This is a genomic window from Thermofilum sp., assembly GCF_038871435.1.
GTDB classification, from domain to species: Archaea; Thermoproteota; Thermoprotei; order Thermofilales; family Thermofilaceae; genus Thermofilum; species Thermofilum adornatum.
On sequence record NZ_JAVZIC010000001.1, the window covers coordinates 1 to 56,937 of the forward strand.

Here is a 56,937-nt window from a genome sequence, read left to right on the forward strand (position 1 = left end):
AAAATCATTGAGGAAGGGCCTGCGAGCAAAATACTGGATTCTCCCTCAACTGAAAGAGTTAAGGCTTTCCTAAAATTGATAAGGAAATAAGGAGGCTTCTGTAGAATTTGTAGAGGTCTGTTTTTCCTTTGAATCCGTATCTACGAAGTTGTAGGCTGTAAAAAGTCCATGAGTGTTCAACTAGGAGATCCATCTTTTTGTATAACTTGGGCCTTTTTTCCCTGAATTTAGCTTCTTCCTCTATCCAGCTTTGTGGATCGTCTTTTATTTTGATCCTGGTGTAGGCCTCTTGGATGTTAAGCTTGGCAAGATTCTTTGCAACTTCCTCTATGTTTAGAGAATAAAGCGAGGCAAGTGTCAACAATAATATTGTAAGGGGTCCGGGGCCGAATTTCTCATACAGGCCACAAAGAGATAGATATGAAAATAGATTATGGTCTGGGGCTTCCTTTATTAGAGAGACATCGTGGTTTACTACCTGTGTTTTAGGGTCCTGGAGAGCATTTTCTAGAAAAGCTGGAGTAGTCAAGAATACTGGAGACACTGTGTGTCGCATCAGCCAAACGGGGTTTACTGGGTCGAAGAAAAGAGTTAGTTTTGTCGCCTCTGTGCACATTGCTGGGACTGTTGCAATGATTAGTGGCCGTAGGTCTGGGGGCTTGTTTTCGTAGACTATTTCGCGAAGGTTTTTGTGTGGCAGTCTAGGTAGCGAGAGTATTTTTGCCGTGTTTATAGCGGATAAACCGCCTATAGCAATGATGCTCGGGCTACCCCGGCTATGTATTTCTTTGTGGATTTCTTCGAGGGCTTTTATGTCTGGCTTTTCGATTTTGTATTGGTTTTTGGCAGAGATTTTTCCGGCATAAGGTTCTCCTGAGTCATCTATGATGACGACTGCATTGTCTAGTTTTAGCTGGTCTAGGCGTAGCTCCTTGGAGACCTTTATAATGGCTTTGTCCATTGTAGGTTTCAAACGAATGGAAAAGGTAAAGTATTTTTGCATGTAGCTATAAGCATTCTTGTCTAACGGTGGTTCCTATTGTGTTGCGGGTCTATAACACATTGACAAGGACGCTGGAAGGCTTTGAGCCTTTTGAGCCTGGCAAGGTTTCCATGTATGTTTGTGGCCCAACGGTATACGATTTTTCCCATGTTGGTCATGCGAGGACATACGTTGCTTTCGACGTTGTTAAGCGGTATCTCAGGCTGAAGGGCCACGATGTTGTACATGTACAGAACATTACGGATATAGATGACAAGATAATAAACAGGGCGCGGGACGAGGGGAGGGACTGGCGGGAAATAGTCGATGAGTACACGTCTGACTATTTAGACGCACTCAACAAGCTACGAGTCTTTGTAGACATGCACCCACGCGTGACAGAGCATATCTCCGACATCATTGAATTTGTACAGAAGCTGATCGCCTCTGGACATGCCTATGTAGCTCCCAGCGGAAGCGTCTATTTTGACGTAGACACCTATGACGACTATGGCAGGCTGAGCGGGCGCCTAGACAAGAAAATGTGGACCCAGGAGGAGTTCGCCACCGAGAAAAAGAACCCCTACGACTTTGCACTTTGGAAGGCCAGAAAGCCGGGCGAGCCGTACTGGGACTCCCCTTGGGGCCCAGGAAGACCCGGCTGGCACATAGAGTGCAGCGTGATGTCTTCACGCTACCTTGGCCAGAGGTTCGAGATACATGGCGGCGGGAGCGACCTTATTTTCCCCCACCACGAGAACGAGAGGGCCCAGAGCGAGTCACTGTTTGGCGTGAGACCTTGGGTAAAATACTGGATGCATACGGGCATGCTCCAAGTCGGGGGAGAAAAGATGAGTAAGAGCTTGAAAAACATTGTACCGCTTCGCGACCTCTTCAGGGAGTACGACCCCCTAGTTGTTAGGCTGTGGCTCGCGTCTGCCCACTACAGAACAATCCTCGAGTTTTCGGACGAAGTTCTCAGGCAGGCCCAAAGCAATCTGCAGCGCTTGAAGTCCTCTGTGGCTCTTTTGAAGAAGCTTTCCCGCGAGGTCGAGATCCCTGGACGCGTCTCGGACTACGAGATCGAGGTTCTAAAGGAGATGTCAACGCTACGGAGAGACTTCTACGAAAACATGGATGATGATTTCAACGCGAGTGGGGCATTCGCCTCGGTCATGAAGCTTTCGGGGCTAGTTTTTTCCAAGATTTCCTCAAAGCCAAGCTACCTACTAGTGTACAGGGCGCTATCCCTGTTTGAGGAGTTCAACCGTGTACTCGGAGTTTTAGACGAAGACCTTGGTCTAGGCGCTGTGGAGATGCTCCCCTTCGACGAGGTTGTCGACCTAATTGTCGAGGTTAGGGCTAAGCTACGTGAAGAGAAGAACTACGAGCTTGCGGACTACATTAGGAATAGGCTCAGCTCCTTAGGAATACAGCTAATGGACTATGGGGACAAAACAAAGTGGCTACTTGCCAGTAAGTGACACGTGACAAAGTAAAATATATGTCTGGCTTTTTTGACATAATTATTGGTTCTCCTAAGAGGATGAAAGTTCCCACACAGATTAACCTAAATATTCTTTCTCCAACTATTTTAGTTATGAGGAAGATTAAAGAATTAAAAGTAGGGCGAAAGGGTCAAATAGTAATACCCAAAGAGTTAAGGGAAGAATTCAATATTAAGGAGGGAGGGATAATTTTAGTAAAAAAGGCGGATGGAAAAATCCTTCTTATCCCTAAACCAGAAGACCCAGTTGATTTTTTGCTCCAAATAGCCCAAAAAGTTAAACTTAGAGACCTAAGAAGGGAAATAAAGGAATTTAGAAGAGACACGAAACGTGATCTGTCTTGACAGCTAATAATATTTTAGATTTTTTCTGAAGAAAAGAGATAGAGTAAAGAAGGCTAAGAAATATTTGAGAAAGCAAAGAGGAAAAAGTGATGTTATCTCCACAGTTTTAAATGAATTAATTATCATGGTAAGAGAACTTCTCATCGCAATTAAGATAAGCTCATCCAAGCTGGAATTGCAAAAATGCTTACTTTGAAGAACTAAGAAAAGAAATAGGAGACTCTTGTGAACTATTATCTTATGAATCTCGAAAAGTTAATAATCCTTATTAGTCGAAATTTCAATTGCATGAAGTTTATTCATGCAAGAAAACCTGCGATTATATTGTTGTTTTATATAGTTCTTACTAGTTTTGGTGCTTCTCTTTTTAGGCCTTTCTTCTCCTTGTATTTTATAAGACTTGGCGGAACTCCCTTTATGCTTGGAATCCTTGGATCTCTTTCCTCTTTTATAATACTTTGCCTGAATTTCTTTGGAGGCTATTTTACAGATAAGTATGGGAACTGGCTGGTTCTAGGGGTTTTACTTATAGTAACTCACTTTTTTGTGGCGCTCTATGCTGTGGCGTGGGATTGGAGGGTTTTATTTTTGTTTGTTTTGCTTGCAACTGTTTTTAGTTTCTATGGCCCAGCTCGTGATTCTCTTATGGCTTCGGTTTTTAAGGAAAAAGAAAGAGCTATTGGTTATCAACTTATGGAGGTTGCTCGGAGGATCGTTAAGCTTGTTTCTCCGTTAATTGCTGGGGTACTTATAAGCATATTTGGTATTCTTGTTGGCGTAAGGATTGGAATGGTTATCGCAGGAACATTTGGGATAATATCGGGAGTTTTGATCCTGTTGTTTATGAGGGAAGAGCGGAAAGTTTCTCAAAATGCTAAGCTTGACAGGACAAGTGCTCAGTTTTTTGGAGCATACTTGAATTTAATTAGAAGTATTGATAGGAGAATTATTCTGCTTATCCTTTTGGGGAGCATAATAATTTTTGTCTTCGCAATGGCTAGTCCTTTCTTGGTCATATACTCTACAGAGATTGCAAAGGTTAGTGAGCTTGAGTATGGTCTTATTCTGACAGTATCCAACATATGTATCACCTTTTTCGTATTGCCTCTTTCCGGGTTCATCATTAGAATGCTTGGAGAGATCAATTGTATTATTATCTCTTCTTTTGTTATCACATTATCTATGATGCTTTTTCTTTTACAGCCAAATTTAATGGTTTTATTAGTTGCCTATGTTCTTCTAGAAACATCTGTAAACTTCTACGAACCCTCACTTTTTTCGTTTTGGACCCGCAGTATTAGAGACATAGATAGGGGAAAATTCTCATCAATTGTTTCACTGATTGAAGGGGCTACCATCATAGCGCCTCTTCTGGGTGGAGAATTGTATAGTATCAGCCCTGTTTTTCTATTTATCGCAGGAGCTATTCTTGGAGTTATAGCATTTGCATCTTTGTGTATTTTTAAATTTGCATGCCAAGTTAAATAAGAGAATAAAAACCAGGTATTTTTCTGTCGATAGATGTCATCTTAGTGGAACCTTTGGTTCTTTTCCTAGCCCTAGTGCTAGGGCTCCCATTATGCCTATTTTGTCTCCTAGGGGTGTTAGAATTATTTTTGGCACCGTGTTTACTGTGTAGTTTTCTACTTCTTTCTCTATGTTTGCGAGTAGTATGTCTGAGTTGTTTAGCGCGACTGAGCCGCCGATGGTTATTATTTCTGGGTCATACGCGTTGGTTATTGCAGCGAAGCCGTAAGCATTGTATCTTTTTACTCCTTGTATCACGAGCCTGGCAAAGCTATCGCTGTTTCTATACGCATCGAAGATGTCTTTGGCTGCTAGTGTTTCCTTGTCTCTGAGGATGCTTTGGTTCCATAGATCAGGATGTCTCTTTGAAAGTAGCTTTGCGTATTTTGGTATACCGGTGCCGGAGCAGTATGCTTCCCAGTGTCCCTTTTTTCCACAGCCACAGGTTATTTCTTCGTTTGAGTCTACTACTATGTGTCCTATTTCATGTGCGTTTCCCTGTTTGCCTAGCAATAGTGTGTCGTCGACGTATACTCCTCCCCCTATGCCCGTGCTTATCGTTACATAAACGAGGTTTCGGTGGCCTCTTCCAGCTCCGAAGAATTTTTCGCCCACAGCGGCTGTGACTGCGTCATTTGTAAATGCTATCTTTTTGCCGGTTAGGTTTTTGAGGACGCGGACTATTTCGAGCCTCTGGAAGGGTAGATTTACGCTTTTTATGACTTCTCCTTTTTCCATGTCTATGGGTCCCGGGGATCCTACGCCTATGCCTACTATGTCTACATTGTGTTTTTGTGTAAAGGTTTTTGCTAGTCTTGCTATGTGTTCTAGGTATTGGTCTGGGTTGGAAAAGCTTCTCGTTGGGAAGACTTCGATTTCCAATATTTCTCCTTCCTCGTTTCCGAGGGCGACGCGTGTCTGGGTGGCCCCTATATCTACTGCTACAGCATATTTCATTTTGCTCGATGTAGATGTCTATTGGAAGTTATTTTTGTCTTTTGTGTAACTTCAGGAATTACTTTTTGTTTTGTAATAATAGAGAAGAGATTAAAGAAAAATTCAATTACTCTGAACGGAAATACTATGCGTGGGATGATGATGGTTAAAAGAGGGCATTTACATGTGGCCGTGCCATCGCGCCTGACCCCTTACCTTGTAATTGTCGCTTTGCTGGGGGAGAGTAATGAATAGGGATAGTATCCACATGGTCTTAGTTTTTCTGAGCCTTGGCTTGGCACTGGTCTCTATTTTTCTGGCTGTTAGGGTTGTGCTCCTGCTTCAGGATACCTCTAGAACTCTGGATTACCTGGCTGGGCAAATAAAAAAGGTCGACGCTATGGATAACCTTAATTCATCAGCTATGTATAAGCCTATCCATGTGACTCTTTGTGTAAATGCTTCCGGTTTCTCATGTTTCAGGGAAGTTTATGTTGGGGGCGTGACTGTTTTATCGGTTATTTCCAGGCATTACCCAGTAGTTGTTAGGAGTAACGGATCGGCGGTAAAAATTATTGGAATAGTCGGCGAAGACTGTAGTGGAGAATGGCGCGTCTATAACGGTGAAGGTAAAGAGGTAGAAGACCTTCTAATACAGATTTACGATGACACTACTCTGTACGTTAAATGCTTGGGTAGATGCTAGCTACATAAATGTTTTAAATATTATTGAGCTTTTTTAGCCTGTGCACCGGCACCTCTGGTTGGGTATCGTCTTGATGTTCCTTTTACTTGGGGGTTTTGTATTGGCCAATGTAAATGTCCAAACTCATAAGGGCGACACCAATCTTCAAGGATATACACAACTCTGGGTGACTGTATCCCCGCAGAAGCTGAACTTGACAAGCAATGTTGGTGTTGTCTCTATTTTTGTAGCTAACCTTGGTCCAGGGGTTGCTGAGAACACCTATGTGAGCCTCTCAGCCACTGGTTGTTCACTTCTATCCACGGATGGAGAGAGATGGGGTAGGAATCTCACATTCTTTCTGGGCAACATGCCTGTTCGTTATACGAAAACTCTTTCAGTGATTGTTCGCTGTAACGGCACCATAGGTTCCATAATTGTGACAGCATTGTCGGACAACTGTGACCCAGTTATGGCAAGCATTGATGTTCAGCTCGCTACCAATAGCCCGAGCGTCAGTACACAGCTTCCAATAACGAACCTTATCGTGACAGCAACGATTGTCTTGGCCTTGATATTTCTAGGGGTTTACTTGGTTAGGAGAAGAAATGAAAAAAGGAAAAGAAAGAAAAAGACCAAATAATTTTTTAGATCCAGCCCCTGAGCTTCATTGCCGTTACTACTCTTTCTACTGCGATCGCATATGCCGCAATTCTCATTGGATACTCGTGGAATCTTTTCTGCCACTCGTTGTAGACGCTACCGAAGTTCTCGACCATTTTCTTTTCTAGCCTTGAAAGCGCCTCTTCCTCAGTGAGCCAGTTGCCCATCCTGTTGTTTGCCCACTCTATCCAGGACATGACTACGCCTCCAGCGTTTGCAAGGATATCTGGGATTACGATTGCGTCTTTCTTCCTTAGTATCTCGTCTGCCTCGGGGGTTGTTGGACCATTTGCGCCTTCGCTTATGATTTTGGCTTTTATTCTGGGTGCATTGTCCTTTGTTATGACGTTTTCGACGGCTGCTGGGACAAGTATGTCTACGTCCAGCTCGAGTATTTCTTCATTGGTAATCTTTTTCTTGTAGTCCTTGTAGTTTGTGACGCTACCTGTTTGCTCCTTGATCTTGATAAGTTCTTCAACGTTTATTCCGTTGGGGTTGTATATGCCACCCTTACTGTCTGTGACTGCTACAACCTTTGCTCCCCATTCACTGAGGTATTTTGCAGCATAGATTCCTACGTTTCCGAAACCTTGGACAGCTACAGTTTTGTTTTCTACGCCTCCCCAGACCTTTTTAGCCGCTTCTCTAGCAACGATTGCGACGCCTAGCCCTGTGCTTACGACTCTTGCGTATAGTCCACCGATTTCCTTTGGCTTGGCTGTCACCACTCCCCACGCATTGTAGCCGACTATCTTGCTGTACTCGTCCATGTACCATGCCATGGTTTGTGGATTCGTGTACACATCTGGTGCTGGTATATCCACGTCTTCTCCAACAATCCTCGACAAGGCCGCGAAATACTTTCGAGAAAGCTCTTCGAGTTCTCTTGGGGAAAGCTCCTTTGGATTAACCTTTACTCCTCCCTTGCCACCACCGTAAGGTATGCCTGCAAGAGAGTTCTTCCACGTCATCCACATTGACAACGCGACAACCTCGCCTTCTGTAACGTTCTCGTGGTACCTTATTCCACCTTTGTAGGGCCCTAAAGCACTGTTGTGCTGGCTTCTCCAGCCGTGGAATACAGCTATTTTACCGTTGTCTAGTTTTACTGGTATCTTTACGTGTAATAACCTTTCTGGGTGCCTAAGAACCTCGACAACATCGTCCGGTAGGTTGAGGATCTTGGCGCTTTGCTTCAGCTGTTGTACAGCCATTTGGTATACAGGGTCGTTTTCGTATGTCATTTTCTCGCCGTTAATAAATAGTGCAAAGTAATATTTAAGCATAAAGCTTTTATAGACCATTGTCCTTATTTGCATCTTTTTATAAGCTTTACTCAACAAGTGTAAAAAAATTCTTTACAGAAAGCTGTAGACTCATAGGAGTCTATTGGAGAAATGTAAAAACAGAAGCTGTGCTGTAAAAGGTATTACGGGGAGAAAAACGGTATAAATAATGCTTATTTAGCAAATTTGTTTTGAGCCTTTAGAATTCCTCCTCTTCTTCCTCCTCTTCTTCCCACTCTTCCTCCTCTTCGGGGAATTCTTCTTCCTCTTCCTCGAATTCCTCCCACTCTTCCTCCTCTTCTTCTTCCCATTCCTCCTCTTCTTCAGGGAATTCTTCCTCTTCTTCTAGCCAGGCTGTTTTTTTCATAGTCTTTCATTTTGGTCTGTAAAAAACATGTATTAAAACTTATCTTTGGGGATACAAATGAGAAACTTTATAGGGCTTTAAAACGATTACAGACAAGTGAGTGCCCCAGAAATTGTAGAGGAATTTGTAGTGGATGCCGACAGTCTCCGAGAAAAGCTGATGAAAATGGGTGTAAATAGTATTGTGATTGCAAAAAATGATGAAATAAAGTACAAGTATCCCCGGGACTTTAACGCCGAGGAACTGGTATACAAAGTGAAAACATTACTCTATCTTTTGGGCCAAGAGAACCAGAGCTTCTTTGTCAAGCCTTCTAACGAAGTAATCTTTGTTTTTAGAGCTGATGATGCATTAGTGATATTCGCCGGAGACTTAGACGAAAAATTCGAGGAAGAATATTCTTTTGTTGCAAGGCTCTTTCTAAGTGAAATAGCATAGGGAAGCTAGGCCCAATCGTTATGCAATAAATACATTAGAATTGGAAACCATACATCAAGTATTATCTGGCATAGATACATAAGAAGAAGACTGTGGACTTTCTTAAGGGGAAAACATCGGTGGATTTATAAGTTGTCTTTTGGTTTATGCAGAGGAGTGGGTATGAATAGGGCGTTGCTACTTCAATACTTGATTGGACTTGTATTGCTGGTTGTTTTTGCTTTTCTGAATGCTAATTTTCCCCAGTATACTTCATGGATCTTTTTGCTGTACTTCATTGCTTTGATGTCTATAATGTTTGTTTTGATGGGAAAGCAGACACAGACGCTTCTCAAAGACCTCGACGAGATTAAGAAGGGAGAGACGCTTTACAAATCTAACATGGAAGAAGTCGTGAAGCTTAGAGAGAGAGACCTCCAGAATACACAGCCGGAATTGATGGGACAGTTTAAAGCTACCCTTGTACCATTCTTTTCACTCCTTGTTTTTATATTTGTTTTCTATATTCCACAGGTAAGGGATTTCTTTTTCCAGGCAGGCAGAATGTTTGCGCCTGTAGACACGAAAATGGCTAGTTTCTTTGAATACCTCTTTCTGTATGGATTCTTCTATGTTATTTCTCTAATAAGTGGACTTTATACGAGACGGCTGCAGGCAAAGACTGGGACACTTGTCATAGCTACAAACTATGTTGTTACATCAAAGGGTGTAATAGTTGATGAACGAATGCCTATAAAGTTTCCATTAAAAGGCAACATAGTTGTTGATTCCCGGAGAAAGTTCGTAGAACTTGAAACAGTCCAACAGGTTATGGGCTCTACAGTGAAGCAACGTATAAGGCTGTATGCCTCTGAACCAAGCAAGCTGGCTAACCTCTTAAAAACATATGGTGCAACTACAAAGTAGCAGAACTGCTTGAAAAACCATGGAAAGCTTTTTAAGAAGCCCGTTTTCTTTTATTTTGGTCATTGTGGCGGCCGTAGTCTAGTCTGGTAGGATGGCGGCCTGCCACGCCGCAGAACCCGGGTTCAAATCCCGGCGGCCGCACCACTGTTTTGATTCTTAGGAAAAATTATTTATCGAGCCCCAAGTCTTAAACTTGCATCAAGGTGCATAAAATGCCGCCCAAAGTGCTAACGATTCGTGAGGCTCTTAAGCATCCACTGCGTAGAAAAATCATAGCCTATTTGCTCGAAAATCCAGGATCCTCTGTTAGACAGCTTTCCAGGGGGCTAGGCATAAGTGTTGGCTCTTTGTCTGGCCACCTCGTCATTTTAGAGAGGGTAGGCCTGATATTGGAGCAACGACGGTCAAAGAGGCTGGAACTGTTTGTAAACAGTGAAGTATTTCTGACTATAAAAGAGGAGTTTAAAGGAGCCGGAAACCTCGAAAGTAGTGTCGCGGAAGTATAAAGTATTCTGTTCACGATTATTTTGCTTCGAAAAGATTTAAGTGAAGGGTTGCCTCTATTTCACTTTGTGAATGGAAAGATGTCTGGATGGGATGAGAGATTTATTTATGCAACTTTTGACGAGGTTAGAAGCGGGCTAACTACCGACGTATATTTTTCAAGGACGAGAAAGGTTCTAGAAAAATATGGTCTACTTGATACAGTTGTCCACATGGAGGTGACTACTAGTAAGTTGCCTAATGACTATGAGTGGGGAGTTTATGCTGGGCTACGTGAAGTTCTAAAGCTACTGGAAGGTAGAAATGTCACGGTGAGGTCTCTCCCCGAGGGTACAATTTTCCACGCAAAGGATTTCTACGGCTACAAAGTTCCTGTATTGACAGTTGAGGGTCCCTATGGCGAATTCTTGGAGCTTGAAACGCCATTGCTGGGCTTTCTTGCCTCTGCTTCTGGCATAGCAACAAAGGCGGCTCGCGTTAAGAAGGCTGCCGGGGAAAAACTAGTATTGTCGTTTGGAGCTAGAAGACAGCATCCCGCGCTTGCGCCCTTTATCGAATATTATGCATATGTTGGTGGTGCAGACGCTGTTTCAGCGATTCTTGGAGCAGAGGCTTTGGGAATAAGGGCTACGGGGACGATGCCGCATAGTCTCCTAATTATATTTCGCGGTGTTTATGGAGACCACACGCTTGCATGGAAAGCCTACGACGAGGTGATAGAGAAGGACGTCAACAGAGTAGCACTAGTAGACACTTTTTACGACGAAACAGAAGAAGCACTCATGGCGGCTAAACTATTGGGTCCGAAACTTTGGGGGGTAAGGCTAGACACTCCGGGTAGCAGGAGGGGAAATTTCGAGGAAATAATTAGAGAGGTCCGATGGAAGCTTGACATAAATGGCTATAATCACGTAAAGATAGTTGTTTCAGGTGGTATAGATGAAGAAAATATCCCTGCGCTTGCCAGGGCTGGCGCAGACGCTTTTGGAGTTGGAGCCGCTATCTCTACCGCCCAGCCAGTAGATTTCGCTATGGATATCACGGCTATGAAGATTAAAGGTGAATGGAGACCTATAGCTAAGAGAGGGAAACTCTCGGGTCGAAAACAAGTATATCGCTGTGATGAATGCCTGGCTGATGTTGTTGCTCCAAGTGATACACAAGCTCCCAGGTGTCCCAAGTGTGGCAAACCCATGCGGCCGCTCCTTGAGACATATGTTGAGGATGGTAAGCCCGTAAAAAAAGTCGAAGATCCACACAGCGTGAGAAAATACGTATTGGAACAGCTTAAGAAGGTAGAACTCTAGATAGAGACTGACATCACTACAGGTAAAAGTCCTGCCTCTTTAAAGCTAGTTATCGCTGTTTGTAAACATTTTTCCAATTCGCTGTTGCATCTTAGAAGATGTGAGAAACATTTGTATTTGCAGTCTGAGGAGCCGAAACCTCTTGCTATGTGTGTAGCTCCAAGCCTCTCAAGAACAGGAACCAAAACGCACTCCGGCTTTTCCGTCTCAGCGTAAACTACATGTGTAACAATAGATGCTTGGTTGGTCAAGAGATAGTCTATGTGCCAGTGAAGCTTTTTCGCTCCTCTAAGGTGCCTGTTTATCCTTGCTCTTAGCCCTCCAGGACCTTTGGCTGACCCAACATAATAATATATTCCTCTGGGTATCATCCACTCCTTTCCAGTTTTTAAATAAATTTTTACGTCTTCCATGACATTTATCATTAACAAATATATGCCCCTACGATTCGGTATAGACATCTTGATTGTTATATTTGGAGAAAAATATTTATTATTTTGCAAGAAGTTTTTAGCTAGGACTTTACATAGTTAAAGCTGGGATTAGTGTGGAAACTTCAAAAAATTTAAGTGTCTTGATAGCGGGACCAGCTGGCGCAGGAATTTTCAGCTCAAGCGTAACCCTTGGAAAGATGTTTCTTCGTCACGGCTTGAATGTTTTCATTACAAATGAATACCCATCTTTGATCAGGGGTGGACACCAGTGGGCACAAGTTAGAGCCTCTCTTGAGGAAACAGTGTTTTCACACCAGAAAAAAGTGGACATTGTTTTAGCTTTGGATAAGCCTTCTATTGAGAAACACACTGCTAGCCTTAAAACGAATGGAATCATTATTTGTGATGAAGAAGATGCCAGTAGCTTGGCGAAAAATAATGTACAAATAAGGGCCTTTCCCCTAAGGAAAATAGTAAAGGAAATGAATGCGCCCAGCGTAGCTATAAACTCTATCGGGCTAGGAATAATTGTAGGGATTCTCAATGGAAATATAGAGATAGCAGAGAAGCTTTACGATGAGCAATTTAGAGGCAAAAAAGAGACTGCAGATCTCAACAAACAGCTTTTCAAAATGGGCTATGAGTACGGTAAAGAATTGAGCAACAGCTTTCAAGGCTACAAGCTACCTCAACAAGCGATATATTCAGGTAAAGAGAAAAGGCTCCTGATAGATGGCAATACTGCAGTTGCTCTCGGAGCGTTATCAGCTGGATTAACATTCTTCGCATCCTATCCCATGACCCCCGCCTCCCCTATCCTGCATTTCTTGGCAGAGATCCAGAAAGAGGTTGGAATAGTTGTTTTTCAGCCCGAAAGCGAGATTGCCGCTATCAATATGGCTATTGGTGCGGCTTATGCGGGTGCAAGGTCTATGGTTGCGACAAGCGGCGGAGGCTTCTCGTTGATGGTTGAAGCATTAGGACAGGCGGCAATGACAGAGACACCGATACTTATAGTCGAGGTGCAGAGACCCGGTCCCTCAACAGGACTCCCAACGCACACGGCGCAGGGAGACCTAAGATTTGTGATTCATGCATCCCAGGGAGAATTCCCGAGGGTAGTGCTGGCGCCTGGGGACCCATATCAAGCATACGTGTTAGCCAACAGGGGACTTAACATTGCTTGGAAATACCAGGTCCCCGTAATTCTATTGTCAGACAAGTATCTTGGAGAAAGTTACTGGACGGTACCAGACTTTCCAGAGTTGGGCATAGAGGAGCCGAAAATCTCCAGAGAAAATGTAGGGGGGTTCTTTCCAAGATATAAGATAACAGAGGACGGTGTTTCCCCCTTGGTTTTCCCAGGAACACCTGGATCCCTCGTCTATGCAAATACAAGTGAACACGACGAGTATGGATTTGGCACGATAGAGCCTTCAAAGGTAAAGGAGATGCAGGACAAAAGATTGAGAAAATATAGACTCCTCCGCGAGGAGGCAGAAAAACATGGCATTGAAACCATTGGGGATGGAGACATTGTTGTTGTGACTTGGGGATCCACAAAACAAGTTGTGCTCGAGGCTCTAAAGGGTGTAAGCGGGGTAAAACTTGTCCAAGTGATTTGGATGGAGCCCTTCCCAAAGAATAAATTACTCTCTGAAATTAAAGATAAAAGGCTTTTAGTTATCGAGAATAACTCTACTGGGCAACTTGCTTCTCTTATTAGGGAGAACCTATTTAGGGAGCCTGATGGCTTGCTCTTGAAATATGATGGTCGCCAATTTTTCCCAGAAGACATCCAGCTCTGGATAAACTCTTATCTCGAGAGGTGAGAGCATGGATCCATCCATCTTTGATACAGGAAAAAGACCTGTCTGGTGTCCAGGATGTGGTAACTATTCTATCCTCTTAGCGCTTAGAAAGGCGCTTGCAGAGCTAGAAATTAACCCTGAAAGAGTGGTGATTGTCACAGGTATTGGTTGCCATGGACGCATGAGCGAGTACATGAAAACTAACACTTTTCATACTATTCATGGACGTGTATTGCCTCTGGCTACAGGCATCAAGCTAGCCAACCCGGATCTCCTCGTGATAGGCCATAGCGGCGATGGAGACGCCTATGCAATCGGTATGGGGCATTTCCCCCATGCTGCTAGACGCAACATAGACATCAAGCTTATTGTGCACGACAACATGATATTCGGGCTTACTACGGGACAGGTTACCCCGACGACTCCTATAGGCGTTAAAACACGTTCTACGCCTTTTGGCAACTTTGAACAGCCATTAAACCCCATTTTGCTCGCGCTTGCAAGTGGCGCAACGTTTGTTGCACGAGGGTTTAGCGGAGAAGTCGAACACTTAAAGGAGTTATTTAAAGAGGCAATAAAGCATCGTGGATTCGCCTTTATCGATGTGTTACAGCCATGTGTAACCTTCTACAATACCTATACTATTCTCCGGCAAAAGGTCTACAAGCTTGAGGACACTGGACATGACCCTACAGACTTTGAAAGAGCCGTTAAGCTTGCCTCTGAAACCGAAAGGATACCTATAGGAATATTCTACCGCATAAATAGACCGATTCTGGAGGACGCCTTCCTACACGCTATGAATCCTCCTCCTGCCCTTAGACAAAAGCCCGCAGATATAAGAAAGATTCTGGAAAGGTTCAGGTAGAGAGCTAGCCAGGGGGCTCAGCTAGCGGGATTATTTTTTCAACTATGTATGAAACAAACTCGCTCTGAGAGAGCTGTGTATAAGCAATGACTGTTCCTGAGGCGCTTATCCCGAATACACCGACTTCGTCGCGGTATAGGATGTATTTTATCTTTATGCTTTTTTCTTTCTCGCCTCTAGGTAGAACTGATGCCAGGTTTCTGCCAAAATATACCGTGGTTTTTATTTCTTCCTCACTGCTTGTGCTCTCATAAACTATCTGTTTCACTTCAACGTTTTCTGACCTGTAGATTTTGCTTAGAGCCTGTGAGGGTATAACTAACCTGTATATCACGTCTGGTTTTTTAAACAATTCTTCAGACAATATGTCTGCCAGTTTTTCTGCTTCCTTTTTTCTAGAAAAAACTACTAGATAGAGATCGGCGCCAACTTGTATGAAGCTAAGCGGAGTTCTTCTCGTCACTGGTAGTTTTAATATATCTTCATTTATCTTGACTGCTGAAACGAAGGAGTCGGAAACAATTAATGAAAGAGAATTTTGGCTTTTTTCCATGTTTTCGATCTTTAGGCCTAGCTGAAACTTTTTTCCAAGAAATTCTATCTCCGACCTAAATAGAGAGAACTTGCTGAGCTGACTGGCCAGCTTCTCCAGGTCAGCATCTGTGTCTACGCCAAATAAAGTTGCTGGATATGCCACTGTCTGCCCTCTATTTTTTGTTTTTCTAAATAATTAAGCTAACTGGTAAAAAAGCTTGGAAGACTGCGTTTCTGTTTTAAGATTTTTCTAGCATGTTGAAGGCTTACTTCTCGGTATTCCAGCCCTTCTCTTTTTAGAGCCACTAGTGCAGACTGGGTAAATCTTGGAGCTACGAGAATTGCTCGGACTAATACGTTTGATCCTCCCTCCTTTCTTATTTTGTCTACGTATCTTTTAAGTTGATAAACAGCTGAAACATCTGCCGTCTTCTTCTTAACCTCTACTACTACTAGGTTTCCGTTTTTGTCCCTGAAAACTATGTCCGCATATCCGGCCGAGCCCAGCGAGAACTCGGAGCCGACGAGTTGAAGCTCTTCTCCCAGCATTCCTGCGGGGTCAAGTATGATTGCTTGTTTCAAGTCTTCTTCGTCGCCCCACATTTGGAACTCGGCTTGGTCTTCTAGCCTAGAAGAGTAAAAATGTTTGAGTTCTTTTATTTCGATGACCATTTTCTCGTGGATTCTGGGCCTCAGTATATTTAGTTTAATAATTCCTCTATCTTCTTCTATCGTGACAATACTTCCAGGGGGCTGATAGTTTACAGGCTCGTATCCAAATGGTCTATGAACTATGACTGCACCGTCCTCTTTTATTATGATTATTCTTTCTCCTTCACTGAGCTTGGAGGATGCTCTCCCCTCATAGAAGATACTACACTTTGCAACAAGAATTATAGTTTCTTTTCTGTACAGAGCTTGCCGGAGCTCTTCGATCATTGCCATTTAATGAGACTCTTCTCTCTAGTAATATAAAAGCTTATAGCCGTGCTCCTCCATATTAAAGTCTTCTACTTTGCTTTTCCAGTTCTCATCGAGCTTAGAGACCTTCTGTTTCCATTCCTCAACCATCTTTAGATTTGTTTCCCATGCATCTTCATCGCGAACAAGCATGACTACCCTGCTTTTATCATCTTTCACTTTAATCTTGTACCCAGTTATTTCCTGGATCTTCTCCGCAAATTTTTCTAGCTCGTCTAGAGTAGGCATAGCTGTTATAGGTAATCTCTTCTGGCTTTCTCCTACCCATGTATATCCCTTGAGTTCTACAAACATGGGATTAGCTTTTTTGATAAGAGACGCGTACCCCTCTGGTTCAACCATATTGAGGTCTCGAACCATCGTGAGTCTAATAACTGTCCTGCTCTTCTTAAATTGATCTAACAATTCGAGGCTGGTCAAAACGTTTTCCCATGCATTTGGAATCTTTGGGTTGGCTGTGGCCTGGAATACTTCCTTATTTGGACCGTATAGGCTAAGATAGAGGTTTGTTGGGTGGGCGTCTTTCTTCAACATTTCTTTGAGCCGCATTGGAATAGAGCCATTTGTTACGAGAAACGTTGTAAAGTTTCTTTCATTTATCCTCTTGATGAGGTCTGGAAGCTTTGGGTAGAGAAGTGGTTCTCCGTCGAGGCTTATCGTGAAATGTCTGGGGAACATTGCTTCAAGAAACCTCTCTTTGGTAACCTTTGGGTTGCCCTTGAAGCCTATCAATAGAAGCCTCTGTGCAATAATTGAGCCATTGATTATGTCTTCTGGTTCGTCCCACCTCCAGCCATTGGGGATCTTGAATCGCCCTGGAAGATGCATCCTCCAGCAGAACTTACATGCAAAATCGCAGAAATTAAGGACAGGGGTCATTTGGAGGCATCTATGGCTCTGTATGCCGTACCAGCTTTTGTAGCAAAGTCTCTCCCCTCTAATTGCAGACCTAGTCCATCTGCAGATAGCTACGGCGCTGTGGTTTCCCACTAGCTTGTAGCCTGCCCTTAGATATCGTGCAACTTCCATTCTTTGTGTAGACTCCATTACTCTCTTTTACCTAGATGTTCTGCATTAATAAAACCTTTTTGTCGAAAAATGATTCTATAAGGATATCACTCTTTATAGAGAATATAGAAAAATAGATTTATATAGAAAAACATGAGAGTCAGATTAGGGGGCTAGGCCTTGAGCAAGGAAAACATTGCGATACTCATTGTGTTACTAACAGAAATACTTATAGGTACGGCGACTGGAGTACAAAGAACTATTCTCAGCGTTTCCTCTCAAAAATCACTTGGAGAGATAAGTTTCCTTTTTCCAATAATTTCCTTCGGTTTTTTTAAAGCTTCCTTTGATCTCATGGCTGGTTTCTATGCAAACAAGAGGGGCAGGAAGAGCTCCCTTACACTTGGAACAGTTATCTATCTATTCGGCTCCATACTAATAGCTGTACTACCACCTCCATTTAATTTCCTAGCTGGAAACATGTTTATCGGGGCAGGAGAAGGATTAGTTTTTGCAACGAGTGCTATAGCTATTAGAGACATCCTTGGACTTGAACGTTCATCTCTTAGTTTCGGGTACATTGAGAGTGCTTGTTATTTTGGATACTCTATAGGAGCATTTGCAGGTGGTCTAGTATTCAACTCTGGCGGACTAGGAGCAAGCCTACTTGTCATTGTTGTATCTGCAATTTTTGGTCTTCTGGCTGCGCTAAACTCGCATGAGACACAAAAATACACTGAAATCGAGAAGAAAAAATACTCAATGAACATAAGGACAGGAGAGACAATAAAAATGCTTCTAAGAAATCCTAGTACTCTTGCAGCACTTATCGCTGCACACATGACTAAAGTTGCTGACACAGTTGTGTGGGGAGTTGTCCCATTGTACATGGTCCGCAGAGGCATGGAAGTTTACCAGGCAGGATTTGCACAGTCTATCCTTCTCATTGTGTGGTCTGCAACTATGCCGTTCTGGAGCTCGCTCTCAGACAGAGTTGGTAGACGCGTAATAGCGACACTAGGCCTAATGCTTGACGCTTTTCTGCTTATAGCTTTGCCGAGCGCCCAAAGATTTCCAGAGATACTCCTGATAGTACTCGTTATGGGTTTAAGCTATGCAATGTTTTACCCAGTTCTTCCCTCTCCAATAGCAGATCTGACGCCGCCGGCTGAGAGAGAAATAGCTATTGGCTTTTATAGAATGATTAGAGACTCTGGGTATGCGACTGGAGCTCTACTGGGAACATTGTTCTTGTCAATATCTCCCTCATCCCTCGAAGAAGTGTTTATTAACTTTGGAAGCATTCTAGCTATAACGGCTGCAGGCTTCTCAATAATATTCCGCGAAACTAGACCCACATGGCCTTTCCTGGACCTGACAATTAAACATGTTGAAGTAATACGTGGAATACTGGATTATCAGCATAAAATGGTTGAAGCGGCATTTAGAGGCGACCTTTCTGGAGTAACTGAGGGGATTGGAAAAATAAAAGAAATGGAGAGAGAGGCCGACAAGATTAAGAGAGAAATCATATGGAAGATCTACTCGGGGGTTTTCCCGCAGTCCAGCAGGATGGATTTTGAAAGACTTGTCGAAGAAATAGATAAAGTCGCTGGCGCGATAATTGAGTGCAACGAGCGATTCCTCTGGATAAAATTCACCGACAAAATACAGGTGCTTAAGCCTGTCTTGCTTGATATGGTGGATAATACTCGTGAATTAGCGGATAAACTAATTGAAAACTTACGTATGCTTAGTCTATCTCCCCTCTACGCCGTGAGGGCCACCATGGATATAGATGTTGGCGAAAGGAAAGTTGACGAGTTAAGGATAAAAGCAATATACTTGATTAGAGAAATGCTTGATAAGGGAGAAATAGATCTACTGAGCGCCCTCAACATGATGGAGATAGTGAACCTTCTAGAGCTTACGAGCGACGACTTCCAAGACGCGGCAGACATTATCAGGATCATTTCCTATAAGCATGCCGCTATCCCACCTGAACGCATCACGATAGAGTAAGCAAAAAATTGAAAACAACTTATCGTATTCTTACGTTTCCGTCCTCAATGGTCCTATACCATATTTCTACGTTGTCCGGAAACACTTTTGCTACTCTCTCAGCGGTTTGCTTGACTAGTTCTCGTGGCGTCTTCTTTTTATTTCTATATTCATCCGGGACGCCCTCATAGGGTATGAACTGTTGAACCACATATGCTATTCTCGGGGCCTTCAGGTCTAGATTTGCAAGTTCTCTCGAAATCGTTTCTATGTCGCTTGGAGAGAGGAGGTCTGGCACGAGTAGAGTACGAAGCTCCAAAAACTCGGTGTTTTGAGAAGTCAGCATGATACCTTCCCTAACCCTTTCTACAATTTTCTCGGCTATTTTTGTTTGCAGGCCTGCTACCCTAGCGTATAGTGCCGCGTCGCTGAGCGGGGCCTTAACATCTATAGCAACGTGGTCGATTTTTACATGTGAAAATATGTATTGGAGAGCTTCTGGGAGAGACGCGTTGGTGTCCAAGCTTAGTTTGAGGCCCGTTTCCTCCTTTATTTTGAGGTAGAGAGTTACTAGGCTTCTGTACTGCAGGGTTGGCTCGCCTCCCGTGACGTGGAAATAGTCTACAAAGTTTCTTGCTTCCCGTACATGTGAGACTATTTCTCCTATGGGTACTACTTTTTTCTCGTATCCTCTAGCGAGCCTGCTATTGCTACACCATGGACACTTGAAATTACAGTAGGACAGCCACAGCGTAAAAGAGACACTCTCTAATACATCTACAAGGCTTGTTTCTTTCCATCCACCAATTATTAACTGCGAGCCAGAGGGTTGGATATGCATCATGGCATCAATAAGGTAAAAATTTTGAAAGCTATAAAAGCTGATACATAGGCCAAGAATAGCTCTGTCAGTATGAGTAAAACAGTGTACTTAGCGCTTTTTACCTGGGAATAGAAGGCGCTAAGAGTTGCAACGCAGGGAGTGTATAAGTTGATGAAAAGCATAAAGGAAACTATTTGGGGCAACGTAATGTTTAACGTAGCTAGAGCGACTTGCGGAGTATCCTTCCCAGTGGCAATCAACAGTGTCGAAGCTATGCTTTCCTTAGCTAGGAAGCCGCTTAGAAGAGAAAGAGCCACCTCCCATCTATCAAGCCCGATGGGCGTCAAGATAGGTGTGATAAGGTTGCTTATACTGTATGCATATGATCCCTCGACGCTTGAAACGATCCCGCTTGGTCCGAGCATTAGTAGAAGAGACATTAATGTTGAAATAGCAAAAATTATTATGCCCGCCTTTTTAAGAAAATGTAGCGTATTGTCCCAAGCATACCACCATATCACCCTTAGACTTGGAAGATGATACGGTGGCAACTCGATAATAAGCTGTGGTTCTTCTCGTGTCTTTTCCATGTACCGGCTTATAAGGTATCCTAGAATGCCGACAAGGATAAACGAATACAGATAGATGAAGAGAAGAAGCAGACCTGCTATAACCGGGTTGGGTATAAGAGATAATAGCATTAAGAGAACTACTAGTCTTGCCTGGCACGGAATGAGGGGGGCCAGAAAGGATGCCAAGAATTTTTCTCTGTCAGTACTAAGTATTTTTGTCCCCATCACTGCGGGGACGTTGCATCCAAATCCCAAGAGGAGAGGCATTAGAGCTTTCCCTGAGAGCCCAAACTTTACCATGGTTTCGTGGTAAACAGCGGCAAGCCTTGACATAATTCCTGTGTCCTCTAGAAAGCCGAAAGCGATAAACACCAAGAAAATTAACGGCAGAAAAGATAGTACCGCCCCCACGCCGGCAAAGGCTCCATCCACAATTATGGAGATAAGCCAGTCAGGTAGTTGTAGCGCTATTAGAAACGTTCTAAGTTGCTCGCTTAATACATTAAATGCAAATGCCACGATACCACTCAAACTATAGTTTTCCAAAAATTCTGCAACTGCGCTTAGTCCCAGCGCCTCTGCGATTTGTTTTATTGGAAAACCAGTATTTACGGTAAGTACAAGCCCTATAAGAAAAGCCAAAATAATGAAAAGTGTAAGCTGGCCTATCAGCGGTTTAAGAAGAATATTGTCTAGTTTCTCGGTTAGTGGCGGCGTGGCAAGCTTACCCTTGTAGATGACTTGGTCGATAACCTTTGAAATAAATTCATAGCGACTACTCGCTACAATAAGGTCTGGGCTTTTTCCAAATTGCTCCATTATTTGTTTTCTACTCTTTAGGGCCTCACTGTAGAGTTCTGGACACTTCTCCTGCATAATGGCGTCAATATGCTTGTCTCCCTCCACTAGCTTCAGAGCTAGCCATCTTCTAGGAAAAATGGAACTCGCCTCGCAGGATTCTAGTGTTTTCTCGAAGTGAGATATGTAATAGTCTATTATCCCATAAGATAGACTGGGACCTCTAACATGATAGGTGCCGCGAGCAACATTTATTATTGCTTCTATTGCCTCATGCAGACCAGAACGATGAAGAGCGGACACAGCGACTACGGGTACTCCGAGCAGGCTGGAAAGTTTTTCGATGTGGATATGTATACCCATTTTTTCTGCCACATCTATCTTGTTTACCAAGATAACTATGCGACTCGTTAGTTCAAGCGCTTGGACAGCCAGATACAGGGTTGTCTCCAGCGCGATAGCATTTACAACTACCACTACTACATCTGGTTTCTCGTGTATAATGTAGTCTCTAGCTATTTCCTCCTCCTCTGATTGAGCACTTAAACTATAGGTGCCTGGAAGATCAACGATCCTTATTTTTATCCCATGGTGTTCAAGCTCCCCCTCGTAGCGGTCGACAGTTTTTCCAGGCCAGTTCCCCACGAACCTATGTGCACCTACAAGAGTATTGAAAAGAGTGCTTTTCCCAACATTAGGGGCACCCAAGAGTGCAACCCTGACAACATTATTCATGGCTTAACACCTCGACTATAACCTTCATAGCTAGACCTTTACCTATGGCTATTCTTGTCCCATTTTTCTCTAAAACCGTTGGCCCAGCACTGTTAAAAACAACCTTTACCTCTGATCCTGGAACTATCCCCATCTCGTATAGACGCCTAATGCTGCCATAACCTCCACTTACATCTATGACTTTTACTATGCTACCAGGAGGAACATATGCCAGAGCAGTTCTTTTTGACATCGTCATTAGTAATACCAATAATCAAAAATTCCCAAGAATTTAAACATTTTTTATTCTAAAGAAGACAACAAAGAAGAAACTATGGATACGTTCTGGACACTGTTCTCGGGAAAGGCAAAGAATCAACTATATGTTCTAGCCCAGCTATCCAAGTGACTAGCCTATCCATCCCCAATCCAAACCCGGCGTGAGGAACAGAGCCGTATCTCCTCAGGTCAAGATACCACTCATAGTCCCGTGGATTAAGACCAAAAGATTTGATCTTCTCTACTAGTTCTTCTAGTTTTTCTATTCTTTCACCACCACCAATGATTTCCCCGTATCCTTCAGGTGCCAGAAGGTCTGCCGAGAGCGTTACTTCTGGACGCGATGGGTCGTTTTTGTGATAGAATGCCTTGGCTTGAACGGGAAAGCCGTAGAGGAAAAATGGCCTGTCAAACTCCTCGGTGAGTGCACGCTCTTCGTCTGCCCCCAAGTCGTCTCCCCAAGAAACTTTGAATCCTTTGCCTTGCAGTATCTCTATGGCCTTGTCATAGCTTAGCCTTGGAAATGGAGGCTCAACATTCCTGAGGATCTCGGTCTTTCTGCCCAGTAATTCTAGGTCTTCAGCGTTTTTCTCTAGGACCCTCCTGACTATGTGGGCTACGAGTTCTTCTTCCACTTTCATTATGCCTTCCAGGTTTGTCCAAGCTACTTCGGCTTCTGCGTGCCAAAACTCTGTTAGGTGTCTCCGGGTACGAGACTTCTCAGCCCTGAAGGATGGAGCCACTGTGTACACTTTTTCTAGGCTGAAGATAAGCGCCTCTAGATAGAACTGTGAAGACTGTGTCAAATACACTGTGCTTCCATCCACGTATTTGACGGGGAAGAGGGTTGCTCCACCTTCTACAGCAGCAGATACAAACATTGGTCCCTGAACCTCGTAGTACCCGTTGGCCCTGAACCATTCGTGGAGAGCTTCGAAAACAGTGTTCCTTATCTTTAGCACCGAGGTCATTTTCCTGCTTCTGACTGCAAGGTGCCTAACCTCTAGGAGAAATTCTCTAGAGGCATCCCGCCTTATGGGAAAGTTTTCAGCAAGGTGAACGATTTCGAGCTTTTTTCCCTGTATCTCTTTTCCTCCTGGAGCACGTGGGTCATCCTTTAATGTCCCCTCAACCACGAGTGAGGATTCCACGGTTACCTTTCTAGCGTCTGGGTGGCTCGGCGAATCTGGCGTAAAGACTGCCTGTATTATTCCCGTTGAGTCTCTCACAACGATAAATGCTTTGTCGCCTAGGTCTCGCCTCCGATAAGCCCATCCGCGAACCTTTACAGTTGAGCCCGCCGGAAGTTTTAATGCCTCCTTCACCGGAATAATATCTGTGGCCTGCATCGCGATTCCACCAGACACAGTTACTGGGAGACTAATGCTTACAGTTACAAAAACTTTGCTGAGATTTTATCTTGTACGCCACAAAAATTGGATATTTTTCAGGGGAAATAGGCTCTATGTTCCTTCAGGTTGCTTTACCCCCGCTGGTACGATTACTTCAGATCTTTTCTCAATGGTTTTGGCGAGGATACAAATGGAAGAGCCATGGGCAGAGATTGGGTGCGGATCTGGACAGCTCTCACTGCTCGTTGCAAAGAGGGGGATATATGTTGTGGGGTCAGACATAGATGAGAAATGCTTGAGGGCAATGAAGGTAAATTCCAGAGCTAACAAGGTGGACGGCTACATAGATGTTGTTCTTTGTGATGCTGCCTCGTGCCTGAGGAGAAACGCATTTAACCTTGTTTTCACGAACCCGCCCTATTTTCCCATGGAGGCGGAAAAACCTGTAGACGTTTCGATTTTGGCAGGTAGAGATTTACGGATATTGAAGAGGTTTCTCTTGGATTCATTAAGGATTTCCAAGAAGAGTGTTCCCGTGCTTTTTTCTGTTAGCAGCCTCACGGGCTTAAAAATAGGACAGCCTGTCTTATGTCGATGTCTACCTCTCGAGAGAATATGCATAAATATTGTGGCTAAACGATAGGTCTTCCAGTCCTCTGCACTGGTTTTCTCAAGATTTTTAGGGAGAGAACTTCTTTTAGAACAGATTCTGCCTTTCTCCTGCTGAGCATCTGGTTATTGTTTCCACAGTAGGGGGAGTAAATGCACCTTGGGCAACCATCTTCGCAATTACATTTAGAGACAATGTTGTATGCCCGTTTAAGGGCTTCTTCTAGCTTGTAGAACAGCTGTTTGGTGACTCCTGACCCTCCCGGGAATGAGTCGTAGATGTAGATTTGTCCTGTCGGGAAACTTATCCCGCCCATGTCTGTCTGTGATGCGCCAACAATCATCTGACCCGCAAAAATTAGTGCATGCTCTATTGCGTGGAATGCCTCGGCGTTTTGGATATCTGTCCATTCCTGCTTGGGTGGAAACTCTAAGAGTATCCCTTTGGTTTTAAAGGAATATGTAAGTTCGTCCTCCAAGAGTTTCTGTGAAACGACTTGTCCCTCGGGGAAAGTCTTGGTTACGTAGCCGTAGACGTGGTCTTCGATTGTTAGGTCGAGATACCTTACATGAATCCCCATGACCTCTCTTTCGAGGTATACTTTCCCGTCGTATGGATAGGTGTAGTATAAGGGAGAAGTGGTTACAGGAGGCATTTTTACGGGAAGAAGCTTTACGACTGCTTTCCCCTTCTTGATCCCCAGCGATATGTACGGCGTCCCGGCGTGGAGATATATGGCTCCTGGGAAAAGCTCTTTGATTGCCTGGGGATATTCCCTGTACCCGAGGACTTTCCCCGTCTCTGTGACTATTTTAATCTGTTCGCCTACTCCTCGAATATTTTCCCGAGAACGGAGAAATCTTAGACCCTTCAGCGTGGGTTGGTAATACCCGTTGATGTCCTTTTTGAGATAGCCTTCCTCTTCCATCCTTTTACAGACCACCCGTTCAAATGTTGTTAATTCTTCAAGTTTGAAGGGCGAATCCAGAGACATGGCTACCAAGTGTACACGTACCACTTCCTCGTTTGCTGGGTCAAGGAATACTGGGTCGGAGACCTGTGTATAGAATTCCTGGGGGTTCCTTTCATAGTAGCTACTTATTGGGTCGTCTCCAAGAATCAGGAAGACGTATCCGGTTTTCCCTCTTCTGCCCACTCTTCCAGCTCTCTGGAGGTACTTGCTATATGTTGGTGGAATATTATGCATGATGACGGCGTCTAGCTCACCTATGTCGATGCCTAGTTCTAGTGTTGGCGTTGCGACTACTGCGTCTATTTCTCCTTTTTTGAGTTTCTCTTCTACCCTCTTTCTGTGCTCTGGTAGAAGCCCTGCCCTGTGAACCTCTACCTTGACGCCTGCCTGCTTCGCAAGAAGCGATACGCTTTCAGCCACTTTATGGCTGTCCACGAAAAGAAGTGTTTTAAGTTTCCTCGAAGATAGTAACTGTAACAAGTAGATTGATTCTGCTAGCTTAGACCTCAACACGGGCCTCAGCATGACGTGGTAGATCGGAGCTCTCCTCGTAGCCCCTGCACTGACAATTGTATAGTTTTCTCCCAGAATTTTTTCTGCAAACTCCTCGGGGTTCCCTATAGTAGCAGATGACGCGACCAAAACTGGCTCGTTTTTAACGATTCTTTTGAGACGCCTCAAGATGTAGTATACATGCGCGCCGAAAACGCCGCTGTAAATGTGTGCATCGTCGAGGACAATGTATTTTGTTTCTTGGAGAAATTCCTGTAGGAAGCCTGCTTTCCTCAAGGAGATGTGGAGCATGTCTGGGTTAGTTATCAATATTTTGGGAGGATATGATTGCAGGTTTTCCCTTTCCCTATCTGGCGTGTCGCCGTCATAGACACCCACCCTGAATCCAAAAACTGCACTGGTGTAGTACTGGATTCTCTCTACTTGGTCCCGTGCTAGTGCCTTTGTTGGGTATACAAGTACTGCGCGTGCGTTTGGCTCCTTTAGTAGGTCTTCGATTATAGGAATGAGGAATGCCTCAGTTTTTCCCGTGCCTGTACCCGATATTATAAGCGTGTTTTTACCGTTGCGTATAGCATTTATGGCTTCCTCTTGGAATTTGTAAAGATTTTCTATGCCTCTTTTCTTTAGCGCCTCCAATAAGTAGCTGTCAGAAACTGTCTTCTCAACAGGGCCGCCGAGCGCGGGCTCTCGTGGAGGCTCAAAGTGAACATAGACTACCTTATGTCTATTCTCAATCGATATTTCTCTCAGCACTTCGTCCTGCATCTCCAAGGTTCAGATCCAAAATTTTATTGCCAGAGCTGAAAAATATTTTTACTAGCAGATAGATGGAGAGAAGGCATATAGATGAGTGAAAAGAATCCAGAGGTACCAAGAGAAGTCTCCCTTAAGGTCTTAGTAGACGATATCCCCTCTGTAGAGGGGGTAGTCCCAGCGCATGGCCTATCCATTCTGGTCGAAGCTTCCCTTGACAGAGAAAAGAAGAGGATACTTTTCGATACTGGCCCGTCAAAGAAAATTTTGGAGTATAACGTGGGGGTTCTAGGTGAACATACCCGCGTAGATATTATTGTAGGATCCATCCATTTATCTCATCACATTGGCTGTATAGATGAATATGCAGAGAGAACCATAATCTTGAGGCCTCCCCTACCGTTAAGGTATAAAGACGGAACAAGACTCGAAGAGATACGGTTTCTGCCGGGCTTCTATCTTGTGAAAACTTCTTCTCCGTGGGGTGAGCAGGGACTACTGATACCAACTGAGAAGGGATACATTCTCCTTGCTGGATGCAGTGTGCATGGATTCAAGGAGACTTTTGGATGGCTATTCTCGAGTAACCTGAGAATTTTTGGTGTTGTTGGGGGACTTGGAGTCAGCTCGAGGGACATGTATAATTTGGGCTTTTTGAAGAGACTCTCTAAGAAGGGGGTCGAGCTTATTTTTCCGCTCCACTCTGTGAGCCTCGAGGCAAGGAGAAAGTTGATGAAACTCAATAGGTTCCCGGTAGATTTTGAGGTACCTGGAGAGGGCTCTGAAATCTCGATTTAAGGCCTGAAAGGCAGCCAATATCCGGCGGAGTATAATATGTTTGCTACCAGGATGCCTGCGAGGTAGATGCTTAGCGCGAGAGATATATTCCTAGCAGTGTTTTTTGGCAAAACTTTCTCGAGGGCTGCCATCAGCATTCTACCGCCGTCGAGTGGAAAAATTGGCATCACGTTGATAATGGCTACACTTGAGGTTACCACGAGAAGCCACCAAGACGATTTATACATCCACTCATTGGTATAGGCTTGCTGTATCGTTACGCCTAGAAAACCTCTCGAGCTGTTGTAAGGACTTTTGTCTAGGGTCAAGGTAAGGTTAAGAGGTCTCCCGTTCCTAATTATTGTTAGATGAATTGTTTCGTTTGGCTTGAAGTTGCCAAGAATCCTTGAAAAATCATCCAAAGTATTAGTAGGTATATTGTTTATCGCTATTATTATGTCTCCCTGCGTCAAATGACCGTAGGCAGGATAGCTGGAATTTACATACACAATTTTTACGCCTGCCGGGTTTGGCGCTAATGGCGAAGCGAACAGCAAGGAAAATACCCCTAAAAACACGAGAAAAGTTAAAATGTTGGCGAAGCTTCCAGCGGCGAAAACTCTAAGCTGTGTCCCCAGAGGCTTCTTTGCAAGCTCCTCCTCGTCTATCTCGGCGAACCCGCCTGGAAGGATAAAGAAAAGGAATACGCCTGCAGACTTTACTTTTATGTCTTCGCTGGAGGCATGGAAGGCATGCGCCAATTCGTGTGGTATGAGTGTTATTGCTATGGCTAGGAGGAAATATGGAAGCTCGTCTAAGCCCACCGTGATTCCTGGCAGGATAGGGGCTACGGGGCTAGCAGTTGAGGGGGCAACTTTCCAGAGCTGTAGATTCATGTGGAAAAAGTATATGCCGTAAGCGGCCATCGGGATAGAAGACAATATTGCAATGTTTCCAAGAACCTTGAATAGTCTTGCATGTCTTTTTCCGAAGTTCTCGATAAACTCATTAAGTTTAGTCGTCTTGACTAGAATTGCGCCTCCTTCAACATCTATCTCTATGCTTTGGAAACGCTTCTTTTTAGCGAGCAAGAATGCAATGACGTAGAGTAAAGCGGTAAAAGACACGACAGCTATCAGGCTGTACAATATCTCCTCATTTATGCTCATATGCCACAGTGCACTCGCCATTTGTTACCCCGCCTTATCGCAGGGTTATGTGTTTATAGGTTTTGCTCCGGAGGGTGCGGGTAGGAAGCTGAGCAACTTGATTCGTCTTGGTGGCTCTGCCTTAATTCCTAGTACTAGCACATATAATTGAAAATTTAAAAATATTTACAAAAATATATACTTAACTTTAATATTAGACAAATTAATATTTACGAGGATGATTGCAAGTATAGATTAGATGTGGTTGCCCAGAAATAGAACACATGTTGTCCAGAGGTTGCAGTCTCAATGTAATCATTCTCATAAGAGCTGTAGGTATTCGCTTTCATTATTACTGCAAAGTCTGGGTAGCTCACAGCATCCATCCATGCTAAGCCTCCCATTTGATAAAATTGGTTTGAGCTGAAGCTTGTTAAGTCCCATTTCCATATAGCCTGCTTCGCCACGCTTACACCGTATTTGGCGCTGTAATAATAATTGATGTCTGTATCCCAAGCGCGCGCTCGACAGGTTAAAATCGAAAACCACTTCCTGGTCAGTCTGAGCGGTAGCTACCTTTATCCCAAGCAAATTGTAGACTTCCAAAATAGTGGCATGCTCAGTAGAATTTTGCGCACCCACCATTGATAGAAAAGAAATAATGACAGCAAAAGTCAACATTGCTACGATTTTTTGGAAATTTTTTGTAATGATTTATCCATGGTTGTTCAATTATATAATAAACGAAGGTGGTATATATATCGCCAATCATTTCCTTAGTGAAAATAATATATAAGACACACGCTCTGCCCCAGAAACACATAAAAATCCCGTATGTAAATCCTGGTAAAACAGAAACACTATAGAAAATTGTCCAGAACAACGGCTCTATATTCCTGAAAAACCTTAACCTTTACCCCATAGATCTTTTGCAAGTTGTCCTCCGTAGGAACCTCCTCCGACCTACCCATAGCATAGACCCGTCCACCCTTAAGCGCCACAACCTTGTCCGCGTACCTATAGACCTCTTATCCTGTCCGTTGCAGAATAGATGTGTCGGCTCTGAAGTAGAACACCTGTTCCCCAGAGCTTGCAATATCTGCAATACCTCTAGTGGCTAGATAAGCATTTGCCTTAATTATTACCTTGAAAAACAGGGGATTTACAGATTCCATCCATACCAGGCCTGCCATTGCATAGTATTGATTACTACTATAGCTCGTCAAGCCCCACTTCCATATAGCCTGCCACTTCACATATCCACCATATTTGGCACTATAATATGAATTGTAATTCGTTTCCCAAGTCACCTGCGGGTTAATATCCTGGGTAAAGCTGAGACCCGGCGGGTACGAGAAGGTAATAGTGACCTGCCCATCGTTTCCCTGTCCAGTTGGAGATATATAGGTGACTCTCTGGTCACTATATGTATCTGTCCGTGCATCCAGTATTGCGGCATTCGGCTCAATATTCCACAATCCAGCTATTTTTACTGGCGGGCTGTAACCATTTAAGCCGCGCTCCCCGTGGTAGTAGAGCATGATCTCCCACAAGTACGTGCCGTAGGACGGGTCATAGGTGTCCTGGCCCCATCCGGCCACGACCCCGAAGTCTGTTTCACCGGCGGTAACCCCATTCTTACCAGAAAAGGTGATCACATCGCTAAAATATGATCCTATGTACACCCATGTTGGTGATACGTAGAGCATAGGTCTCCATGTGCCTGCTCTGTTTTCTAGCCTTGTTTGCTGTTGTTGCTGTTTTTCTAGGGATTTTTTGACGAGTAGTGGGGCGATTTTTGGCAGGTCGCTTTTTGCTTTCAGTGTGGTGACGGTGTACTCCATGGCTAGTTTTCCTCCCTTTGTTGATATACCCCTCACGAGAACCATGTTGTGGCCGCAGCCTGGGTATAGGTAGCCGTTTTCCTCGACCATTGGTAGGAAGGCGAAGGGGTCGCTTGGCTCATCCTTTTCGCCGAGCCTTACTGGCTTGACTATGCCAGAGAAGAGTACTCTGAGGGCGTCGATGCCCGGCTCGGCCACGGCCAGAAGCCTGGAGCCATTGACCAGTGCTACGACGAGCCCCGGATCCCTGGACAGCTCGCCCAAAGCGTCCCATCCGACAACTACTAGGTCTTTTCCAACGGCCTCCCAGGCACGGGACACAGGCACAACACTAAAGTCCCTCGCCACAAAAGCAGACCTAACACCCTCCACAAAGCCAGAATCACTACTAATAACAGCAACCCTCAAGTCGACAATAAGAGGGGCCGTTTGCCCAAGTACACCTGTCTCTCCGCCACTGCCAGCACTGTTCTTAGAGAGAAGAAAGCTTGGGACAAGGGACAAGAATAGGAGTAAAACTATAGAGGCTATAATCACCTTTTTCCACTTCTGCATTTCTATCATGTCTATAATCTGAAAAACTTGTATATATATATCTATCGCTATGTGTGGGACTCTATATGTCACATGCACATCTCTTTTGCATATAAAAGCTCCTCAGCAGAAAGAGCTGTGTCTCATGGTCAGAGCGACAGATTATCGGCACGTAGCATTGCTTACAGCGGCACATTAACTCATAATACGCCCGCCTTACAGTAGCACTTAGAATCATGGCATTGCCGCTTCGTGTCGACAATGCCGATACATTAAGAACATGGTTGATATGAATGCGAAATGCAGATATTCTTTTTTCAAATTTGAGAGAAACAAGCAGGGTATAGACATAGAAGTCGAGCTTGTGTTTGACCCGCCCCGGACGCTTGACAGGATAAAGCCCGAGCTCAGAAAACGGCCTAGGTATTTAGACTGATGCACACGCTAGGCTTAAATTTATGAGTGAAAATTATGAGAGGGTCGACATGACTGGCCGTGATGCTGGCGAAAACTTAAATGAAGAACACGTATACACGTTGGCGATCCTAGCTCCTGGAATCATTTCGTCTATATTTGTCTTCATCCCAATCGAGAACTATTTGTCAGCATATATCGTGCCGTCAACTTTTATCTGGTACAGGCTTTGGCGCGCGGCCCTCATCGCTCTCCTTCTTTGGATTGTTTCTGGATTTATTTACTCGGAAAAGCGTTACTCTTGGAAGATGTTTTTCCTCGGGAGCGCAGTAACGTTCATGGTGTTTCATTACTGGTTTTTGTGGAGCATCAATATGGTTATACCTGTTAGGCTCTATCCGTTGTTCTACTTTGTAGGGGATAACAGCCCCTATGTGTTGGATATGGGGCAAGTTGTAGGGCTTATTACACTCTACGCTTTTAGGGGAGAAATCCTTGGCTCTCTGAAAAATAGACGTTGAAAATAGCGGTGCTATTTAAGCATCTTTTCTTCAAGCTCTTGGAGATATTTTGCTGACTCCTTTGTACTTATAAACAGCTTTGAGGCTTGCTGTACTTCTTCAACCGTCACGGTTGTCTTGCCCTTCTGCTCTGCTAGTATCTTGCTTGGTGCTAATAACTGGGAAGCATAGCGCAGACTTCGCTCTGAGCCGAGCTTTACGAGTTCTTCTAGTGCTGTGTCCTCTAGCTCCACGCCTTCTTCTTTGGCTCTTATCTTTAGTATTTCTCTTATCTCGTCTGGGGTATACGGCTGTGTCTTTATAATGAGCAACCTGTCTAGCAGGTCTAGCGGCATGCCGTGGGGGCTCTCTATGTCTGTGCCCCTGATCCTCGTGTAGCCCCTGTTTGTTGCAAGGATGATTATTGGGCTTAGTTCGCTCTCCATTGCTCTCGAGAGGAAACTGAACGCCTCGATGTCCAGCATGTGTGCGTCGTCGATAAAGAGGATTCCGGGAATTAGTTCAGCTCTTCCATTTTCAACCCATTCCTTTACTGTTTTGTCTACCTTTGCCCTAACATCGGGGGGTATCTCCTTGTATTCTGGGGCTCCAAAGAACAGCGAAATTATGCTCTCGCTCCGGCTTTGCATCTCGTCGAGATCATGGAGAGTAAGGGTGTATACGAACTCTTTCTCCTTGTATATTGGGCCTTTAGGCATATCTACGAGTTCGCTCGCCCCTACATCGTATTCGCCGTAGCCTTTTACTCTACCAGCCCTGGTGACGCGGCCAGTTTCCTCGTCAATCCATATTACGTCTCCCTCGCTTACACCTCTTTGCAGGAGCTGATATACTATATTAGAGTCAACTTTCAAAGTGCGGGTCTCTTTGTCAGTCTTGAGTGTTATGATGCCTCCAACAGGTATCTGCTGGTAGGGGTTGAGGGGATGCCTGTCAAACTTATATTCGATTTTTTCCACGACGCCTTCGTAGACCCATCTTCTCTCACGTATTCTTACACCTATGGATTTCCTCATTGCTTGCATGAGCACCTCGGTCTTCTTGAGCTCAGCAGAGTATATTTCGCTCCCGGTGAGCGCCATTAAAGGCGTCTCGGGGCCGAGCTCGCGTGCGATGGCAACGGCAAGCGCGGTTTTTCCTGTTCCTGGAGGTCCCACAAAGAGGATTGCTCTTCCAGCCATTTTCCCTTTCTTGATCAACTGGACAACTAGCCATGCTGCACGTCTAGCCTCTATTTGTCCCACTAGCCCGTCGGCGACTGGCTGTGGCTCATTGTTCCTGATGCCGAGCCCCCGTATGTGGCTGTGAACCCCAACTCTTTCGGACGCCTTTATCATCAAAAGGTTTTTATAGAAGCGAAAATTTAAACCTTTTTAGACTTTACCTTTTATCTTCCCCGGATATTGGGAACCCAAGTGCTTTCCTCGTCACACGTGACAACGATGTCTTCCGATAGCAATGTGTCAACTTTTTTGAATACCCACTTGCTTTCGCTAGAGAACCACACGGCTAGGACGGCCTCCCTTCTAGAGTATTTTTTGAATGCTTCGAGGAAGCGGAAAAGCTTTGATATCTGATATGCTTTTACTTTTACTTTCGAGTTAGAGGTTGTCTTGACCTCGAATGCAACTATCCTGTCCTCTATGTTGTTCACAAGAAAAACATCTGGAAAATTTTCCCCCACACCACTAACTGGAACCCTAAAAACATGGTTCTCCTTGTTGGCTGACAACATCTTCACTAGCCTTCGTTCAACGTTGAATGCTCTGTGCCGCCTATTGACAACTTCTCTAGACATTTGTTAAAGTGAAGAAAACACATGAATTAAAAAGTTTGGTGTATGCGAGCTACTAAAGCCCTTGAGCCAATTAGGAAAGCCGGAAAACAATAGACATAAAAAGTATCGGGAAACGTAATGAAAGATGAAATAAATGCAGATCCTCACTGTTCTTGTCGATGATAGGGAACGTCGTTCACAGGTAATCAGCGAGCTTGCACGGCTTGGTGTCCGCTATCAACTGGCCCGTTTAGAGGTAGCAGACTATGATGTGGGCGGGAAATACGGTTTGGAGAGGAAGACGGCCGGAGACTTTATAAATTCTATTATTGATGGACGGCTTTTCGAGCAAGCCAAGTATCTTCGTGAAACATATGATACAGCCATCATCGTTATAGAGGGGAGCCTCAGCGACGAGGTAAAATACAGACAAGTTAAATTAAACCCGCTGTTTGGGGCATTTGCCGCGTTGGCCGAGAACGGTGTATCAGTTCTACAGGTGAATGATTATAGAGAGACTGCGTTGCTTATATATATCCTGTGGAAGAGGCTACAAAAGGAGGGAACCAACTTTTTCGTCAAGACAAAGAAAAAGGTTTTCAAGGAGTCGAGCAGTATTCCAGCTATACAGCTTAATCTGATCGCGACGTTGCCAGGGATTAGCAGGGAAACTGCAGAAAAAATTCTTAGAGAGTTTAAGACTCCAAGGAAATTCTTTTTAGCGTCTCCCGCGGAGTTAAGGAAAATTGATGGATTGGGACCAAAGAAGATACAGAAAATTCTTCAAGTACTTGATACAGACTATGAGAAGGCAAAGCTCTTAGAGAACGGGACCAGTGAAACGAATAATTTTTAAATAAGATTGTGTACGATATGACAGGGGGATATAATGGGAAACATTACGCAGGAACAAGTGCTACAAGCGCTTCAGGACGTATACGACCCAGAAATACCCTTTAACGTGGTTGACTTAGGTCTTATATACGGGATAGAGATAAACGATAAAAAGGTAAAAGTCAAAATGACCCTAACAGCAGTTGGATGCCCAATGTCGTACTTCCTCGTTGAACTTGTACGTGACACGATCAAGGAAAAGATCCCGGAGGTTGAAGATGTAGAAGTCGAGCTCGTATTTGATCCGCCCTGGACGCCCGACAGGATGAAGCCCGAGGTCAGAAAACTGCTGGGTCTCTAGCCTGATGCCATACCCCGTTTCGGAGGATACGGTTTTCCTTGCTAATTATCTGCGTGAAAAGAGTCAATGTTATGGAACTGTATTAGAGGTTGGCTGTGGCAATGGAGAGATAACCATTGAATGCGCGTATTGTGCAGAGTATGTTGTCGGCACAGACGTGTCCCAGGACGCGGTAGAGTATACACTTGACAGAGTGAAGAAAAAGGATCTCTATAAAAAGATAGATATTGTTTTAACGGATAAGGCGAGACCGTTCAGGAGAGATTCTTTTCATATTGTTGTTTCTAATCCTCCATACTTGCCCTGTAGATATGAAGAGGGAGAAGAGGTCTGTGGAGGACCCAGTGGAATAGAGTTCAGCGTTGAGCTGGCAAGAGATGCCCAAGGATTGCTAAAGGAGCATGGCAAGCTTATTGTTGTTGCCAGTAGTCTCGCAGATGTTTCCTCGCTTATTAGCGTGTTGTCTAATTTGTATTCTAAAGTGTCTGTAGCGGATACTCTTCCCCTTGGTCATTTTGAAAAACTTTTAATAGTTGTGGCTGAAAAACGCCTTGATTTGCAAAATGATCCTCCCAAAGAAGTACTTCGTGACTAAGGGGAAAGGAGTTAGCAGTGTCTCTCCATTAATGGCCTTCAATAATGCACTCCGTGAGGCAGGGATACATGGCCTAAATTTGGTGCCCGTATCATCTATCTTGCCTCCAAATATCGTCGAAGAAACGCCGAGAAGGCTACCTGAAGGTAGCATAGTTTTTCTCGTGATGAGTGAGAAGAGGGTCAAGGGACCTGCAAAGATTAGTGTTGGTATCTCGTGGGCTCGCGGTCATCCTCACGGCTACGTTATAGAGTTTCACGACGGGAATAGTTACAAAGATGCCAGGGACAGACTGGCCGAAATGTGGGAAGAGATAAGGGCTAAAGACAGGCTAAACATGGAGGAGCCTCGGTACCTTATTGAAGAACTAGACGTGCCTGACGGGATGTATGGAAGTGCCGTGGTAGCACTAGTTTTTAGCGAATATGATTTCTTAAAAGGCGTCCCATAGAACAACGAATTTTTTCTAATATTTCCCACGATTCGTTATAAAAAGCAAAAGTTGATAGTTATTGATGCCGATGTTTTTATCATACGTTATATTTATATTTTTAAACATGGTTGATATATAATTGAGCCTTTATGAGTACAAATCCAGACAAAATAACTGTGTTTCTGCTTGTCAATGTAGGAGTTGGCTATGAGGACGAAGTTCTCAAGACCATCAGAAAGATGGAATTTGTGGAAGAGGCCTACATCGTGTACGGCGAATACGACATTCTCGTTAAGATCACTTTGCCTGCCCTTGAACTTCTGGATAAAGTTGTGTCAAACATAAGGAAGCTTAGTGGAGTCACGAGGACGTCGACGCTTATAACGTCTTCCCGTTAGAAATCGTTAAGGAATTATTCAAGTAGCCTTGTTTTATATTTCTCCTATTCTCTCAAGGAAAAAACTAGTCAACCTTTTAATTTTGCGCGCACCAATGATATCTGGGGATGATTGCCGCGTTGATGTTCGATTGATGAGAGCCGGATGGGCGGACTGACCCCTGTTTGCTAAAAACCGATCAACAGACATATGACATATACTGCTAGGGACAGAAAGACCGGTATTGGTAAGGCTGGCATGTATTTTTTACGTGTCAACATTTTGAGGGTAAAGTAGAGCCCCAAGGCTATTGCAATAGTAGTTAATACCCAGCGTGCTACCGAGTTAAAGGGAAAGAGATAGTACGAGGAGCTAAGCATCGAGTACATCAATACGTCTCCCATGCCGAGGGCAATGTTGTCTACCACTATTACTGCTCCCCTTAGCGGCGATTTTAGTTTTGATTCTCTGGACTGCCCCTCTCCAACCGTGTTCTCTAGGATCCTTTTCAATGGTCCATAGAAAACAGAGTAAACGTCATAGACTGCGAGGATCACAGCAACAGCAAAGGGGGTCCAGCCTGGCAATGTAACTGCCAGCAGTGAGCCAGCCATTGTTCCGTAGATTATCAGGAGGATGTCGAGGAGTTTTGCGCTTACTGGCTTAATTATAAGCACGGCGGCCAAGACGGCAACTGAAATTGAGAGCAAGTCTGCATACTGCTGGAGGTAGTCGCTATATCGTTCTAGGGGTGCAAGGTTTGCCAGTGAATAGAAGTATATCTCGGCGATCCCCCAAAAAGAAAACGCTACAGCAAACGCCATAACAGCAGGTATAGTGTGTATTTTCCTGAACCTGATCAGGACCAAAAGAAGCCCTGTTCCTAGAAGTACGAGGAAAAGTATTATTAAGCTATTGATCAGAACCCCTTGGGGGCTTTCTTCCGGCACAAACGGGCTTCCCAGAAGGTCGGCTACACCGCTTTTGCTTAGAACTAGTGCCCAAGCCACAGACAAGGAACTTATCACTATAACAATGAGACCCATTAGCAGGCTTGTCTTGTACTCTATGCGTCTTCGACCACTCTCATATGTATCTTTCTCCATCTAGACCCAGTCTAGCAGTGCCAATGAGATTTAAAAGGATTTAGCACTGTATGCGTCAGATACCCCAGGATACGTTCATTCTTTTCACGTTTGCATGACTTTCATCATTCGCATTGAAAAATGCAAGCGCTGTTTTATACTTTTATTTTCGTGGTAAATAGTGTGAATTAAGTTTCGGTCTACTATGTTTTGAAAAAAATTATATTCCAATATATATGGAAAAATCGAAGCAAGCAATGATCCTAAGGAACCCTCAGGCACTCAGCAGTAAATATATCCCGAGAAGACTTCCGCACAGAGACGCCCAGCTTAGACAGCTTTCAATCTTCTTTCCAGGGGTAGAGAAGTCCTCAGCGTTCTTCAAGTCGGTTCAATTGATAGGCTCTGTGGGCACAGGGAAAACATCTACAGCTCTCTTGTTTGCGAAGAACCTCGAGAAAGGTTTTGAAACTGCCCGAATAATTTACGTAAACCTGAAGATGTTGGGCGACCCAAGCCCCTGGACAGTCTACACGTCTATACTTGGCCAGGTTTCTGGGAGGGCCTCGAGAAGCCTGTCTGCGGGCGAGGTTTTCGAGAAGATCCTAGACGAATTTGTGAAGAAAAAAACAACAAGCTTTTTGTTCATTGTTGACGAAGCTGATGAGCTCACATCTTCAAGAAGCCTGAGGGGAGGACGCGTAGTATACAACTTGACACGCTTGCCGGAATTCGGCGTAGAGAATGTTCTGGGCGTCGTATTTATTGCCAGGAACGAGGAGTGGAGCCGCGGCCTTGCCCCCGAGGAGCAGTCTACCCTTGGAAGCCTCATCGTCAGGTTTCCACGTTACACGTTGCCTCAACTAGTAGATATATTATTGTATAGGGCAAGTGAAGCTTTTTCGGATCAGAGTGCTCTTCCTGACACTGTAGCGGAGCACGTTGCCAAGATAACTATTGACTTGTTCGAGGGTGATGTGAGAAAAGCATTGGATATCCTTCTCTATGCCAGCTTGATTGCCGACAGTGAGCACAGTGAAAAGGTAACTTTTAGCCATGTTTCTAGAGCTCTGGCACAGATACTCGGGAGGAGCTCTCTTGACGCAGACATAGTTAAGACACTGAAACAGCTGGAAAGAGTAGTCCTGGCAGCAACACTGGAAATACTAAAGAATAGGGAGTCTTCTTATACAACAGAGAGAGAAGTTATAGAAAATGTGCAGGCACTATGCGAGAGGCTACAGTTACCTGAGCCTAGAATAGAAGAGATCGAAGCAGCCCTACAACGCTTACATGACCTAGGAATCCTAAGGATTAGTGGACCGTTGAGGATCTATGCGGAAGTAGTACCCATAGACGATGTGAGAAGCTTGATTTTGAAGTAGCCGTGTAGGGGTAACAAAAACCGTTTTATACCTTTGAAAACAGTTAATCAACCCATGAAGGGCAAAGTATTGATAGTCACGCTCCTCTCAATAATTGGCATCCTAATTTTTTGGCTTCCACTTCCCAGGGTAGGAGACTATATCATTGGAGGATATCCGTGGAATTCGCCTGAAAATGCCAGGACGCCAATGATTATCCTAGGAGTAATCGTTACTGGAGTATTTGTCTTCGCAATAGTCGCGATAAACATCCTTAGCAGGAAAATAGAAGAAGTTGGAGACGAAACAGTCTATCCCATGGACAATACACGAGACGAAGGAGAAGCTCAATCAACAGAAGAATGGTGAAGCGTCATAAATATGAAAAAAGTATGGGTTGAAGCTTTAACACCGAAGCAAATCCTCCTGTTTTCCTATCTCCAACAAGAACTCCCTAACACTGATTTCTACCTTACCTCTAGGGACTATGACCTCAACCGCGAGCTTGCAAAAGAACTGTGGAGAAAAGTCTACATTGTAGGCAAACATGGCGGCGCAACACCCTATAGCAAAGTTCGGGAGACTATTCGACGAGAAGAAAAACTCCTCACGATAGCCAGAGAGGAAGAGCCAGATCTCCACTTGACATTTGCATCGCCTGACTCTACACGTGTGGCTTTCGGCCTACAGCTACCCGTCGTGTCATGCAACGACACCCCGCACTCAACAATCGTAGCTAGACTCGTCATCCCGCTCTCAAGCGACTTTATTGCGCCTCAACCAGTTGTGCCGTTTTTCCAACACTATGAAGAGTTTACACGGATACATGTATTTAGAGGTGTCTTCGAGTATGCCTGGGTTTCACGTTTCAAGCCGAGTGAAGACATATTGAGAGACTATTCTGTTGAGCCCTTCAACTACGTGTTTATACGACCTGGTGAGCAAAAGGCTTACTACTATAGAGATACTATAGCTGCAACCATTCTACCCCTGAAGATCGCTAGACATTTGCTAAGGAGGTCTTCTCTTAAGCTTCTAATTTATCCAAGGTACAAGGAGCAATACATTCTCTACAAGCGGGAACTAAAAGACACAGGAGGCCGTGTCACCTTTATCGAGAAACCAGGAGTCTTCCTCAACCTAGAGTACTTTGCCAGGCTTGTCGTTACAGGAGGCGGCACAATAGCCACAGAGTCAGCCCTCCTTGGAGTCCCATCGCTAACAACTTTCCCAAGGGAGCTTGAGGTTCATACCTACCTGCGTGAAAAGGGTTTCCCGGTCTACCGCTACACGGGTCTCCATATAATCGAAAAGCTTCTATCGAAAAAAGAAGATATCTATGACCGTGAAGTATTCCTTCAGAAAGCTAGGAAGATGTTCGAAGATCCAGTAGCCAGGATCGCCGAAGTAATAAAGATGCACTTAGAGACTGATGCATCATCCTTGTATTCGAGGAACAAAAAATTTTTATAGCCACAGATATTTCGAAAAATGCATCGGTGGTCTGAATGGAATATGTTTACGCAAGTCTGTTGCTATACCATGCAGGAAAAGAAATAAACGAAGAATCAGTCAAGAAAATACTTGAAGCAGCCGGCATACAAGTCGACGACGTCCGTGTAAAAGCCCTGGTCGCGGCGCTGAAAGAGGTAAACATTGAAGAAGCAATTAAGACAGCCGCTTTGCCGGTGGCTGTTGGAGGGGCAGCTCCCGCCGCTGCTCCCGCACAAGCACCTGCAGAGCAAAAGAAAGAAGAGAAGAAAGAAGAAAAGAAAGAGGAAGTCAAGGAGGAAACAGTCGAGGAAGGACTTGCTGGCCTCTTTGGCTTCTAGGCGCAACAAATGTCTATATATTTCTACGACCTTGTCCCGGTTTACCGCAGAATTGTGCTTATTTCAGCCTTACTCTATGCAGGTTACCAAGACTACAAAACACGGGAAATAGACGATAAAACATGGGTATATCCCTCAATTATACTGGCCCCACTTACATTTTTTGAAGTATACAACCGGACACCCACATACCTACAGATTTATCTGTTTTCCCTTTTTCTCGGCCTGTTAATAGCAATCCTAACCCTAAAATTGAAGCTTACAGGCGAGGCCGACGCGATTGCATTTGCCTTTATAAGCTTATTTGAGCCACCTGGCTACCATATAATCACGTTGTTTCCCCTAGGCTCAGTGATTATTCTCTCACTTGTTCCAACCTTGCTGTATACCTGTTATAATCTCTACTGGAACCTTAAACATGGAAGCTTTGCAGGCTACGAAGCAGGATCTCTAGTCAAAGCCCTCGCAATGCTGACAATGAGATATATCAGTAGAAGGGAATACGAAGAAAAAAGCTACATGTATATTCCCTCTACCCAAAAACAAGGAGACAAACTAACAATAGAGCTAAGCCCCATGATTCCAGAAAAAGTAGAGAACCCAGGACTGGACGAATTCTGGGCAGTCACACTTGCTCCCTATGTTTTCTTCTTGTCCATAGGCTACCTTATCTACACTATACTCCTCCTAACATTTTAAAACCTAGAAACACAAGTATTTTGTATCGCTCAACAAAATTTCGGTCAAGCACTAAGCTCCTCGCACGGCGCCAAAACGATAAATCTAATAAAACAATCATCCCTATGGATAAGTGGCGATGATTGCAAATCCGGGTTACGACAAACATAGGATGACGTAAGGGCTAGTTCCTGAGCCTCTAAAAAAAGAAAAACTTATTTTAGAATTGGCCTTATAAGGTCTAAGATTGCTTTCTCCCAGTCCTTAGCTTTAACAACGCCAGAGGCAAGAAGAACACCTACAGTCCCGAGCCTCAGTGCCGCCGCTACATCGTCACCCGTAGTTATTCCTGCGCCACAGAGAACCTTTACATTCGGATTTATTTTTTTCACGAGGTCAACAGAGGAAGTCACAACTTCTGGTTTTGCTTTTGAGACTGGTATACCTGTCCCAATGAGCTCTGGGGGCTCTATAGCAACCATGTCTGGACCAAGAGCAGCCATTGCCGCAGTTACCTCTGGGGTGTTGGTGCAGACAACAGTCACTAGGTTCAGCTGCCTGGCTCTCTTCACAACCACGTCTATCTGGTCTGCACGTACCCGACGCTCACTGTGGTTAACCATTGTACCAATAGCGCCTGCGTCTTTCACAGCTTCAAGAGTTACGTGTCCTGTATGGCTTCCAGGAGACACATCATCAACATGCTGGGAGAAGACAGGAATATCGACTTGCTGTGCAATAAACATTAGGTCTGTTAGCTGCGGCGCGACAGCTATTGTTACGCCATACTCTTTGCTGAGCTTTTCGGCCACTTTAGCTAGCTGTAAACCTTTCTTGCCGCTTGCCTCGGCATATGCCTTAAAATTTATGAGAATCAAGGGATACTCAATTTTTGTTGCCGCCATATTTGATATTTTGTTTTGCCATCATATATTCTAAGATTAATAATTCAACGTAAAACAAGCAGGTAAGCTTAAAGCCCCCTACAACAAATCATACTTAAAGAAGGCAAACCATGTACTGGAACAGAGATGTAGAATTATCCTATCTGAGGCCGGACGCGCTAACCGTATGGCAAGAGGAAGAAGTAGTTAAGCGTCTAAGCCACTACAAGGCTGTTTTTGAAGAGAGAGCCCCAGCATTTTACAGGGTAGCAAAGAGAATCCCGGCAGAATTCAGACAGGACGCAGATGTGGAAGAGTTGCTAGACATACACCGTAACTATGCGAAAGATTTTCCCAAAATTTATAGAGAATTCACAGTTGATAATCTCGGCAACAAGATTCCAGGGGTTTCTTATCTCGACTTAAAGATACAAATCGCTAAGAAAATGCTTGAAAAATGTTTCTTCTGTGAGTGGAGATGCTCAGTAAACAGGGCGAGGGGCGAGAAGGGGGTATGCGGCCTTGACTCTAGGGTTCGTGTCGCTACAGCCTTCCTCCACATGGGAGAAGAAGCGCCACTAGTGCCCTCTGGAACCATATTTTTCACTGGATGTAGCTTTAAATGTGTCTACTGCCAGAACTGGGACATATCGACAAGAGTAGAGAATGGAGCAGAAGTCACCCCCCAGGAACTCGCAGATATAGCTGTAAAGCTTTACCTGAGGGGGGCCAAGAACATAAACTATGTCGGCGGAAACCCTGACCAGCAACTTCACGCTATCTTAGAGTCGCTAAGGTACATGGATGTAAATATACCTCTTCTCTGGAACACAAACATGTATATGTCCACAGAGGCTCTAGAGCTCCTCCTGGACATTGTAGACATATGGCTACCCGACTTCAAGTACGGTAACGACGCCTGTGCAAGGAGACTTTCCGGTGTCCAAAAATATTTCGAGGTAGTCTCACGGAACCATAAGATGGTCTGCGAGGCTGGTAGAGACATAATCATTAGACACTTGGTTCTGCCAGGCCACGTTGAATGCTGTACAAAGCCTGTCCTCGAATGGATTTCCAAAAATTGTCCGAGAGCGCTTGTAAACGTAATGGACCAGTATAGGCCAGAGCATCTTGTCGCTAGGTTTCCAGAAAGGTGGAGAGAGATAGCGAGGAGGCCGAAGCCGAGCGAGATACGTGAAGCATATAACTATGCAGACAAGTTGGGATTGGCATGGAGAGAAGTCTCGCTTTGAATGACTACGAGATAGAGTTTAGCAAAATATTAGAGTGGTTAAAGAAAAATAGTGCCAAGAAAATTCTTGTTCAGGCCCCGGACGGACTGAAAAAAATCTCAAGGCTTATATCTGAAAAGCTCGAAGAAGAAGGATACGAGGCTTACCTCTCAGGAAGCCATGCCTGGGGCGGATGCGACATAGCAGTTAACGAGGCAAGAACAATGGGCATCGACACAATACTTCATGTTGGTCATCATGGCTTCGTAGGAGCCAGAACAACAGAGGTTAGAGTATTGTTTGTACCAGTCCACTACCAGGGTGAATTCACTGACGCACTGGTCAATGCACTAGAAGACATCAAAAGAAATAGCTTCAAAAAAATTACGCTAGGAGTGACCGTAGAGCTACACCGTAGACTACACGAAATAGAAAACCTTGCATTAAAAAGTGGCTTTCATGTCGAAACAGGCTCGCTAGAAAACATTACAGGTCTGATCATAGGATGCAACTATGCCTCGCTTCGAGATGCAGAAGCTGTTCTCATAGTAGCTGGTGGAAGATTCCACGCGATCGGGGCCGCTCTCTGGATGGGTATACCTGTATGGAGAGTTGACCCCTACCTAAAAAGCTATGAAAAGGTAGATGTGAGACCCATTATATCGCGCCGTTTAAGGGATATCAGCTCCGCGATGGATGCTCACAGCTTCCTCGTCGTTGTGTCGACAAAAACTGGCCAGGCCAGACCAGTCTTAGCCCAAAGCATCAAGAAGAGGCTTCTCCGCGAAAACAGAAAAGCAGACATAGTGGTGATAGACGAGATCAGCAAAGACGTACTACTCAACTTCGGGCATTATGATGCCTATGTGAACACAGCTTGCCCACGTCTGACGATAGATGACCCAGACATCTTTCCTGGGCCTGTGATAAATCCCGGCGAACTCAAATATGTCCTCGGCAAGAAGCTTGAGGGCTACGATTCCCGGGATCTCTTTCGTTTTGACTTTTCTACCGGCGCATAGAATAATTCCTTCAGCAACAGGGCGTCTTGCTCCAAGTTCGGACTCTCAGAGATGACAACACCCTTAATGTTGAACTCTCTGAATGCTTTGACGAGAAGCTTATACTCCAGATCAGCCTCCGCCAAGTTTAGGTGGCGCTTTTCTCCTTTCTCGCCATACTCTATGCCCGATACGTGTATGTGCATGTTGTCGAGAGCGTATCTGCCAAGCCCTTTCTCGATTTTTTCAAGGATAGATGCAAAGTCCTGGTATCTCTTCAGCCCACCCACAGTCCTGGCATGCAGATGGGCGAAATCGACAACTGGGAGCACGCCTTCCAGCTCCTGACTTAACCTTATAACCTCTTCGAGGCTTCCGAACTCTGATGGCTTTCCAAGAACTTCGGGCCTGATCCAGATCTCTATACTATTTTCTCTGAGATGTTTTAGGACTGTCTGAACCCCTTCCTTTACCTTTCTGTATGTGGCTTCGGGGTCGCTATTTCCGTAGTATCCGGCGTGAAAACATACGCTCCATGCACCTGCTTTATAGCCTATCTCCGCGCTCCTGATTATCCTCTCTACACTTGCTTTTACCTTTGCCTCCTCTTGACTGTTAAGGTTAATATAGTATGGCGCGTGTACAGTAAGCACTATGCCAACCTGGTCTCGCAGTTTCTTGACCTCTACTGCAGATTTCTCGTTTAGAAAAATGCTCCTAACAAACTCTATCTCCATTGCGTCGAGCCCAAGCCTTTTAACCTCTAATATTCCCTCGGTTACACCTCCCTTTTTTAGAGTGGTCGGTATGCCTGCAGGCCCAAAATACAAGCGGTCTGGCTGCCACATCTAGCTCCACAATATTGATTCGATGCTTCAGGATTTTAGTCTTTCTAGCACACGTGTACATATAAAGAAATAAAAGACTTCAATAAGAAATACTGTAAACGGTGAAAATACATGTCGCTCAAATTTGAACCAGTAAACGAAAAACAAAAGATGCTTGTAGGCGCCCTTGAGAGCCCAGACATAGACATAGTTGGCGTATTTGGCCCAAGCGGCACAGGGAAAAGCTTCGTCGTTATTCTCCACGGCATTTCGAAGCTGAGAGAAGAAAAGTACAAAAGAATGATCATAATTAGGCCCCTTGTAAGCATCTCTAGGTCAAAACTCCTAGACTCTTCAACCCTAGGCGAAATGTACTATGAAACAGCGTCATCCTACCTCCTAGACGTTGCGGGAGACTATATCGACTTGCCGGAACTCAAAAACTTCTTGGATAGCAGAAAAATAGTCTTCGTAGACCCCGAATTCCTTACGGGGAGAACATTCGACAACAGCCTTATTTTCCTAGACGATGTCCAGTACTTAAACCCAGAGATTATTCCAGAAGCCATAATAAGGGTGGGAAGAAACTCTAAGCTTGTTATCGCGGGGGACCCTGTTCTACAAGCCCTAGAGGGAAAAACAAGGAACACGGCGGCAATAGCCCGCGAGCTGTTATTGGGAGAGGAGAGGTCACTTGTAATCAACATGGGTGTAAACGACATCGTGAGGCCGGGGTCTAAGAGGGGCTTCAAGCTTGCACTAGAGTCGAGGCTTAGGAGGCGTAGTCTATCAGAAGAAGAAAACAAAGTTAAGGCCGTGTTGCAGAGCCACGCGCCAGACGCAGACATAGTGACTGTTGTATGGCTCAAGGATCTCAAGGAAAAATATTCCTCGCAGAGCGCGCCCGATGTTCTAGCCATCGCAAAGGAAAATACACTTAGCCGGCTGATCGGTAAGAAGGGAGAAAGAATAAATAAGGCCCAAGAGGAGGCAGGTGTACACATTAGGGCCATCGAGCTAACCAACGATCTTGGAGAAATAGTCAAGGCTATACACCCTGTTGGATGGATTAGGAAACACATAGAGAGTGTAGAAATAGAGGGCGCAGATCTTGTTGTCTACGTCGACCCAGAAGAGTACGGCGCATTTGTGGGGAAGCAGGGCACATATATCAGGTTCCTAGACGAAGCACTCAAGAGAATACTTGGGCTAGGAGTTCGTGGGAGACACGCCGAGAAACCTGAAGATAAGAGGAAAAAGGCTAAATGATTTACGGCTACGTCATAGTTGCTGAGAAAAACTCTGTTGCACGTGCAATTGCAAGCTTTCTTGGAGGGACAAGCGTAAAGAGATTACAGATCGAGGGTGTTCCTGCATACGAGTTTAACTGGAATAATTCGAGGAGCCTTTCTATAGGAGTAAGCGGGCACATACTTAACTTTGACTTCCCAAAGGAATACAACAAGTGGAACAGTATTGACCCGAGACAGCTCTTCTTCATAAAGCCTATACTAGTGACACGGGAGGGAGCATACAAATACATAAAGGCTCTTAGACAGCTTGCACAAAAAACCTCGACAGTGATACTTGCCCTGGACGCTGACGTGGAAGGGGAAGCCATAGCATTCGAAGTCATGCGAATAATGTCCCAGGCCAACCCAAGCTTAGAGTTTAAACGTGCATGGTTCAGCGCAATAACGAGGACAGACATCCTAGAAGCCTTCAAAAACTTCAGGAAGCCAAACGAAAACCTAGCAAACAAGGCCTTCTCTAGGATGATCGTCGACCTCACGATTGGCGCCAGCTTTACGAGAATACTCACGCTGTCGGTAGAAAAGAGGAACGGATTCTTGCCGAAAGGCAAATTCCTGAGCTATGGTCCATGTCAGACTCCAGTCCTCTACTTGGTTGTAAAACGTGAACTAGAGAGAGAAAACTTCAAGAAGAAGAAATACTACGTGTTAAGAGTAAAATTCGAGTCGCCCGAGGGAGTATTTACTGGCCACGCGACGTTTGACGATGCCTCTAAGGCCAACGAAGCATTAAGCGTTGTGAAGAGCATTGGTAAGGGAATCGTAGCTTCCTCGGAATACGTGACAGTTAATATCCAGCCCCCTGTTCCACTAAACACAGTGTACCTTGAGAGCAGGGGTAGCCTTTTCCTTAACCTAAGGCCAAAAGAGACCCTCGCAATAGCTGAAACTCTTTACGCGAACGGCTACATTTCTTATCCACGCACCGAGACAACCAGGTATCCTCCAACTCTAAACCTGAAGAATATACTCTCGATGTTCAGCGAGTGGGAAAACACTGGCTGGTACGTAAAAAAACTGCTTTTAAAGGGCTTCAAACCGACGGAGGGACGTGAAGACGACAAAGCCCACCCACCAATCTACCCAACTAAGGCCGCCTCTAAGAACGAGATTGTTAGAAAGTTTGGGGAGAAAGCGTGGAGGGTATACGAATACGTGGCTAGACATTTCTTAGCCACATTAAGCGAGGACGCTATTATCGAGAAGCAAAAAATCATTGTCAACATAGACAAGTTACAGTTCCAGGCGGAGGGGCGCAAGGTCGTCTACCTTGGATTCTATCAGGTCTACCCCTACAGTGTACCGCAAGATGACCCCCTCCCATACCTGCTCAAAGGGGAAGAGGTGAGAGTCTTAGAAGCAAAGCTAGAGGAGAGAACCACTCAGCCTCCACAGTACCTCAGCGAGGCGGAGCTTCTAGCCCTAATGAAAAAGTACGGCATAGGTACAGACGCGACAATGCAGGAGCATATACACACAAACATTGAAAGAAAATACTTTATAGTGAAGAATAAGCGCCTTATACCGACACCTCTCGGGAGAACCCTTGCCGTCTCGCTGTATGAGACAGTCCCAGAACTCGTCTTGCCGGAGATAAGGGGGCGCATGGAGTCTAAGCTTGTAAAGATAGCTAATGGAGAAGTTTCTCCGGAGGAGCTTGTGCAGGAAATGCTCGAAGAGTTTCTAAGCTACTATGACAAGTTAGCACAAAACATAGACAAGGTTGCCGAAAAGCTCGTAGAGGGATTGAAAAAGGTATACCAAGAAGAAGACAGTGAAGCTTCCCATGCCTCGGCCAAGAAAAAATCCTCCATGAAGAGGAGGAAAACTACAAGGCAGAGGAAAAAGATTTAAAAACCATGTGGCTTCAAAACAGAGGAGGAAACCTATAAACATGGAGGGGGGCTCTAGGAAGATAATAAACAGGAAGCTGGGCAGAAAATTATCGTTCAAAGCAAAATACATTGACCAGCTCTTCAACGGGGAAAAAACGACAACTGTCCGAAGGGGGATCGTCACGCCCAGATATGACGTTGTTTATATTGAAAGCGACGGGAAAATCCATGGAACCGCCCGGGTAAAATATGTCCGATATACTAAGCTCGGAGAACTAACAAATGACGACGCTGTAAAGGACGGTTTTAGTTCTAAAGAAGAGCTAATCAACGCATTAAAAGAGATCTATCCAGACATTGGGAAAGACGAATGGGTCACAATCATCTCGCTAGATAATCTCAACAGGTTTAGAGAACCCCTACCGACGGAAATGATAACTAGAGATATTGACTCCGACAAGATATCTGAGGCTGCACAAATAGCCCTAGCCAACGGATTGGCAGAAAACGAAAAAGAGCGCAGAATCCTCGCCATGCTCGCCATAAATGGCGATATAAAAGCTACATCAAAGCATCTAGGAATAAAGGAGGACGAAGCCAAACTTGTCCTTGCAAAAATAATGAATAAACTCAAAGAGAAGGGAATACAACAGCAGTAATTATGCAGAAGGCCTAGTATCTATGTCTAAACCCACGATTTTTATCTCTCATGGGGACCTTGACGGAATGTCTGCTACAGCAGTCATAGCTGACACCATTAGAAAGAAGCATCCAGAAACAAGGCTGATATTTCTATTTTCCCAGCCCCACGAACTCGACAAGACGCTGCTGCAGGTTCCCGAAGAATTTGAAGAACTCTACCTCGTCGACATAGCGATCGATACAGAACTATGGCCAAAATTATCTCTTCTCTTATATGACATCTCAAAGAGGGGAAAAATAATATGGCTGGATCATCACCCGTCCACGCTAAGTTTCTCAGACAAATTGACAAAGATAGGAATCCAAACAATACTCGAAAACACAAGATCAGCGGCCTCAATAGCTAGAAAATTCCTTCAGAACACTTCTGACCCTTCCTTCTACGAAAGCATAATAAAGCTGGGAGAAGCATCCGATCTAGCAATAAAGCTCGAGAAAGATGACCCCCTGCACCATTCCCTAGAAACCCTTAGCATTGCCCTGGCATACAAGACTCGCGAGGAACAGCTCAGGAAAAAGATACTATCGTCTTGGCTAAACAAGAAAATAATAGTCCCAGATGAGGCAGCAGAGGCGGCCCAAGAGGGAGAAAAAATCTACAGGGAATTATACCAAGAGGCAAAGCAAAGCACAATCTTTGAGTCAGACAACCTGTTAATAGCTGACCTAAGAAACAGACGGGTATATGGATTCATTGGGAGAATAGCATCTGTCCTCGCAGGCGAAAAGGAAAAACCCGTTATCCTGCTGACAAGACTGGGAGAAACAGCTACACTCATCACGTATAGAGCACCGGCCAAAAACAGCTATGAAAAGATATCAAAGATCGTTGCAGACATAGCGAGAAGCTATGGTGGAGGGGGTGGACACTTGGCGGCGTTTAGCTACAAGGTTCCCAGCGCCTACATGGAAAATATCCTGAAAGAATTAATTGATGCTGCTAATTCACTTTAGCTTATTGACACACGCTTAATTGCCGGGTGCTGGAGAATCTTCTCAATGACCTCGCTGGGAACAGGCTGCGAGACGACGACGTAGAGCTTGGGCTCTTCATATATGTTCGGATCCTCCGCGACCACCTGTAGAATGTTTATATCCTTCTCGGCCAATGCGTTAGCGACCCAGGCAATTATGCCCGGTTTGTCTTCAAAGATCTCCACAACTAGGCACCTGTAACCCAGCAGACGTGAAACCGACACGAGTGAGGGGCCTGCTGGCCTGAGGTGTAAGAAAAATTCCCTGAGGAAGTCGTCGTTATTTATCTGTTTAAGAACCTCCATAACTACTCTCCTGTCTACGCCTGCTTCTTCCGCGAGTGAAGTTACCGTAACTTTTACTTTGTCGCCAATGTATACGTCTTCTCCTCTCACGCTTAGCCCGTATTTTAGTAGAGTTCTTGCTATCTGGATTCTTTTGCCCGACCCTAGAACTTCTTCTACATGTTTCCAAAACGACTTATCCATAATTCTTTATGGTGATAAACCTCCATTTATATTCATTCTTCTCTAAAATGTACATAAAAGAAAAATTTATATACATCAATGAACAAAATAGACAAGTTATGAACAAAAAGATACATCTAGATGAAGATGAGATGCCACGGGAATGGTACAACATCCTGCCAGACCTGCCAGAGCCTCTTCCGCCGCCACTTAACCCAGTCACTGGCCAGCCGGTCTCGCCCAAAGACCTTGAGCCCATATTTCCAAAAGAACTTATTAGACAGGAAATGTCACAGGAAAGATTCATACCCATACCAGAAGAAGTGCTCGATGTATACAGAATCTGGAGGCCAACCCCCCTCATCCGTGCATATCGTCTCGAAAAGGCACTTAGAACCCCCGCTAGGATATATTACAAGTACGAAGGCGTTAGTCCGCCGGGAAGCCATAAACCCAACACGGCGGTTGCCCAGGCATACTATAATGCAAGGGAAGGAGTAGAGAGACTAACTACAGAGACTGGTGCTGGGCAGTGGGGATCTGCACTCTCGTTCGCGACAATGCTTTTTGGCCTAAAGCTGACGATATACATGGTTAAGGTCAGCTACATGCAGAAGCCATACAGAGCCATACTGATGAGGACGTGGGGGGCAGAAGTAGTCCCAAGCCCGAGCAACAGGACAAAGTATGGAAGAAGCATACTGGAAAAGGACCCTGACAATCCCGGCTCCCTGGGAATAGCGATAAGCGAGGCCCTAGAAGACGCAATATCTCATGAGGATACAAAGTATAGCCTTGGAAGCGTGCTCAACCACGTCTTGTTGCATCAGACAGTTATAGGGCTAGAGGCAATAAAGCAACTCGAAGCGGAAGACGAGTTCCCAGACATTGTCATAGGCTGCGTGGGTGGAGGAAGCAACTTCGCCGGAATATCGTATCCATTCTACTATCTTGTCAGATCCGGAAAAGCGCCCAAGAGGACACGGTTCCTAGCCGTAGAGCCGGCGTCATGTCCATCCATGACTAAGGGCGAATACATGTACGACTACGGGGACACCGCGGGACTAACACCCCTACTAAAGATGTACACTCTTGGACACGACTTTATACCTCCACCCATCCACGCAGGAGGCCTAAGATACCATGGCGCCGCACCTACCCTGAGCCTCCTGAAGAAGGCTGGAATATATGAAAGCACAGCATATAACCAAGTAGAGGTCTTCGAGGCTGCGAGGCTCTTCGCACAGACCGAGGGAATAGTGCCAGCCCCAGAAAGCGCCCACGCTATAAAAGCAGTAATCGACGAGGCGATAAAAGCCAAACAAAAAGGCGAAGAAAAAGTAATATTGTTTAACCTCAGCGGGCACGGTTTACTCGACCTTGCCGCGTACCAGGACTTCCTCGATGGAAAGCTTCCAGCACACGAATACCCAGCAGAGGCTATACAGAGATCTATTGAAAAAATAAAAGCACTATTGCTGGAAAAAGGCATCAAGCCCTAGCAACGCTACAACGCTAAAAATATACCAATCTATCCACTCACTTTTTCTATGTCTAGGATTACCTCAAGCGCACCTGGAAAAGTTATCCTATTCGGTGAACACTTTGTCGTCGAGGGACAGCCAGCAATAGCTATAGCCGTTTCGCTAAGGGCATATGTAACTGTGGAGCCCACGCAGAGCGACGAAATCAAGGTGTACTCGAAAAACTTCGACCTCACTGAGACTTTCCCGCTTAACCAGAGGGACAGCTGGACGGGCAAAATGACCCCAGTCGCCGTTGCGGCATACACTGCGATGCTTGAGGCCGACAAAAAAACAGGCCTAAACATACACATAGACTCGCAGATACCTCCAGGTAGCGGAATGGGCTCGAGCGCGGCAGTCGCAGTCGCCACAGTCCACGCAACAAGCCTAGCCTTGGGCCTCCAGCTAGACCCCAGAAAAGTGTCAGACCTAGCCTACGAGGCAGAAAAAGTTGTCCATGGAAAACCCAGTGGAATAGACAACACCATAGCCACTTTTGGCGGGGCCATTGCATATAGGAAAGGAGAGGGATTCATCCAGCTAAAACCAATCTTTAGAGGGGTAAAGCTAGTATTGGCAGACACAGGCAACCCCAGAAACACGGGCGAAATGGTTCGCAGGGTGCTTGCACTTAAAAACACTTATCCAAGTATACTAGACCCAATCTACTATTCTGCTGGAAAGCTAGTCGTAGAGGCGGCCCAACTTTTGGAGAAAGGAGACTACGAAAACCTGGGAATACTTATGAATATAAATCATGGCCTTCTCTCAGCTGTAGGCGTCTCAACGAAGGAAATAGAGCTACTCGTACATACTGCCAGAGAAAACGGAGCCCTAGGCGCAAAGTTAACAGGCGCCGGAGGGGGAGGATACATCGTAGCCCTATGCAGAGAAAACGACGCCGAAAAAATAATCAGCGCACTAAAAAGCCACGCAACAAACGTTCTAACCGTCAACCTGGAAGAGGAAGGAGTAAGAAAGGAAAATATATAGTAACACTCCAGGAAAATGAGAGACACAACTATAGAAGAATTGCTCATCCCACAAAAAATTTAAACCCCACAAAGCTATTACTCAGTAAGACATCTGAAGTCGAGCCCCGGTAGCTCAGCTCGGTAGAGCGCCGCTCTGGTAAGAACTAGTCCTTCCGGATAGGCGGAGGTCCCGGGTTCAAACCCCGGCCGGGGCTCCATTTTTTTCCTAGTGCTCTGCGATTTGTCATGATTTATTTTGAATATTGCTTAATAATACAGTTGTCTAAAGGTTTTTTGGCGATTGACGATGGAACCGGGGAGCCTTCCATTTGGGGAGTATGTTACAAACGACAAGTTCGTGTTTCAGAGAATTGAGGACTACTGGAGAAGGCATGCCGAGACTTTGAAGAATTTCAATGAGTTTTGGGATGGTGTCGCTAGTGAGCTTGAGTGGTTTGAAAAGTGGAAGAACTTGTTGGACGACTCTAATCCTCCTTTCTATAAGTGGTTTGTCGGCGGAAAGATAAACCTGTCTTACCTCGCGCTGGACCTAAATGTCAAGAAGGGTAGAGGAAACAAGGTTGCCCTGATTTGGGAGGGCGAACCCGTAGACGGAAATGGTATGCCTCTCGAGGTCATGAGATACACGTATGGGGAACTTCTCCGAGAGGTCAACAAGGCGGCCTATGTATTGAAGAGGCTCGGTGTAGGTAAGGGAGACAGAATATCCATCTATTTGCCAATGATCCCCGAAACGATTATTTTCATGTTGGCTGCGTGGAGGATTGGAGCTATTACAAGTGTAGTTTTCTCCGGCTTCTCGGCTGAGGCCCTTGCTGACAGGATAAACGATGCTGGTGCCAAGCTACTCATAACTGCTGACGGGTTCTGGAGGAGGGGGAAGATCGTCCCACTAAAAGAGACAGCCGACAAGGCCGTGGAGAGGGCCCGTTCTGTTGAGAAGGTCGTTGTAGTGAAGAGGATAGGTCTAAATAACGTGCCGATGAGGGAGGGCAGAGACTACTGGCTACATGATTTGCTTAGAGAAGTCCCAAGCGATGTTTTTGTAGAGCCTGAGAGGCTTGAAAGCGAGCATCCATCCTTTATCCTGTACACCTCTGGAACTACTGGGAAGCCTAAGGGTATAGTCCACGATACTGGTGGCTGGGCCGTTCACGTATATGCAACAATGAAGTGGGTCTTCGATATACGTGAACACGATGTCTACTGGTGTACAGCAGACGTTGGCTGGGTCACTGGCCACTCTTATGTGGTTCTTGGGCCAATGCTCGTCGGCGCAACCCAGGTTGTCTACGAGGGTGCTCCAGACTATCCACAGCCGGATCGCTGGTGGAGCATCATCGAGCGTTACAAGGTCTCCGTTTTTTATACTAGCCCTACAGCTATACGAATGTTTATGAAGTTTGGCGAGGATTGGCCGAGAAGGCACGACTTGTCTTCGCTAAGGATTATCCACTCTGTTGGAGAACCGATTAATCCAGAGGCATGGAGATGGACCTATAGGGTTCTAGGCAACGAGAAGGTAGTGCTGGGATCAACGTGGTGGATGACCGAGACCGGCGGAATAATGATTTCTCATACGCCTGGGTTCTTCCTTGTACCCATGAAGCCCGGGACAAATGGTCCCCCATTGCCAGGCATAGAGGCAGACATTGTAGATGCAAAGGGCGAAAGCGTGCCGCCAGGCGTCAAGGGCTACCTTGTGATTAAGAGACCTTGGCCTGGAATGCTTCACGGTATATGGGGCGACCCAGAGAGGTATAAGGCTACGTACTGGGCTAGGTTCCCAGGCTACTTTTATGCGGGGGACTTTGCTGTAAAGGACCAGGACGGCTTTATCTGGGTGCTTGGAAGAGCCGACGAAGTACTAAAGGTCGCGGGCCACAGGCTCGGCACATATGAAATTGAGTCTGCCCTTGTCGGCCACCCGGCTGTTGCAGAGGCGGCAGTTGTCGGTGTCCCCGACCCCATAAAGGCTGAGACACCCGTAGCCTTTGTGGTTTTGAAGCAAGGGTTCAAAGCTGGGCCGGAGCTTCGTGAAGAACTTAGGAGACATGTAAGGAATGCTATTGGCCCCATTGCTGAGCCTTCAACTGTGTTTTTCGTGTCAAAGGTTCCAAAGACGAGGTCTGGAAAAATTATGCGTCGACTACTCAGGTCTATAGCGCTCAACGCACCTCTTGGAGACGTTTCTACCCTAGAGGACGAGACATCTGTGGACGAAGCTAGAAAGCTGTTCGAAGAGTTGAAGAGCGAGGTCTGGAAGAGCATCGAGCAATTTGTGCGTAAGCCGTTAGTCGTACCCCCGTCGATGCCCATAAAGGAGCTTGCACACAAACTTCTCGAGGAAAAGTTTGCAGTTGTCAGCAGTGACGGGAAAAAAGTCGAGGGGGTTGTCTCCGAGAGAGACATTGTTAGGGGCATAGCCATAAATGCCGGCTTCAAGACACCCGTAGGTGACGTTATGAGGCGAGACGTGGTGGCTGTGGATGCTTCTACCCCCTATCATGAGGCACTTAAACTGCTTTCCCAGAAGAAGATAAGGCATCTCGTTGTGACAAAGAACAATGAGCTATTTGGTGTCGTGAGCGCGCGGGACCTATTGGGCGAACACTTGCTCGTGATAGACGAGGCCTTGAAAAACACATTGTCTAGACTTAAGGTGGGAGACTGGATGAAGAAGACAATTGTTTCAGCTAGCCCGAGAGACGCAATTAGAACTGTTGCAAAACTAATGAGTGAAAAGGATGTAGGCCTAGTGGTGCTTCTCGATGGTGGAAGGCTTTACGGCGTTGTATCAGAGTACGACCTTGTAAACGCCCTAAAGAACGAGCTGGACTTTGACAAAACCGTAGCAAGTATAGCATCCACAAATGTAGTGACAGTTCCCGTGGACGCGTCACTGCAGACAGCTGTAGCACTCATGTCAGAAAACGGGATAAGACACTTGGTGGTAACAAGGGGTTCTGAGCCTGTAGGAGTTATATCGATCAGAGACGTCATAGGTGCGCTCAGGGAATAAGCCTTCTATGTTTTTGTTTTTGACCAACTATTTCTAAAAAATATCTTTGGTTTATCTTAACTTTCACTTTCTCGCTTAAAGTTTATTCATGCAACTTGAATAAGAGGTGTATTAGTCGGTCTATGTCCCAGGGGGGAGGAGTAGGAGTAAGCTCGCTTATAGATGAAATTTCCCTGTAAAGTGGCTCCAGCTGCGTGTATAACTTGTCGTATATGGCATAATAAGCGTCGTAAATGGAGGCTTCCTTGGGGTCTGGGCGTATCCTAGCCCTTTCTTTGAAAAATCCCTTGGCGGCTTCCCGGTGTGACTCAAAGAGTCCTAGAGCTGTACTCGTTATTAACGCGTCGCCAGCTAGCGCTGCGTCTAGGAGTTCTGGCAGGACTACTTCTAGCTTTGTGACGTTTGCCTTTATCCTTGCCCAGGTCGGCGACTTTGCTCCTCCACCCATGAGTATAAGCTCGCTCGGCCTTATTCCTAGCTCGCCGAAAACCTCGAGTATTTTTCTTATCTCGTAGGCTATTCCCTCCATCATGGCTCTGAAAATGTGTGACCTAGTGTGGTATACAGTTAGCCCAAATATGACCCCTCTAGCATAGGGGTTCCACCTTGGAGACCTGGCTCCAGAAAAGAACGGCAAAACAATTAGCCCGTTTGAGCCTGGAGGTATGTATTCGGCTTCCATGTCTAGGTATTCGTAGGCCCTCCTCCTAGTAGAGCTTGCCAGCTGTTGTACGCTTTCAGCGACCTGGTCTCTGAACCACCTAAGTATGGCGCCTGCAGTACTCATACCTGCCTCAATTACCCAAGTATTCCTTATGGGTGAAGCCCCAACCGAAAACCTCATTTTTTCGTCGAGTAGCGGCCTGTCAACCATTGTTGCAGTCGTAGAGCCTGTACCTGTTGATTCTTCTACTCTTGAAGACTCAAATATCCCCGCTCCTAGAACTTCTGCTTGCCTGTCCCCCATCCCAGCAAGTACCTCTATGTCTGTGGGAAGGCCCAGGATCCTAGCCGCCTCTTCGCTTAGGGTCCCAACAATCTCGTCGCTGTTTAGAGACTCAGGGAACAGGTCGATGTATTCTGACAGCTTCAGCATGTCGAATA

56 protein-coding genes, 2 tRNA genes and 1 pseudogene (1 of these 59 only partly in view) are annotated in these 56,937 nt (G+C 45.1%); 37 read left to right on the forward strand and 22 right to left on the reverse strand.

Going from position 1 to position 56,937, the window contains the following annotated elements; all coding sequences use genetic code 11:
* Positions 1-58: 58 nt before the first annotated feature.
* Positions 59-961 (reverse strand): hypothetical protein, encoded by a 903-nt coding sequence (locus QXT17_RS00005; protein ID WP_020962862.1) that lies wholly within the window; start codon positions 959-961, stop codon positions 59-61.
* An 80-nt stretch (positions 962-1,041) separates the two neighbouring features.
* Between QXT17_RS00005 and cysS the strand changes: the two genes are divergently transcribed.
* From cysS to QXT17_RS00020, 3 genes are all read left to right on the forward strand, one after another.
* Complete coding sequence (gene cysS / locus QXT17_RS00010) at positions 1,042-2,466, forward strand: cysteine--tRNA ligase (RefSeq protein WP_342814419.1); 1,425 nt, start codon at positions 1,042-1,044, stop codon at positions 2,464-2,466.
* Positions 2,467-2,486: 20 nt separating this feature from the next.
* Positions 2,487-2,834: an AbrB/MazE/SpoVT family DNA-binding domain-containing protein gene (locus QXT17_RS00015; protein WP_240366724.1), complete on the forward strand. Its 348-nt coding sequence runs from the start codon at positions 2,487-2,489 to the stop codon at positions 2,832-2,834.
* Positions 2,835-3,122: 288 nt separating this feature from the next.
* Entirely contained in the window at positions 3,123-4,322 is a 1,200-nt protein-coding gene (locus tag QXT17_RS00020; RefSeq protein ID WP_187147002.1) for an MFS transporter, read from the forward strand.
* Positions 4,323-4,358: 36 nt separating this feature from the next.
* Here the strand turns inward: QXT17_RS00020 and QXT17_RS00025 are convergent, their stop codons facing one another.
* Complete coding sequence (locus QXT17_RS00025; RefSeq protein ID WP_020962858.1) at positions 4,359-5,318, reverse strand: ROK family protein; 960 nt, start codon at positions 5,316-5,318, stop codon at positions 4,359-4,361.
* A 226-nt stretch (positions 5,319-5,544) separates the two neighbouring features.
* Here QXT17_RS00025 and QXT17_RS00030 point away from each other — a divergent pair, with 226 nt between their 5' ends.
* A complete protein-coding gene (locus QXT17_RS00030; RefSeq protein WP_020962857.1) occupies positions 5,545-6,003 on the forward strand; it encodes a hypothetical protein in 459 nt (152 codons plus the stop codon).
* Between the two features lie 100 nt (positions 6,004-6,103).
* Positions 6,104-6,625, forward strand: coding sequence for a hypothetical protein (locus QXT17_RS00035; protein ID WP_148682104.1), 522 nt, complete (start codon positions 6,104-6,106; stop codon positions 6,623-6,625).
* Between the two features lie 4 nt (positions 6,626-6,629).
* Here QXT17_RS00035 and QXT17_RS00040 read toward each other — a convergent pair whose 3' ends face one another.
* Positions 6,630-7,889: a Glu/Leu/Phe/Val dehydrogenase gene (locus QXT17_RS00040; protein WP_052885669.1), complete on the reverse strand. Its 1,260-nt coding sequence runs from the start codon at positions 7,887-7,889 to the stop codon at positions 6,630-6,632.
* A 241-nt stretch (positions 7,890-8,130) separates the two neighbouring features.
* Positions 8,131-8,298 carry a hypothetical protein gene (locus tag QXT17_RS00045; RefSeq protein ID WP_020962854.1) on the reverse strand — a complete coding sequence of 56 codons (168 nt, stop codon included), beginning with the start codon at positions 8,296-8,298 and terminating at the stop codon, positions 8,131-8,133.
* Between the two features lie 96 nt (positions 8,299-8,394).
* Between QXT17_RS00045 and QXT17_RS00050 the strand changes: the two genes are divergently transcribed.
* The 5 genes from QXT17_RS00050 to QXT17_RS00070 all read left to right on the forward strand — a co-directional run bounded on the left by QXT17_RS00050 (position 8,395) and on the right by QXT17_RS00070 (position 11,453).
* On the forward strand, positions 8,395-8,736 hold the full coding sequence (locus QXT17_RS00050; protein WP_020962853.1) for a hypothetical protein: 342 nt from the start codon (positions 8,395-8,397) through the stop codon (positions 8,734-8,736).
* 162 nt (positions 8,737-8,898) lie between these two features.
* Positions 8,899-9,642 carry a DUF2208 domain-containing protein gene (locus QXT17_RS00055; RefSeq protein ID WP_020962852.1) on the forward strand — a complete coding sequence of 248 codons (744 nt, stop codon included), beginning with the start codon at positions 8,899-8,901 and terminating at the stop codon, positions 9,640-9,642.
* Between the two features lie 67 nt (positions 9,643-9,709).
* Positions 9,710-9,786 (forward strand) — tRNA-Gly (locus QXT17_RS00060).
* A gap of 68 nt (positions 9,787-9,854) precedes the next feature.
* Positions 9,855-10,148: a helix-turn-helix domain-containing protein gene (locus tag QXT17_RS00065; protein ID WP_148682103.1), complete on the forward strand. Its 294-nt coding sequence runs from the start codon at positions 9,855-9,857 to the stop codon at positions 10,146-10,148.
* A 66-nt stretch (positions 10,149-10,214) separates the two neighbouring features.
* On the forward strand, positions 10,215-11,453 hold the full coding sequence (locus QXT17_RS00070) for a nicotinate phosphoribosyltransferase (protein WP_342782994.1): 1,239 nt from the start codon (positions 10,215-10,217) through the stop codon (positions 11,451-11,453).
* Here QXT17_RS00070 and QXT17_RS00075 read toward each other — a convergent pair.
* Positions 11,450-11,914, reverse strand: a complete 465-nt coding sequence (locus QXT17_RS00075; RefSeq protein WP_148682102.1) for a DUF123 domain-containing protein — start codon at positions 11,912-11,914, stop codon at positions 11,450-11,452. The two genes, QXT17_RS00070 and QXT17_RS00075, sit on opposite strands and share 4 nt — an antisense overlap.
* Before the next feature lie 86 nt (positions 11,915-12,000).
* Between QXT17_RS00075 and QXT17_RS00080 the strand changes: the two genes are divergently transcribed.
* A complete protein-coding gene (locus tag QXT17_RS00080; RefSeq protein WP_342782995.1) occupies positions 12,001-13,719 on the forward strand; it encodes a 2-oxoacid:acceptor oxidoreductase subunit alpha in 1,719 nt (572 codons plus the stop codon).
* Positions 13,720-13,723: 4 nt separating this feature from the next.
* Positions 13,724-14,566 carry a thiamine pyrophosphate-dependent enzyme gene (locus QXT17_RS00085; protein ID WP_288004855.1) on the forward strand — a complete coding sequence of 281 codons (843 nt, stop codon included), beginning with the start codon at positions 13,724-13,726 and terminating at the stop codon, positions 14,564-14,566.
* 4 nt (positions 14,567-14,570) lie between these two features.
* Here QXT17_RS00085 and QXT17_RS00090 read toward each other — a convergent pair whose 3' ends face one another.
* From QXT17_RS00090 to twy1, 3 genes are read right to left on the reverse strand one after another with little or no spacing between them, the layout of a single operon-like run.
* Positions 14,571-15,263 (reverse strand): hypothetical protein, encoded by a 693-nt coding sequence (locus tag QXT17_RS00090; RefSeq protein WP_273027082.1) that lies wholly within the window; start codon positions 15,261-15,263, stop codon positions 14,571-14,573.
* A 38-nt stretch (positions 15,264-15,301) separates the two neighbouring features.
* Positions 15,302-16,045 (reverse strand): endonuclease NucS, encoded by a 744-nt coding sequence (gene nucS, locus QXT17_RS00095; protein ID WP_342782996.1) that lies wholly within the window; start codon positions 16,043-16,045, stop codon positions 15,302-15,304.
* 18 nt (positions 16,046-16,063) lie between these two features.
* Positions 16,064-17,128, reverse strand: coding sequence for a 4-demethylwyosine synthase TYW1 (twy1, locus tag QXT17_RS00100; protein WP_342782997.1), 1,065 nt, complete (start codon positions 17,126-17,128; stop codon positions 16,064-16,066).
* 141 nt (positions 17,129-17,269) lie between these two features.
* Here twy1 and QXT17_RS00105 point away from each other — a divergent pair, with 141 nt between their 5' ends.
* Positions 17,270-19,111: an MFS transporter gene (locus tag QXT17_RS00105; protein WP_342782998.1), complete on the forward strand. Its 1,842-nt coding sequence runs from the start codon at positions 17,270-17,272 to the stop codon at positions 19,109-19,111.
* Positions 19,112-19,130: 19 nt separating this feature from the next.
* Here the strand turns inward: QXT17_RS00105 and QXT17_RS00110 are convergent, their stop codons facing one another.
* The 4 genes from QXT17_RS00110 to asnS all read right to left on the reverse strand — a co-directional run bounded on the left by QXT17_RS00110 (position 19,131) and on the right by asnS (position 23,625).
* Entirely contained in the window at positions 19,131-19,934 is an 804-nt protein-coding gene (locus QXT17_RS00110; RefSeq protein WP_342782999.1) for an anaerobic ribonucleoside-triphosphate reductase activating protein, read from the reverse strand.
* Positions 19,931-22,018, reverse strand: a complete 2,088-nt coding sequence (feoB, locus tag QXT17_RS00115; RefSeq protein ID WP_020962841.1) for a ferrous iron transport protein B — start codon at positions 22,016-22,018, stop codon at positions 19,931-19,933. Before feoB ends, QXT17_RS00110 begins: the two co-directional genes overlap by 4 nt.
* Entirely contained in the window at positions 22,011-22,256 is a 246-nt protein-coding gene (locus tag QXT17_RS00120; RefSeq protein WP_240366722.1) for a FeoA family protein, read from the reverse strand. The genes feoB and QXT17_RS00120 overlap by 8 nt, the downstream gene beginning before the upstream one ends.
* 73 nt (positions 22,257-22,329) lie before the next feature.
* On the reverse strand, positions 22,330-23,625 hold the full coding sequence (asnS, locus tag QXT17_RS00125) for an asparagine--tRNA ligase (protein ID WP_052885668.1): 1,296 nt from the start codon (positions 23,623-23,625) through the stop codon (positions 22,330-22,332).
* On the opposite strand from asnS, the gene QXT17_RS00130 reads away from it, so the two are divergent.
* A complete protein-coding gene (locus QXT17_RS00130) occupies positions 23,615-24,271 on the forward strand; it encodes a methyltransferase (protein ID WP_052885533.1) in 657 nt (218 codons plus the stop codon). The genes asnS and QXT17_RS00130 overlap by 11 nt on opposite strands.
* Here QXT17_RS00130 and QXT17_RS00135 read toward each other — a convergent pair.
* The gene (locus QXT17_RS00135; protein WP_342783022.1) at positions 24,261-26,492 is read right to left on the reverse strand and encodes a DEAD/DEAH box helicase; all 2,232 of its coding nucleotides are present in this window, start codon (positions 26,490-26,492) and stop codon (positions 24,261-24,263) included. The two genes, QXT17_RS00130 and QXT17_RS00135, sit on opposite strands and share 11 nt — an antisense overlap.
* An 81-nt stretch (positions 26,493-26,573) precedes the next feature.
* Between QXT17_RS00135 and QXT17_RS00140 the strand changes: the two genes are divergently transcribed.
* Positions 26,574-27,278 carry a hypothetical protein gene (locus QXT17_RS00140; RefSeq protein WP_020962836.1) on the forward strand — a complete coding sequence of 235 codons (705 nt, stop codon included), beginning with the start codon at positions 26,574-26,576 and terminating at the stop codon, positions 27,276-27,278.
* Here the strand turns inward: QXT17_RS00140 and QXT17_RS00145 are convergent.
* Both QXT17_RS00145 and QXT17_RS00150 read right to left on the reverse strand, forming a co-directional pair.
* Complete coding sequence (locus QXT17_RS00145) at positions 27,275-28,426, reverse strand: site-2 protease family protein (RefSeq protein ID WP_342783669.1); 1,152 nt, start codon at positions 28,424-28,426, stop codon at positions 27,275-27,277. The genes QXT17_RS00140 and QXT17_RS00145 overlap by 4 nt on opposite strands.
* 1,007 nt (positions 28,427-29,433) lie before the next feature.
* Positions 29,434-30,804, reverse strand: coding sequence for a hypothetical protein (locus QXT17_RS00150; RefSeq protein ID WP_148682098.1), 1,371 nt, complete (start codon positions 30,802-30,804; stop codon positions 29,434-29,436).
* A 437-nt stretch (positions 30,805-31,241) separates the two neighbouring features.
* Between QXT17_RS00150 and QXT17_RS00155 the strand changes: the two genes are divergently transcribed.
* Positions 31,242-31,718, forward strand: coding sequence for a hypothetical protein (locus QXT17_RS00155; RefSeq protein WP_020962829.1), 477 nt, complete (start codon positions 31,242-31,244; stop codon positions 31,716-31,718).
* A gap of 11 nt (positions 31,719-31,729) precedes the next feature.
* Here the strand turns inward: QXT17_RS00155 and QXT17_RS00160 are convergent, their stop codons facing one another.
* Together QXT17_RS00160 and QXT17_RS00165 are read right to left on the reverse strand one after the other, a co-directional pair.
* Positions 31,730-33,055, reverse strand: coding sequence for a RuvB-like helicase (locus QXT17_RS00160; protein ID WP_020962828.1), 1,326 nt, complete (start codon positions 33,053-33,055; stop codon positions 31,730-31,732).
* A 50-nt stretch (positions 33,056-33,105) separates the two neighbouring features.
* A complete protein-coding gene (locus QXT17_RS00165) occupies positions 33,106-33,516 on the reverse strand; it encodes a hypothetical protein (protein ID WP_020962827.1) in 411 nt (136 codons plus the stop codon).
* Between the two features lie 133 nt (positions 33,517-33,649).
* Between QXT17_RS00165 and QXT17_RS00170 the strand changes: the two genes are divergently transcribed.
* From QXT17_RS00170 to QXT17_RS00190, 5 genes are all read left to right on the forward strand, one after another.
* Positions 33,650-34,351, forward strand: a complete 702-nt coding sequence (locus tag QXT17_RS00170; RefSeq protein ID WP_342814418.1) for an ERCC4 domain-containing protein — start codon at positions 33,650-33,652, stop codon at positions 34,349-34,351.
* Positions 34,352-34,384: 33 nt separating this feature from the next.
* The gene (locus QXT17_RS00175) at positions 34,385-34,690 is read left to right on the forward strand and encodes a metal-sulfur cluster assembly factor (RefSeq protein ID WP_020962825.1); all 306 of its coding nucleotides are present in this window, start codon (positions 34,385-34,387) and stop codon (positions 34,688-34,690) included.
* Between the two features lie 4 nt (positions 34,691-34,694).
* Entirely contained in the window at positions 34,695-35,285 is a 591-nt protein-coding gene (locus QXT17_RS00180; RefSeq protein ID WP_020962824.1) for a methyltransferase, read from the forward strand.
* Positions 35,254-35,736, forward strand: coding sequence for a pyruvoyl-dependent arginine decarboxylase (locus QXT17_RS00185; RefSeq protein WP_020962823.1), 483 nt, complete (start codon positions 35,254-35,256; stop codon positions 35,734-35,736). Before QXT17_RS00180 ends, QXT17_RS00185 begins: the two co-directional genes overlap by 32 nt.
* A gap of 131 nt (positions 35,737-35,867) precedes the next feature.
* Positions 35,868-36,116, forward strand: coding sequence for an Lrp/AsnC family transcriptional regulator (locus QXT17_RS00190; protein ID WP_020962822.1), 249 nt, complete (start codon positions 35,868-35,870; stop codon positions 36,114-36,116).
* 167 nt (positions 36,117-36,283) lie between these two features.
* Here the strand turns inward: QXT17_RS00190 and QXT17_RS00195 are convergent, their stop codons facing one another.
* Complete coding sequence (locus QXT17_RS00195; RefSeq protein WP_020962821.1) at positions 36,284-37,201, reverse strand: hypothetical protein; 918 nt, start codon at positions 37,199-37,201, stop codon at positions 36,284-36,286.
* Positions 37,202-37,416: 215 nt separating this feature from the next.
* Between QXT17_RS00195 and QXT17_RS00200 the strand changes: the two genes are divergently transcribed.
* The 5 genes from QXT17_RS00200 to QXT17_RS00220 are packed head-to-tail and all read left to right on the forward strand — an operon-like array spanning position 37,417 to position 41,075.
* On the forward strand, positions 37,417-38,565 hold the full coding sequence (locus QXT17_RS00200; RefSeq protein WP_020962820.1) for a Cdc6/Cdc18 family protein: 1,149 nt from the start codon (positions 37,417-37,419) through the stop codon (positions 38,563-38,565).
* 54 nt (positions 38,566-38,619) lie between these two features.
* Complete coding sequence (locus tag QXT17_RS00205) at positions 38,620-38,913, forward strand: hypothetical protein (RefSeq protein WP_020962819.1); 294 nt, start codon at positions 38,620-38,622, stop codon at positions 38,911-38,913.
* A gap of 12 nt (positions 38,914-38,925) precedes the next feature.
* Positions 38,926-40,017: a DUF354 domain-containing protein gene (locus QXT17_RS00210; protein WP_020962818.1), complete on the forward strand. Its 1,092-nt coding sequence runs from the start codon at positions 38,926-38,928 to the stop codon at positions 40,015-40,017.
* Between the two features lie 35 nt (positions 40,018-40,052).
* Entirely contained in the window at positions 40,053-40,376 is a 324-nt protein-coding gene (gene rpl12p, locus QXT17_RS00215) for a 50S ribosomal protein P1 (RefSeq protein ID WP_020962817.1), read from the forward strand.
* Between the two features lie 9 nt (positions 40,377-40,385).
* Positions 40,386-41,075, forward strand: a complete 690-nt coding sequence (locus tag QXT17_RS00220; protein WP_052885532.1) for a prepilin peptidase — start codon at positions 40,386-40,388, stop codon at positions 41,073-41,075.
* Positions 41,076-41,269: 194 nt separating this feature from the next.
* Here QXT17_RS00220 and tpiA read toward each other — a convergent pair whose 3' ends face one another.
* On the reverse strand, positions 41,270-41,959 hold the full coding sequence (gene tpiA, locus QXT17_RS00225) for a triose-phosphate isomerase (RefSeq protein WP_020962815.1): 690 nt from the start codon (positions 41,957-41,959) through the stop codon (positions 41,270-41,272).
* A gap of 110 nt (positions 41,960-42,069) precedes the next feature.
* Between tpiA and QXT17_RS00230 the strand changes: the two genes are divergently transcribed.
* Together QXT17_RS00230 and dph2 are read left to right on the forward strand one after the other, a co-directional pair.
* Positions 42,070-43,191 (forward strand): radical SAM protein, encoded by a 1,122-nt coding sequence (locus tag QXT17_RS00230; RefSeq protein WP_020962814.1) that lies wholly within the window; start codon positions 42,070-42,072, stop codon positions 43,189-43,191.
* On the forward strand, positions 43,170-44,192 hold the full coding sequence (gene dph2 / locus QXT17_RS00235) for a diphthamide biosynthesis enzyme Dph2 (protein WP_020962813.1): 1,023 nt from the start codon (positions 43,170-43,172) through the stop codon (positions 44,190-44,192). Before QXT17_RS00230 ends, dph2 begins: the two co-directional genes overlap by 22 nt.
* Here dph2 and QXT17_RS00240 read toward each other — a convergent pair.
* Positions 44,144-45,019 carry a TIM barrel protein gene (locus QXT17_RS00240; RefSeq protein ID WP_020962812.1) on the reverse strand — a complete coding sequence of 292 codons (876 nt, stop codon included), beginning with the start codon at positions 45,017-45,019 and terminating at the stop codon, positions 44,144-44,146. The two genes, dph2 and QXT17_RS00240, sit on opposite strands and share 49 nt — an antisense overlap.
* 111 nt (positions 45,020-45,130) lie before the next feature.
* Here QXT17_RS00240 and QXT17_RS00245 point away from each other — a divergent pair, with 111 nt between their 5' ends.
* The 4 genes from QXT17_RS00245 to QXT17_RS00260 all read left to right on the forward strand — a co-directional run bounded on the left by QXT17_RS00245 (position 45,131) and on the right by QXT17_RS00260 (position 49,802).
* Positions 45,131-46,267 carry a PhoH family protein gene (locus tag QXT17_RS00245; protein ID WP_342783000.1) on the forward strand — a complete coding sequence of 379 codons (1,137 nt, stop codon included), beginning with the start codon at positions 45,131-45,133 and terminating at the stop codon, positions 46,265-46,267.
* Positions 46,264-48,165, forward strand: a complete 1,902-nt coding sequence (locus QXT17_RS00250) for a DNA topoisomerase (RefSeq protein WP_020962810.1) — start codon at positions 46,264-46,266, stop codon at positions 48,163-48,165. The genes QXT17_RS00245 and QXT17_RS00250 overlap by 4 nt, the downstream gene beginning before the upstream one ends.
* A gap of 7 nt (positions 48,166-48,172) precedes the next feature.
* Positions 48,173-48,805 carry an ASCH domain-containing protein gene (locus QXT17_RS00255; RefSeq protein WP_020962809.1) on the forward strand — a complete coding sequence of 211 codons (633 nt, stop codon included), beginning with the start codon at positions 48,173-48,175 and terminating at the stop codon, positions 48,803-48,805.
* Between the two features lie 67 nt (positions 48,806-48,872).
* Positions 48,873-49,802: a hypothetical protein gene (locus tag QXT17_RS00260; RefSeq protein ID WP_020962808.1), complete on the forward strand. Its 930-nt coding sequence runs from the start codon at positions 48,873-48,875 to the stop codon at positions 49,800-49,802.
* On the opposite strand, the gene QXT17_RS00265 is transcribed toward QXT17_RS00260, so the two are convergent.
* The gene (locus QXT17_RS00265) at positions 49,799-50,311 is read right to left on the reverse strand and encodes a hypothetical protein (protein WP_020962807.1); all 513 of its coding nucleotides are present in this window, start codon (positions 50,309-50,311) and stop codon (positions 49,799-49,801) included. The two genes, QXT17_RS00260 and QXT17_RS00265, sit on opposite strands and share 4 nt — an antisense overlap.
* A gap of 98 nt (positions 50,312-50,409) precedes the next feature.
* Here QXT17_RS00265 and QXT17_RS00270 point away from each other — a divergent pair, with 98 nt between their 5' ends.
* The 5 genes and pseudogenes from QXT17_RS00270 to QXT17_RS00290 all read left to right on the forward strand — a co-directional run bounded on the left by QXT17_RS00270 (position 50,410) and on the right by QXT17_RS00290 (position 55,833).
* Entirely contained in the window at positions 50,410-51,792 is a 1,383-nt protein-coding gene (locus QXT17_RS00270; protein WP_052885667.1) for a TrpB-like pyridoxal phosphate-dependent enzyme, read from the forward strand.
* 48 nt (positions 51,793-51,840) lie between these two features.
* Positions 51,841-52,809: a mevalonate kinase gene (mvk, locus tag QXT17_RS00275; RefSeq protein ID WP_020962805.1), complete on the forward strand. Its 969-nt coding sequence runs from the start codon at positions 51,841-51,843 to the stop codon at positions 52,807-52,809.
* A gap of 103 nt (positions 52,810-52,912) precedes the next feature.
* A tRNA-Thr gene (locus QXT17_RS00280) sits at positions 52,913-53,008 on the forward strand.
* 89 nt (positions 53,009-53,097) lie between these two features.
* Positions 53,098-55,071, forward strand: a pseudogene (gene acs, locus QXT17_RS00285) (acetate--CoA ligase); the annotation flags it as partial.
* 21 nt (positions 55,072-55,092) lie between these two features.
* Positions 55,093-55,833 (forward strand): CBS domain-containing protein, encoded by a 741-nt coding sequence (locus tag QXT17_RS00290; protein WP_342783023.1) that lies wholly within the window; start codon positions 55,093-55,095, stop codon positions 55,831-55,833.
* 82 nt (positions 55,834-55,915) lie between these two features.
* Here QXT17_RS00290 and QXT17_RS00295 read toward each other — a convergent pair whose 3' ends face one another.
* Positions 55,916-56,937 carry the 3' portion of an FGGY-family carbohydrate kinase gene (locus tag QXT17_RS00295; protein ID WP_342814417.1) on the reverse strand. Its footprint extends 586 nt past the window's final position, so only the last 1,022 of its 1,608 coding nucleotides appear in the window; the start codon falls outside the window, past its right edge — the gene reads right to left on this strand; the stop codon is at positions 55,916-55,918.

What these genes read in the sequence shown, in the direction of transcription:
- QXT17_RS00170 (WP_342814418.1), top strand. Translation starts at nt 33,650, where the DNA reads ATGCAGATCCTCACTGTTCTTGTCGATGATAGGGAACGTCGTTCACAG.
- tpiA (WP_020962815.1), bottom strand. Translation starts at nt 41,959, where the DNA reads ATGGCGGCAACAAAAATTGAGTATCCCTTGATTCTCATAAATTTTAAG.
- QXT17_RS00200 (WP_020962820.1), top strand. Translation starts at nt 37,417, where the DNA reads ATGGAAAAATCGAAGCAAGCAATGATCCTAAGGAACCCTCAGGCACTC.
- QXT17_RS00135 (WP_342783022.1), bottom strand. Translation starts at nt 26,492, where the DNA reads ATGCAGGACGAAGTGCTGAGAGAAATATCGATTGAGAATAGACATAAG.
- rpl12p (WP_020962817.1), top strand. Translation starts at nt 40,053, where the DNA reads ATGGAATATGTTTACGCAAGTCTGTTGCTATACCATGCAGGAAAAGAA.
- QXT17_RS00245 (WP_342783000.1), top strand. Translation starts at nt 45,131, where the DNA reads ATGTCGCTCAAATTTGAACCAGTAAACGAAAAACAAAAGATGCTTGTA.
- mvk (WP_020962805.1), top strand. Translation starts at nt 51,841, where the DNA reads ATGTCTAGGATTACCTCAAGCGCACCTGGAAAAGTTATCCTATTCGGT.
- QXT17_RS00240 (WP_020962812.1), bottom strand. Translation starts at nt 45,019, where the DNA reads ATGTGGCAGCCAGACCGCTTGTATTTTGGGCCTGCAGGCATACCGACC.
- dph2 (WP_020962813.1), top strand. Translation starts at nt 43,170, where the DNA reads ATGGAGAGAAGTCTCGCTTTGAATGACTACGAGATAGAGTTTAGCAAA.
- QXT17_RS00015 (WP_240366724.1), top strand. Translation starts at nt 2,487, where the DNA reads ATGTCTGGCTTTTTTGACATAATTATTGGTTCTCCTAAGAGGATGAAA.
- QXT17_RS00165 (WP_020962827.1), bottom strand. Translation starts at nt 33,516, where the DNA reads ATGTCTAGAGAAGTTGTCAATAGGCGGCACAGAGCATTCAACGTTGAA.
- QXT17_RS00205 (WP_020962819.1), top strand. Translation starts at nt 38,620, where the DNA reads ATGAAGGGCAAAGTATTGATAGTCACGCTCCTCTCAATAATTGGCATC.
- QXT17_RS00220 (WP_052885532.1), top strand. Translation starts at nt 40,386, where the DNA reads ATGTCTATATATTTCTACGACCTTGTCCCGGTTTACCGCAGAATTGTG.
- QXT17_RS00085 (WP_288004855.1), top strand. Translation starts at nt 13,724, where the DNA reads ATGGATCCATCCATCTTTGATACAGGAAAAAGACCTGTCTGGTGTCCA.
- QXT17_RS00030 (WP_020962857.1), top strand. Translation starts at nt 5,545, where the DNA reads ATGAATAGGGATAGTATCCACATGGTCTTAGTTTTTCTGAGCCTTGGC.
- QXT17_RS00045 (WP_020962854.1), bottom strand. Translation starts at nt 8,298, where the DNA reads ATGAAAAAAACAGCCTGGCTAGAAGAAGAGGAAGAATTCCCTGAAGAA.
- QXT17_RS00065 (WP_148682103.1), top strand. Translation starts at nt 9,855, where the DNA reads ATGCCGCCCAAAGTGCTAACGATTCGTGAGGCTCTTAAGCATCCACTG.
- QXT17_RS00075 (WP_148682102.1), bottom strand. Translation starts at nt 11,914, where the DNA reads ATGTCTATACCGAATCGTAGGGGCATATATTTGTTAATGATAAATGTC.
- QXT17_RS00175 (WP_020962825.1), top strand. Translation starts at nt 34,385, where the DNA reads ATGGGAAACATTACGCAGGAACAAGTGCTACAAGCGCTTCAGGACGTA.
- QXT17_RS00055 (WP_020962852.1), top strand. Translation starts at nt 8,899, where the DNA reads ATGAATAGGGCGTTGCTACTTCAATACTTGATTGGACTTGTATTGCTG.
- QXT17_RS00250 (WP_020962810.1), top strand. Translation starts at nt 46,264, where the DNA reads ATGATTTACGGCTACGTCATAGTTGCTGAGAAAAACTCTGTTGCACGT.
- asnS (WP_052885668.1), bottom strand. Translation starts at nt 23,625, where the DNA reads ATGCAGGCCACAGATATTATTCCGGTGAAGGAGGCATTAAAACTTCCG.
- QXT17_RS00260 (WP_020962808.1), top strand. Translation starts at nt 48,873, where the DNA reads ATGTCTGCTACAGCAGTCATAGCTGACACCATTAGAAAGAAGCATCCA.
- QXT17_RS00210 (WP_020962818.1), top strand. Translation starts at nt 38,926, where the DNA reads ATGAAAAAAGTATGGGTTGAAGCTTTAACACCGAAGCAAATCCTCCTG.
- feoB (WP_020962841.1), bottom strand. Translation starts at nt 22,018, where the DNA reads ATGAATAATGTTGTCAGGGTTGCACTCTTGGGTGCCCCTAATGTTGGG.
- QXT17_RS00145 (WP_342783669.1), bottom strand. Translation starts at nt 28,426, where the DNA reads ATGAGCATAAATGAGGAGATATTGTACAGCCTGATAGCTGTCGTGTCT.
- QXT17_RS00020 (WP_187147002.1), top strand. Translation starts at nt 3,123, where the DNA reads ATGAAGTTTATTCATGCAAGAAAACCTGCGATTATATTGTTGTTTTAT.
- QXT17_RS00185 (WP_020962823.1), top strand. Translation starts at nt 35,254, where the DNA reads ATGATCCTCCCAAAGAAGTACTTCGTGACTAAGGGGAAAGGAGTTAGC.
- QXT17_RS00160 (WP_020962828.1), bottom strand. Translation starts at nt 33,055, where the DNA reads ATGATAAAGGCGTCCGAAAGAGTTGGGGTTCACAGCCACATACGGGGG.
- QXT17_RS00005 (WP_020962862.1), bottom strand. Translation starts at nt 961, where the DNA reads ATGGACAAAGCCATTATAAAGGTCTCCAAGGAGCTACGCCTAGACCAG.
- twy1 (WP_342782997.1), bottom strand. Translation starts at nt 17,128, where the DNA reads ATGGAGTCTACACAAAGAATGGAAGTTGCACGATATCTAAGGGCAGGC.
- QXT17_RS00180 (WP_020962824.1), top strand. Translation starts at nt 34,695, where the DNA reads ATGCCATACCCCGTTTCGGAGGATACGGTTTTCCTTGCTAATTATCTG.
- QXT17_RS00265 (WP_020962807.1), bottom strand. Translation starts at nt 50,311, where the DNA reads ATGGATAAGTCGTTTTGGAAACATGTAGAAGAAGTTCTAGGGTCGGGC.
- QXT17_RS00140 (WP_020962836.1), top strand. Translation starts at nt 26,574, where the DNA reads ATGAGTGAAAAGAATCCAGAGGTACCAAGAGAAGTCTCCCTTAAGGTC.
- QXT17_RS00025 (WP_020962858.1), bottom strand. Translation starts at nt 5,318, where the DNA reads ATGAAATATGCTGTAGCAGTAGATATAGGGGCCACCCAGACACGCGTC.
- QXT17_RS00195 (WP_020962821.1), bottom strand. Translation starts at nt 37,201, where the DNA reads ATGGAGAAAGATACATATGAGAGTGGTCGAAGACGCATAGAGTACAAG.
- QXT17_RS00270 (WP_052885667.1), top strand. Translation starts at nt 50,410, where the DNA reads ATGAACAAAAAGATACATCTAGATGAAGATGAGATGCCACGGGAATGG.
- QXT17_RS00120 (WP_240366722.1), bottom strand. Translation starts at nt 22,256, where the DNA reads ATGACGATGTCAAAAAGAACTGCTCTGGCATATGTTCCTCCTGGTAGC.
- QXT17_RS00040 (WP_052885669.1), bottom strand. Translation starts at nt 7,889, where the DNA reads ATGACATACGAAAACGACCCTGTATACCAAATGGCTGTACAACAGCTG.
- QXT17_RS00150 (WP_148682098.1), bottom strand. Translation starts at nt 30,804, where the DNA reads ATGCAGAAGTGGAAAAAGGTGATTATAGCCTCTATAGTTTTACTCCTA.
- QXT17_RS00155 (WP_020962829.1), top strand. Translation starts at nt 31,242, where the DNA reads ATGAGTGAAAATTATGAGAGGGTCGACATGACTGGCCGTGATGCTGGC.
- nucS (WP_342782996.1), bottom strand. Translation starts at nt 16,045, where the DNA reads ATGGCAATGATCGAAGAGCTCCGGCAAGCTCTGTACAGAAAAGAAACT.
- QXT17_RS00230 (WP_020962814.1), top strand. Translation starts at nt 42,070, where the DNA reads ATGTACTGGAACAGAGATGTAGAATTATCCTATCTGAGGCCGGACGCG.
- QXT17_RS00110 (WP_342782999.1), bottom strand. Translation starts at nt 19,934, where the DNA reads ATGATGCATATCCAACCCTCTGGCTCGCAGTTAATAATTGGTGGATGG.
- QXT17_RS00190 (WP_020962822.1), top strand. Translation starts at nt 35,868, where the DNA reads ATGAGTACAAATCCAGACAAAATAACTGTGTTTCTGCTTGTCAATGTA.